Source organism: Streptomyces sp. 63XJN7_1_ISO-PGPR-S23-121 (assembly GCF_056173025.1).
Window position 1 is genome coordinate 3,136,597 of sequence record NZ_CM149653.1, and the last position, 54,988, is coordinate 3,191,584.

The 54,988-nt window shown below is 74.2% G+C and carries 51 protein-coding genes and 2 pseudogenes (2 of these 53 running past the window's edge); 25 read left to right on the plus strand and 28 right to left on the minus strand.

The window, feature by feature from the left end; all coding sequences use genetic code 11:
* Together AC0VYN_RS13525 and AC0VYN_RS13530 are read left to right on the plus strand one after the other, a co-directional pair.
* A protein-coding gene (locus AC0VYN_RS13525; RefSeq protein WP_475536187.1) for an SAM-dependent methyltransferase crosses the window boundary here: on the plus strand, positions 1 to 205 show its 3' portion. It extends 608 nt beyond the left edge of the window; only the last 205 of its 813 coding nucleotides appear in the window; the start codon falls outside the window, past its left edge; the stop codon is at positions 203 to 205.
* On the plus strand, positions 202 to 2,346 hold the full coding sequence (locus tag AC0VYN_RS13530) for a putative bifunctional diguanylate cyclase/phosphodiesterase (RefSeq protein ID WP_475536188.1): 2,145 nt from the start codon (positions 202 to 204) through the stop codon (positions 2,344 to 2,346). Before AC0VYN_RS13525 ends, AC0VYN_RS13530 begins: the two co-directional genes overlap by 4 nt.
* A 108-nt stretch (positions 2,347 to 2,454) precedes the next feature.
* Here AC0VYN_RS13530 and AC0VYN_RS13535 read toward each other — a convergent pair whose 3' ends face one another.
* Positions 2,455 to 3,339, minus strand: coding sequence for a LysR family transcriptional regulator (locus tag AC0VYN_RS13535; RefSeq protein WP_385466544.1), 885 nt, complete (start codon positions 3,337 to 3,339; stop codon positions 2,455 to 2,457).
* A 130-nt stretch (positions 3,340 to 3,469) separates the two neighbouring features.
* On the opposite strand from AC0VYN_RS13535, the gene AC0VYN_RS13540 reads away from it, so the two are divergent.
* The 6 genes from AC0VYN_RS13540 (at position 3,470) to AC0VYN_RS13565 (ending at position 9,662) form a co-directional block, all read left to right on the plus strand.
* Positions 3,470 to 4,141: a succinate dehydrogenase gene (locus tag AC0VYN_RS13540; protein WP_475536879.1), complete on the plus strand. Its 672-nt coding sequence runs from the start codon at positions 3,470 to 3,472 to the stop codon at positions 4,139 to 4,141.
* A 1-nt stretch (position 4,142) separates the two neighbouring features.
* Entirely contained in the window at positions 4,143 to 6,092 is a 1,950-nt protein-coding gene (locus tag AC0VYN_RS13545; protein WP_475536189.1) for a fumarate reductase/succinate dehydrogenase flavoprotein subunit, read from the plus strand.
* Positions 6,089 to 6,838 carry a succinate dehydrogenase/fumarate reductase iron-sulfur subunit gene (locus tag AC0VYN_RS13550; protein ID WP_385466538.1) on the plus strand — a complete coding sequence of 250 codons (750 nt, stop codon included), beginning with the start codon at positions 6,089 to 6,091 and terminating at the stop codon, positions 6,836 to 6,838. The genes AC0VYN_RS13545 and AC0VYN_RS13550 overlap by 4 nt, the downstream gene beginning before the upstream one ends.
* Positions 6,839 to 7,095: 257 nt before the next feature.
* Positions 7,096 to 7,869, plus strand: coding sequence for a GNAT family N-acetyltransferase (locus AC0VYN_RS13555; RefSeq protein WP_475536190.1), 774 nt, complete (start codon positions 7,096 to 7,098; stop codon positions 7,867 to 7,869).
* A complete protein-coding gene (locus AC0VYN_RS13560; RefSeq protein WP_475536191.1) occupies positions 7,866 to 8,708 on the plus strand; it encodes a lysophospholipid acyltransferase family protein in 843 nt (280 codons plus the stop codon). The genes AC0VYN_RS13555 and AC0VYN_RS13560 overlap by 4 nt, the downstream gene beginning before the upstream one ends.
* A 72-nt stretch (positions 8,709 to 8,780) precedes the next feature.
* Positions 8,781 to 9,662 carry a DUF2382 domain-containing protein gene (locus AC0VYN_RS13565; RefSeq protein WP_475536192.1) on the plus strand — a complete coding sequence of 294 codons (882 nt, stop codon included), beginning with the start codon at positions 8,781 to 8,783 and terminating at the stop codon, positions 9,660 to 9,662.
* Positions 9,663 to 9,705: 43 nt separating this feature from the next.
* Here the strand turns inward: AC0VYN_RS13565 and AC0VYN_RS13570 are convergent, their stop codons facing one another.
* Entirely contained in the window at positions 9,706 to 12,051 is a 2,346-nt protein-coding gene (locus AC0VYN_RS13570; RefSeq protein WP_475536193.1) for an ATP-binding cassette domain-containing protein, read from the minus strand.
* A 53-nt stretch (positions 12,052 to 12,104) separates the two neighbouring features.
* On the minus strand, positions 12,105 to 13,124 hold the full coding sequence (locus AC0VYN_RS13575; RefSeq protein ID WP_475536194.1) for an LLM class flavin-dependent oxidoreductase: 1,020 nt from the start codon (positions 13,122 to 13,124) through the stop codon (positions 12,105 to 12,107).
* Between the two features lie 87 nt (positions 13,125 to 13,211).
* Between AC0VYN_RS13575 and AC0VYN_RS13580 the strand changes: the two genes are divergently transcribed.
* The gene (locus AC0VYN_RS13580; RefSeq protein ID WP_475536195.1) at positions 13,212 to 13,703 is read left to right on the plus strand and encodes a phosphatase domain-containing protein; all 492 of its coding nucleotides are present in this window, start codon (positions 13,212 to 13,214) and stop codon (positions 13,701 to 13,703) included.
* A gap of 51 nt (positions 13,704 to 13,754) precedes the next feature.
* On the opposite strand, the gene AC0VYN_RS13585 is transcribed toward AC0VYN_RS13580, so the two are convergent.
* Positions 13,755 to 13,970, minus strand: a complete 216-nt coding sequence (locus AC0VYN_RS13585; protein WP_385466518.1) for a dodecin — start codon at positions 13,968 to 13,970, stop codon at positions 13,755 to 13,757.
* Between the two features lie 279 nt (positions 13,971 to 14,249).
* Between AC0VYN_RS13585 and AC0VYN_RS13590 the strand changes: the two genes are divergently transcribed.
* Positions 14,250 to 15,515 carry an extracellular solute-binding protein gene (locus AC0VYN_RS13590; RefSeq protein WP_475536196.1) on the plus strand — a complete coding sequence of 422 codons (1,266 nt, stop codon included), beginning with the start codon at positions 14,250 to 14,252 and terminating at the stop codon, positions 15,513 to 15,515.
* A gap of 29 nt (positions 15,516 to 15,544) precedes the next feature.
* Here the strand turns inward: AC0VYN_RS13590 and egtD are convergent, their stop codons facing one another.
* The 4 genes from egtD to egtA are packed head-to-tail and all read right to left on the minus strand — an operon-like array spanning position 15,545 to position 19,987.
* Positions 15,545 to 16,507 (minus strand): L-histidine N(alpha)-methyltransferase, encoded by a 963-nt coding sequence (gene egtD / locus AC0VYN_RS13595; protein ID WP_475536197.1) that lies wholly within the window; start codon positions 16,505 to 16,507, stop codon positions 15,545 to 15,547.
* On the minus strand, positions 16,504 to 17,313 hold the full coding sequence (egtC, locus tag AC0VYN_RS13600; protein ID WP_475536198.1) for an ergothioneine biosynthesis protein EgtC: 810 nt from the start codon (positions 17,311 to 17,313) through the stop codon (positions 16,504 to 16,506). Before egtC ends, egtD begins: the two co-directional genes overlap by 4 nt.
* Positions 17,313 to 18,692, minus strand: a complete 1,380-nt coding sequence (gene egtB / locus AC0VYN_RS13605; protein WP_475536199.1) for an ergothioneine biosynthesis protein EgtB — start codon at positions 18,690 to 18,692, stop codon at positions 17,313 to 17,315. Before egtB ends, egtC begins: the two co-directional genes overlap by 1 nt.
* Entirely contained in the window at positions 18,689 to 19,987 is a 1,299-nt protein-coding gene (gene egtA, locus AC0VYN_RS13610; RefSeq protein WP_475536200.1) for an ergothioneine biosynthesis glutamate--cysteine ligase EgtA, read from the minus strand. Before egtA ends, egtB begins: the two co-directional genes overlap by 4 nt.
* Positions 19,988 to 20,276: 289 nt before the next feature.
* Between egtA and AC0VYN_RS13615 the strand changes: the two genes are divergently transcribed.
* Positions 20,277 to 21,116, plus strand: a complete 840-nt coding sequence (locus AC0VYN_RS13615; RefSeq protein WP_475536201.1) for a TIGR02452 family protein — start codon at positions 20,277 to 20,279, stop codon at positions 21,114 to 21,116.
* Here AC0VYN_RS13615 and AC0VYN_RS13620 read toward each other — a convergent pair.
* On the minus strand, positions 21,101 to 21,565 hold the full coding sequence (locus AC0VYN_RS13620; RefSeq protein WP_475536202.1) for a type II toxin-antitoxin system PemK/MazF family toxin: 465 nt from the start codon (positions 21,563 to 21,565) through the stop codon (positions 21,101 to 21,103). The two genes, AC0VYN_RS13615 and AC0VYN_RS13620, sit on opposite strands and share 16 nt — an antisense overlap.
* Positions 21,566 to 21,712: 147 nt before the next feature.
* Here AC0VYN_RS13620 and AC0VYN_RS13625 point away from each other — a divergent pair, with 147 nt between their 5' ends.
* Positions 21,713 to 22,630, plus strand: coding sequence for an NAD(P)-dependent oxidoreductase (locus AC0VYN_RS13625; protein WP_475536203.1), 918 nt, complete (start codon positions 21,713 to 21,715; stop codon positions 22,628 to 22,630).
* A gap of 53 nt (positions 22,631 to 22,683) precedes the next feature.
* On the plus strand, positions 22,684 to 23,109 hold the full coding sequence (locus tag AC0VYN_RS13630) for a PPOX class F420-dependent oxidoreductase (RefSeq protein ID WP_385466491.1): 426 nt from the start codon (positions 22,684 to 22,686) through the stop codon (positions 23,107 to 23,109).
* 33 nt (positions 23,110 to 23,142) lie between these two features.
* Here AC0VYN_RS13630 and AC0VYN_RS13635 read toward each other — a convergent pair whose 3' ends face one another.
* Positions 23,143 to 23,952 (minus strand): LLM class flavin-dependent oxidoreductase, encoded by an 810-nt coding sequence (locus tag AC0VYN_RS13635; RefSeq protein WP_475536204.1) that lies wholly within the window; start codon positions 23,950 to 23,952, stop codon positions 23,143 to 23,145.
* Between AC0VYN_RS13635 and AC0VYN_RS13640 the strand changes: the two genes are divergently transcribed.
* Positions 23,951 to 24,097 carry a hypothetical protein gene (locus tag AC0VYN_RS13640; RefSeq protein ID WP_475536205.1) on the plus strand — a complete coding sequence of 49 codons (147 nt, stop codon included), beginning with the start codon at positions 23,951 to 23,953 and terminating at the stop codon, positions 24,095 to 24,097. The two genes, AC0VYN_RS13635 and AC0VYN_RS13640, sit on opposite strands and share 2 nt — an antisense overlap.
* A gap of 522 nt (positions 24,098 to 24,619) precedes the next feature.
* On the plus strand, positions 24,620 to 25,216 hold the full coding sequence (locus AC0VYN_RS13645; RefSeq protein ID WP_475536206.1) for a LuxR C-terminal-related transcriptional regulator: 597 nt from the start codon (positions 24,620 to 24,622) through the stop codon (positions 25,214 to 25,216).
* Between the two features lie 27 nt (positions 25,217 to 25,243).
* Here the strand turns inward: AC0VYN_RS13645 and AC0VYN_RS13650 are convergent, their stop codons facing one another.
* The 5 genes from AC0VYN_RS13650 to AC0VYN_RS13670 all read right to left on the minus strand — a co-directional run bounded on the left by AC0VYN_RS13650 (position 25,244) and on the right by AC0VYN_RS13670 (position 32,577).
* Positions 25,244 to 27,031 carry an ATP-binding cassette domain-containing protein gene (locus tag AC0VYN_RS13650; protein ID WP_475536207.1) on the minus strand — a complete coding sequence of 596 codons (1,788 nt, stop codon included), beginning with the start codon at positions 27,029 to 27,031 and terminating at the stop codon, positions 25,244 to 25,246.
* Positions 27,028 to 28,884: an ABC transporter ATP-binding protein gene (locus AC0VYN_RS13655; RefSeq protein ID WP_475536208.1), complete on the minus strand. Its 1,857-nt coding sequence runs from the start codon at positions 28,882 to 28,884 to the stop codon at positions 27,028 to 27,030. Before AC0VYN_RS13655 ends, AC0VYN_RS13650 begins: the two co-directional genes overlap by 4 nt.
* Positions 28,885 to 28,964: 80 nt before the next feature.
* Positions 28,965 to 29,093 (minus strand): mycelium formation morphogenetic lantipeptide SapB, encoded by a 129-nt coding sequence (ramS, locus tag AC0VYN_RS13660; RefSeq protein ID WP_003972313.1) that lies wholly within the window; start codon positions 29,091 to 29,093, stop codon positions 28,965 to 28,967.
* 32 nt (positions 29,094 to 29,125) lie between these two features.
* On the minus strand, positions 29,126 to 31,744 hold the full coding sequence (lanKC, locus tag AC0VYN_RS13665) for a class III lanthionine synthetase LanKC (protein WP_475536209.1): 2,619 nt from the start codon (positions 31,742 to 31,744) through the stop codon (positions 29,126 to 29,128).
* Between the two features lie 152 nt (positions 31,745 to 31,896).
* Positions 31,897 to 32,577 (minus strand): LysE family translocator, encoded by a 681-nt coding sequence (locus AC0VYN_RS13670; RefSeq protein WP_475536210.1) that lies wholly within the window; start codon positions 32,575 to 32,577, stop codon positions 31,897 to 31,899.
* 127 nt (positions 32,578 to 32,704) lie between these two features.
* Between AC0VYN_RS13670 and AC0VYN_RS13675 the strand changes: the two genes are divergently transcribed.
* The gene (locus tag AC0VYN_RS13675) at positions 32,705 to 33,133 is read left to right on the plus strand and encodes a VOC family protein (RefSeq protein ID WP_475536211.1); all 429 of its coding nucleotides are present in this window, start codon (positions 32,705 to 32,707) and stop codon (positions 33,131 to 33,133) included.
* Between the two features lie 118 nt (positions 33,134 to 33,251).
* On the opposite strand, the gene AC0VYN_RS13680 is transcribed toward AC0VYN_RS13675, so the two are convergent.
* Positions 33,252 to 34,130, minus strand: coding sequence for an alpha/beta fold hydrolase (locus tag AC0VYN_RS13680; protein WP_475536212.1), 879 nt, complete (start codon positions 34,128 to 34,130; stop codon positions 33,252 to 33,254).
* A 140-nt stretch (positions 34,131 to 34,270) separates the two neighbouring features.
* Here AC0VYN_RS13680 and AC0VYN_RS13685 point away from each other — a divergent pair, with 140 nt between their 5' ends.
* The 4 genes and pseudogenes from AC0VYN_RS13685 to AC0VYN_RS13700 all read left to right on the plus strand — a co-directional run bounded on the left by AC0VYN_RS13685 (position 34,271) and on the right by AC0VYN_RS13700 (position 38,321).
* A complete protein-coding gene (locus tag AC0VYN_RS13685) occupies positions 34,271 to 36,283 on the plus strand; it encodes a BTAD domain-containing putative transcriptional regulator (protein WP_475536213.1) in 2,013 nt (670 codons plus the stop codon).
* Positions 36,280 to 36,683: pseudogene (locus AC0VYN_RS13690) on the plus strand (PPC domain-containing DNA-binding protein). The gene AC0VYN_RS13685 and the pseudogene AC0VYN_RS13690 overlap by 4 nt, the downstream one beginning before the upstream one ends.
* Before the next feature lie 87 nt (positions 36,684 to 36,770).
* A complete protein-coding gene (locus tag AC0VYN_RS13695; protein WP_386920776.1) occupies positions 36,771 to 37,196 on the plus strand; it encodes a CBS domain-containing protein in 426 nt (141 codons plus the stop codon).
* A gap of 105 nt (positions 37,197 to 37,301) precedes the next feature.
* Positions 37,302 to 38,321 (plus strand): annotated as a pseudogene (locus tag AC0VYN_RS13700) (sigma-70 family RNA polymerase sigma factor).
* Between the two features lie 59 nt (positions 38,322 to 38,380).
* On the opposite strand, the gene AC0VYN_RS13705 reads toward AC0VYN_RS13700, so the two are convergent.
* Both AC0VYN_RS13705 and AC0VYN_RS13710 read right to left on the minus strand, forming a co-directional pair.
* Positions 38,381 to 39,571, minus strand: coding sequence for a CaiB/BaiF CoA transferase family protein (locus tag AC0VYN_RS13705; protein WP_475536214.1), 1,191 nt, complete (start codon positions 39,569 to 39,571; stop codon positions 38,381 to 38,383).
* Between the two features lie 154 nt (positions 39,572 to 39,725).
* Entirely contained in the window at positions 39,726 to 39,944 is a 219-nt protein-coding gene (locus AC0VYN_RS13710) for a hypothetical protein (protein WP_475536215.1), read from the minus strand.
* A 141-nt stretch (positions 39,945 to 40,085) separates the two neighbouring features.
* Between AC0VYN_RS13710 and AC0VYN_RS13715 the strand changes: the two genes are divergently transcribed.
* A complete protein-coding gene (locus AC0VYN_RS13715) occupies positions 40,086 to 40,991 on the plus strand; it encodes a LysR family transcriptional regulator (RefSeq protein ID WP_475536216.1) in 906 nt (301 codons plus the stop codon).
* Positions 40,992 to 41,061: 70 nt separating this feature from the next.
* On the opposite strand, the gene AC0VYN_RS13720 is transcribed toward AC0VYN_RS13715, so the two are convergent.
* Positions 41,062 to 41,622, minus strand: coding sequence for an NAD(P)H-dependent oxidoreductase (locus AC0VYN_RS13720; RefSeq protein ID WP_475536217.1), 561 nt, complete (start codon positions 41,620 to 41,622; stop codon positions 41,062 to 41,064).
* Between the two features lie 140 nt (positions 41,623 to 41,762).
* Here AC0VYN_RS13720 and AC0VYN_RS13725 point away from each other — a divergent pair, with 140 nt between their 5' ends.
* Both AC0VYN_RS13725 and AC0VYN_RS13730 read left to right on the plus strand, forming a co-directional pair.
* Positions 41,763 to 42,431 carry a TetR/AcrR family transcriptional regulator gene (locus AC0VYN_RS13725; protein WP_475536218.1) on the plus strand — a complete coding sequence of 223 codons (669 nt, stop codon included), beginning with the start codon at positions 41,763 to 41,765 and terminating at the stop codon, positions 42,429 to 42,431.
* Between the two features lie 139 nt (positions 42,432 to 42,570).
* On the plus strand, positions 42,571 to 43,605 hold the full coding sequence (locus tag AC0VYN_RS13730) for a LacI family DNA-binding transcriptional regulator (protein WP_475536219.1): 1,035 nt from the start codon (positions 42,571 to 42,573) through the stop codon (positions 43,603 to 43,605).
* Between the two features lie 12 nt (positions 43,606 to 43,617).
* Here the strand turns inward: AC0VYN_RS13730 and trxA are convergent, their stop codons facing one another.
* On the minus strand, positions 43,618 to 44,019 hold the full coding sequence (gene trxA, locus AC0VYN_RS13735; RefSeq protein WP_385467804.1) for a thioredoxin: 402 nt from the start codon (positions 44,017 to 44,019) through the stop codon (positions 43,618 to 43,620).
* A gap of 119 nt (positions 44,020 to 44,138) precedes the next feature.
* On the opposite strand from trxA, the gene AC0VYN_RS13740 reads away from it, so the two are divergent.
* A complete protein-coding gene (locus AC0VYN_RS13740) occupies positions 44,139 to 45,572 on the plus strand; it encodes a dihydrolipoyl dehydrogenase family protein (protein WP_475536220.1) in 1,434 nt (477 codons plus the stop codon).
* 87 nt (positions 45,573 to 45,659) lie between these two features.
* Here AC0VYN_RS13740 and AC0VYN_RS13745 read toward each other — a convergent pair whose 3' ends face one another.
* Positions 45,660 to 46,304 (minus strand): peptide deformylase, encoded by a 645-nt coding sequence (locus AC0VYN_RS13745; protein ID WP_475536221.1) that lies wholly within the window; start codon positions 46,302 to 46,304, stop codon positions 45,660 to 45,662.
* A 109-nt stretch (positions 46,305 to 46,413) separates the two neighbouring features.
* On the minus strand, positions 46,414 to 46,764 hold the full coding sequence (locus AC0VYN_RS13750) for a tetratricopeptide repeat protein (RefSeq protein WP_475536222.1): 351 nt from the start codon (positions 46,762 to 46,764) through the stop codon (positions 46,414 to 46,416).
* A gap of 167 nt (positions 46,765 to 46,931) precedes the next feature.
* On the opposite strand from AC0VYN_RS13750, the gene AC0VYN_RS13755 reads away from it, so the two are divergent.
* On the plus strand, positions 46,932 to 47,897 hold the full coding sequence (locus AC0VYN_RS13755) for a pirin family protein (protein ID WP_475536223.1): 966 nt from the start codon (positions 46,932 to 46,934) through the stop codon (positions 47,895 to 47,897).
* A gap of 415 nt (positions 47,898 to 48,312) precedes the next feature.
* Here AC0VYN_RS13755 and AC0VYN_RS13760 read toward each other — a convergent pair whose 3' ends face one another.
* The 6 genes from AC0VYN_RS13760 to AC0VYN_RS13785 form a co-directional block, all read right to left on the minus strand.
* Entirely contained in the window at positions 48,313 to 48,795 is a 483-nt protein-coding gene (locus tag AC0VYN_RS13760) for a Dps family protein (protein WP_475536224.1), read from the minus strand.
* A gap of 346 nt (positions 48,796 to 49,141) precedes the next feature.
* Complete coding sequence (locus tag AC0VYN_RS13765; protein ID WP_475536225.1) at positions 49,142 to 49,834, minus strand: SDR family NAD(P)-dependent oxidoreductase; 693 nt, start codon at positions 49,832 to 49,834, stop codon at positions 49,142 to 49,144.
* Positions 49,835 to 49,963: 129 nt separating this feature from the next.
* A complete protein-coding gene (locus AC0VYN_RS13770; protein ID WP_475536226.1) occupies positions 49,964 to 50,287 on the minus strand; it encodes a putative quinol monooxygenase in 324 nt (107 codons plus the stop codon).
* Between the two features lie 55 nt (positions 50,288 to 50,342).
* Positions 50,343 to 51,167 (minus strand): alpha/beta fold hydrolase, encoded by an 825-nt coding sequence (locus AC0VYN_RS13775; protein ID WP_475536227.1) that lies wholly within the window; start codon positions 51,165 to 51,167, stop codon positions 50,343 to 50,345.
* 160 nt (positions 51,168 to 51,327) lie between these two features.
* Complete coding sequence (locus AC0VYN_RS13780; protein WP_475536228.1) at positions 51,328 to 54,087, minus strand: ATP-binding protein; 2,760 nt, start codon at positions 54,085 to 54,087, stop codon at positions 51,328 to 51,330.
* A gap of 176 nt (positions 54,088 to 54,263) precedes the next feature.
* On the minus strand, positions 54,264 to 54,988 hold the 3' portion of the coding sequence (locus tag AC0VYN_RS13785; protein WP_475536229.1) for a helix-turn-helix transcriptional regulator. It continues 91 nt past the right edge of the window; the window shows 725 of its 816 coding nt (coding positions 92–816); its start codon lies off the right edge, out of view; it ends in the stop codon at positions 54,264 to 54,266.

Consider the following 54,988-nt stretch of genomic DNA (forward strand, 5'->3'; position numbering starts at 1 on the left):
GGCCGTCGGCGCGGTGGACGTGTACAAGGACATCCGCAATCCGCTGATCATGCGTTCGCGCGACGAGATCGCCCGGTTCTTCGAGGGGTACGACATGGTGGAACCCGGACTGGTTCCCTTGCCGCACTGGCGGCCCGAGACGGCGCCGGAGGACGAGGACCCGTACGCCTTCTCCGGCTTCGCGGGCGTGGGGCGTACGGCGTGACCGCGGCACCGGACGGACCGGAGGACAGACTCCGCAGGTTCGCGACGATCTGGAGCCGAGCGGTGTTCCCGGTGACCTCGACGTCGTCGACCCGTCCCGAGTTCGAGGAGGAACTGCTCCCGCTGGCCCGCCGGTTGAGCGCGCTGCTACGGGCCCACGGCCTCGACACCGGCGAGGCGAAGGCGGTCGGCGCCGCGCTCGTGGACGTGCACTGCACCGACCCCGACGCGCTCGCCCGCACGCTGGACTGCGTGGACGCCTACCTGGTGCTGTACTGCGGCGAGGGCGGCAACCCCGAGGACCTGCGGGCACGTTCCGCGCGCATCCAGCACGCCATGGCGGCCGGGTACGCAGGGGCGCTGCGCCGCCGGACGCTGGCCGAGCAGGAGGCCATCGCACAGGCCGCGCTCAAGGCACAGGGCGTGGTGGCCGAGGCCCTGCACGCCAGTGAGGCCCGCTTCCGCGCGGTGTTCGAGGGCGCCGCCATAGGCATCGGCATCGCCGACCTCGACGGCAACATCCTCCAGGTCAACGGCGCCCTGACCCGCATGTTCGGGTTGACCGACCCGTCGCTGCGCGGCCGCAACGTCAGGGAGTGGACCCACCCCGACGACGCGCCGCAGACCTGGCGGCTCTACCAGGAGCTGGTGCACGGCGAGCGCGAGGCCTACCACTGCGAGAAGGCCTTCTACCGGCCCGACGGCACGGTGCTGTGGACCAACCTGACCGTCTCCCTGCTGCGCGACGCCGACGGCAGCCCGCAGTACCAGCTCGCGCTGATGGAGGACACCACCGAGCGCCGCCTGCTCAATCTGCGGCTGCGCTACGAGGCCACCCACGACGCGCTCACCGGCCTGCCCAACCGCGCCTTCTTCTTCGAGCGCCTGGAGAAGGCCCTCGGCGCGGGACCGGGCCAGCGGTTCGGCCTGTGCTACCTCGACCTCGACGGCTTCAAGACCGTCAACGACAGCCTCGGCCACGCGGCCGGCGACCGGCTGCTCGTGGAGGTCGCCGACCGGCTGCAGGCCTGCGCCACCGCGCCCGGCGAGATGGTCGCCCGGCTCGGCGGCGACGAGTTCGTGGCGCTGACCACCGGCCCGGACACCCGGCACGGGGTGGACGAGCTCGCCGGGCGCATCATGAACGCGCTGCTCGCGCCCATCAGCGTCGACGGCCGCGAACTGACGGTGCGTGGCAGTATCGGCGTGGTCGAGGGCCCGGCGGGCGAACGCAGCCCGGCGGAGGTGCTGCGCAGCGCCGACATCACCATGTACCGGGCCAAGTCGGCGGGCGGCAACCGCTTCGAGCTCGCCGACCCCGAGGCCGACGCCCGGGTCATCACCCGGCACGGGCTGACGACCGCGCTGCCGGCGGCCCTGGAGCGGGGCGAGTTCTTCATCGAGTACCAGCCGCTGGTGCACCTCGGCGACGGCAGTGTGCACGGCGCCGAGGCCCTGGTGCGCTGGCTGCACCCGCAGCACGGCGTCCTCGGCCCGGACCGGTTCATCCCGCTCGCCGAGCACACCGGGCTGATCGTCCCGCTGGGCCGCTGGGTGCTGGAGCAGTCCGTGCGGCAGGCCCGCGTGTGGCGGGAGCGGTACGGCGGGACGGCCGCCGCGGGGCCGCTGCGCATCAACGTCAACCTCTCGCCCTGCCAGCTCACCCACCCCCGCCTGGTCCAGGACACCGTCGACATCCTGGAGCGGACCGGCGTGGCACCCGACGCGCTCTGCCTGGAGGTGACGGAGTCCGCGCTGATCGGCGCGGACGACGACCTGCTGAAGCCGCTGCGCCGGCTGGCCGAGATGGGCGTGGACATCGCCCTGGACGACTTCGGCACCGGCTACTCCAACCTCGCCAACCTGCGCCGGCTGCCGGTGAGCGTCCTCAAGCTGGACCGCTCCTTCACCCAGAGCATGCAGCAGTTCCCGGCCGACCCGGTCGACCTCAAGATCGTGGACGGCATCGTCGCCCTCGCCCACAGCCTGGACCTCAAGGTCACCGTGGAGGGCGTGGAGACCGGCGCCCAGGCCGAGCAGCTGCGCATCCTGGGCTGTGACACGGCCCAAGGCTGGTACTACGCCCGGCCGGGCCCGCCGGACCGCCTGCACGACCTGGCCCTGGTCGACGCGACGGGCTGACCGGGGGCACCCGGACGGGCGGTGGCCCGTGGGCCCCGGTGGCCGCCGGCACCGGGGCCGGTTCCGCGTGGGGCCGGTTCCGCGTGGGGCCGGCTCCGCGTGGGGCCGTCACCGCTCCAGCAGCATCCGCTGCAGCTCCCGTGCCGCCCGGGGCGGAGCGACGTCGCTGCGGTGCGCGAGCGCGATCGTCCGGTGCAGTCCGGGCCGGGCCAGCGGCGTGACCCGCAGGCCCCGCCCGGACCGCGCCGCCACCATCCGGGGCACCACCGCCATCCCCAGCCCCGCCCGCACGAAGCCCAGCACCGCGTCCATCTCCCCGCCCTCCACCGCGAAGTCCGGCTCGAACCCCGCGGAGCGGCACGCGGCCACCGTCAGTTCCCGCAGGTCGTAGCCGTGCCGGAACATCACCAGCCGCTCGCCCTCCAGGTCGGCGATCCGCACCGTCCGCCGCCCGCCGCCCGGCCGGGGCGCCTCCGGCGACGACACCACCACCAGGTCCTCCCGCAGCAGCTCCACCGTGGTGAGGGCCGGGGACGCGGTGGGCAGCGGCAGCACGACCAGCGCCAGGTCGAGCGCGCCGCGGGCCAGCTCCCGTACCAGGTCGTGCGAGCCGCCCTCCTCGATCAGCAGCCGGACACCCGGATAGCGGTCGTGGAAGGCGCGCAGCACGTCGGGGAGCAGGCCGGTGCACAGGCTCGGTGTCGCGCCGAGCCGGACCCGCCCGCTGCGCAGTTGCACCAGCTCCAGCACCTCGTGCCGCGCGGTGTCCGCGTCGGCCAGGATGCGCCGGGCCAGGGGCAGCAGCGCCTCCCCGGCGTCCGTCAGCGTGATGTTGCCCCGCGCCCGCAGGAAGAGATCCGCGCCCAGCTCCCGCTCCAGCGCCTTGATCTGCTGCGACAGCGACGGCTGAGCCACGTGGACGGTCTCGGCGGCCCGGGTGAAGTGCCGGGTCTCGGCGACCGCCACGAAGTACTGGAGCTGCTGGAACTGCATGCCCTCAGCATAGATCCCGATAGGCGGTACCTATGGAAACGAGGCGGACCATGTCTTGGACCGATGACCCCTCACCCCCGTAGCGTCTGGTGACATGGCTCTGGCAACGCGGACGGACCGACGGCCGTCCATGGCGCGCACCGTGTGGGACTCGTCCGTCGGCAAGAAGACAGTGATGGCGGTCAGTGGTCTCGTCATGCTGCTCTACCTGGTCGCCCACATGATCGGCAACCTGAAGATCTTCTTCGGGACGAGCGAGTTCAACCACTACGCCCACTGGCTGCGCACGGTCGGCGAGCCGTTCATGCACTACGAGTGGACGCTGTGGCTGATCCGCGTCGTGCTGGTCGTCGCCGTCGTCGCCCACGCCGTGTCCGCGTACCAGCTCAGCCGCCGCGACATCAAGGCGCGGCCCAGCAAGTACGTGCACAAAAAAGCGGGCTCGAGCTACGCGACCCGCACCATGCGCTGGGGCGGGATCATCCTCGGCCTGTTCATCGTCTGGCACATCCTGGACCTGACCACCGGCACCGTGCACTCCGGCGGCTTCGAGACCGGCAAGCCCTACCAGAACGTCGTGGACACCTTCTCCACCTGGTACGGCAACGTCGTCTACATCGTCGCGGTGCTCGCCCTCGGCCTGCACATCCGGCACGGCTTCTGGTCCGCCGCCCAGACCCTCGGCGTCGGCAGCCGCACTCGCGACCGCGCCCTGAAGACCGTCGCCAACGTCCTCGCGCTGCTGCTCACGGCCGGCTTCGTCGCCGTTCCCGTGGGCGTCATGACCGGAGTGGTGAGCTGAGATGACAACCTACGCCGACTACACGACCGGAGAGCCGGTCGCCGACACCAAGGCCCCCGCCGGGCCGGTCAACGAGCGCTGGGACACGCGCCGCTTCGAGGCGAAGCTGGTCAACCCCGCCAACCGGCGCAAGCAGACGGTCATCGTCGTCGGCACCGGCCTGGCGGGCGGCTCGGCCGGCGCCACCCTCGCCGAACAGGGCTACCGCGTCGTGCAGTTCTGCTACCAGGACTCGCCGCGCCGTGCCCACTCCATCGCCGCGCAGGGCGGCATCAACGCGGCGAAGAACTACCGCAACGACGGCGACTCCGTCCACCGGCTGTTCTACGACACCGTCAAGGGCGGCGACTTCCGCTCCCGCGAGTCCAACGTGCACCGGCTCGCGCAGATCTCCGTCGAGATCATCGACCAGTGCGTGGCCCAGGGCGTGCCCTTCGCCCGCGAGTACGGCGGCCTGCTCGACACCCGCTCCTTCGGCGGCGTCCAGGTCTCGCGCACCTTCTACGCCCGCGGCCAGACGGGCCAGCAGCTCCTGCTCGGCGCCTACCAGGCGCTCAGCAGGCAGATCGCGGCCGGCAACATCGAGATGCACCCGCGCACCGAGATGCTCGACCTGATCGTCGTGGACGGGCGGGCGCGCGGCATCGTCGCCCGGGACCTGATCACCGGGAAGATCGACACGTACTTCGCGGACGCCGTGGTCCTCGCCTCAGGCGGCTACGGCAACGTCTTCTACCTGTCGACCAACGCCATGAACTCCAACGCCACCGCGATCTGGCGGGCGCACCGGCGCGGCGCGTACTTCGCCAACCCCTGCTTCACCCAGATCCACCCGACGTGCATCCCGCGCACCGGCGACCACCAGTCCAAGCTGACGCTGATGAGCGAGTCGCTGCGCAACGACGGCCGGATCTGGGTGCCGAAGGCCAAGGGCGACGACCGGCCGCCGAACAGGATCCCCGAGGACGAGCGCGACTACTACCTGGAGCGCATCTACCCGTCCTTCGGCAACCTGGTGCCCCGCGACATCGCCTCCCGCGCCGCCAAGAACGTCTGCGACGAGGGCCGGGGCGTGGGCCCCGGCGGACAGGGCGTGTACCTGGACTTCGCCGACGCGATCCGACGCATGGGCCGCAAGGCCGTCGAGGCCAAGTACGGCAACCTCTTCGACATGTACCAGCGGATCACCGACGAGGATCCGTACGAGGTGCCCATGCGGATCTACCCGGCCGTGCACTACACGATGGGCGGCCTGTGGGTCGACTACGACCTCCAGACCACCGTCCCCGGCCTGTTCGCCGTCGGCGAGGCCAACTTCTCCGACCACGGCGCGAACCGGCTCGGCGCCTCCGCGCTGATGCAGGGCCTGGCGGACGGCTACTTCGTCCTGCCGGCCACCATCAACGACTACCTCGCCCGCCACCCGCACAAGGACGAGGTCGACGACGACCACCCGGTGGTGCGGGAGGTGCTGGCCGAGACCGAGGACCGGCTCAACCTGCTCCTCTCGGTCGACGGAGACCGCACCCCGGACTCCTTCCACCGCGAACTCGGCGAGCTGATGTGGGAGTTCTGCGGCATGGCCCGCACCGACTCCGGCCTGCGCAAGGCCCTGGCACGCATCCCGCAGATCCGCGAGGAGTTCTGGCGGCGCATCAAGGTCCCGGGGACCGGCGAGGAGTTCAACCAGTCGCTGGAGAAGGCCAACCGCATCGTCGACTACCTGGAGCTCGCCGAGCTGATGTGCCTCGACGCGCTGCACCGGTCCGAGTCCTGCGGGGGCCACTTCCGCGAGGAGTCCCAGACCCCCGACGGCGAGGCGGCCCGCAAGGACGACGAGTTCGGGTACGCCGCCGCCTGGGAGTTCACCGGCACCGGCGAGGCTCCCGCCCTGCACAAGGAAGACCTGGTCTTCGAGTACGTCCACCCCACCCAGCGGAGCTACGCATGAAGCTCACCCTGCGCGTCTGGCGCCAGAAGAACGCCGACGCCGAAGGCGCCATGTCCACGTACGAGGTGGACGGGATCTCGCAGGACATGTCGTTCCTGGAGATGCTCGACACCCTGAACGAGGAACTCATCCTCAAGGGCGAGGACCCCGTCGCCTTCGACCACGACTGCCGCGAGGGCATCTGCGGCGCCTGCTCGCTGGTCATCAACGGCGACGCCCACGGCCCCGAGCGCACCACCACCTGCCAGCTGCACATGCGGTCCTTCGAGGACGGCGACACCATCGACGTCGAGCCTTGGCGGGCCGCTGCCTTCCCGGTCGTGAAGGACCTGGTCGTCGACCGCTCGGCCTTCGACCGCATCATCCAGGCCGGCGGCTACGTCACCGCGCCCACGGGTGCCGCGCCGGAGGCGCACGCGACGCCGGTGCCCAAGCCGGACGCCGACTTCGCCTTCGAGCACGCCGAGTGCATCGGCTGCGGCGCCTGCGTCGCCGCGTGCCCGAACGGGGCGGCGATGCTGTTCACCTCCGCGAAGATCAACCACCTGAACGTCCTGCCGCAGGGCGCGCCCGAGCGGGAGACGCGGGTGCTGGACATGGTCGCGCAGATGGACGACGAGGGCTTCGGCGGCTGCACGCTCGCGGGCGAGTGCGCGACGGCCTGCCCGAAGGGCATCCCGCTGATGTCGATCACCAGCATGAACAAGGAGTGGCTGCGGGCGACGCGGAAGGTGACGAAGCGGTAGTCGCCCCCGCGCGCCGCGGCTGCCTCGTGGCCCGCCGCGCACGCCTCCGCGGCCCGTCCGTGGGGCGCGCCCAGTGAACGTTCGCCGGAAGGTGCGGACGGGCGGGGCCGGGAGAGGTGCTCCTCCCGGCCCCGTCTCGCTGTCCCGCCCCTGGCATTCAGCAACCCCACACCCGCTCTCCCGGTGCCGGTCACGCACAGGACAGCCCGCGTCGGAAGAACTGTGGCGGACCCGGCCCCGTCACCAGGAGAGCACCCATGACCGGTGTACTGACCGCAGACCGCGCCCCGGCGCCCGCCGCACCCCCTCGCTACACCGTCGGCCTCGCCCGCGACGAGGAGGAGGTGCGCGAGGCCCAGAGGCTGCGGCACGACGTCTTCGCCGGGGAGATGGGCGCCCTGCTGGCGAGCCCGCGGCCCGGGTACGACATCGACCCCTTCGACGCCCACTGCGACCACCTGCTGGTGCGCGAGGAGACGACCGGGCAGGTCGTCGGCACCTACCGGCTGCTGCCGCCGGAACGCGCCGCGATCGCCGGACGGCTGTACGCGCAGGGCGAGTTCGACCTCACGGCACTGGACGCGATCCGGCCCTCCCTGGTCGAGGTCGGCCGTTCCTGCGTGCACCCCGATCACCGGGACGGCGCGGTGATCGGGCTCATCTGGGCCGCGCTGGCGAGCTACATGAGCGAGCGGGGCCACGAGTGGCTCGCGGGCTGCTGCTCGATCCCGCTCGCCGACGGCGGCGCCCTCGCCGCCGCCGCGTGGGACCGGGTCCGCACCAGGCACCTGGCACCCGAGGAGTACCGCGTCCGGCCGCTGCTGCCCTGGACGCCCGGCGCCGCGGCGCCCGCCGCGCGCGACCGACTGCCCGCCCTGCTGCGCGGCTACCTCCGCCTCGGCGCCTGGGTCTGCGGGGAGCCCGCGCACGACGTGGACTTCGGCGTGGCCGACCTGTACGTGCTGCTGCCGATGAGCCGCGTCGACCCGCGCTACCTGCGGCACTTCCGCTCGCTGCTGCCGGCCCGATGAGCGCCTGGCTGCCCGTCGCGCCCTGCACTCCGGGGGCCTGCCTGGAGCCCGTCCGGACCCCGGTCGGCGTACCGCGCGCGGTGCTGAGGCTGACGGCGGTCACCGTCCTCCTCCTCGCCGGGAGCGCGGTCGCGCTGTCGCCGCTGCGGGGGCGGGTGCCGGCCGCCCTGGTGCGGAGCTGGTGCCGGTGGACCGTGCGCGCCGCCGGCGTCCGGGTGCGTGTCACGGGTGCCGCCGTGCCCACCGGCGGCCTGCTGCTGGTCGCCCACCACGTCTCCTGGCTGGACGTCCCGTTGCTCGCCGCCGTACGCCCGGCCCGGATGCTGGCCAAGAGCGAGATACGGCGGTGGCCGGTGGCCGGGCCGCTCGCCGCGCGCGCGGGAGCCCTGTTCATCGAACGGGACCGTCTGCGGGCGCTGCCGGACACGGTCGCCGTGGTCGCGGGGGCGCTGCGCGGGGGAGCCGCGGTCGCCGCCTTCCCCGAGGGCAGCACCTGGTGCGGGCGCGCGCGGGGCCGCTACCGCGGGGCCGTGTTCCAGGCCGCGCTCGACGCCGGCGTGCCGGTCCAGCCGGTCCGCATCCGCTACCGCACCGGAGGGCGGGCGCCGAGCACCGCGCCCGCCTTCGTCGGCGAGGACACGCTGCTCGCCTCCCTGTGGCGGGTGGCGACGGCGCGCGGGCTGACGGCCGAGGTGGAGGTGCTTCCGGCGGTCCCGCCCGGCCGCCACCGCGACCGCCGCTCCCTCGCCGGCGCGGCCCAGCTCGCGGACCCTGGGGCGGGGACCGGCGGCCACGGTCACCAGCGGAAAGCACCTTCGAAAAGTATGTGCTCTTTGTGAGGTATGTGCCGTTTTCGGGCTGCTGATGCGGACAGTCGGAGTACAGACACTCCGGAAGGAGGGTGATGGCAGATGATCACCCGTGAAGAGATCGCCGACCTCCTGGACCATCCGGTCTACGACGGGGACGGCAACAAGATCGGCGACGCCAAGCACGTCTTCTTCGACGACATGACCGGGCGTCCCGAGTGGGTGAGCGTGAAGACCGGCATGTTCGGCTCCAACGAGTCGTTCGTGCCCATCCGCGACGCCTCGCTGGTGCACGACCATTTGGAGGTCCCGTACCGCAAGGACCAGGTCAAGGGCGCGCCCAATGTCGACGTCGACGCGGGCGGCCATCTGTCGGAGGCAGAGGAGCACCGGCTGTACGACTACTACGGCATCAACTGGGACAGCGTGCTGTCCGAGGCGGAGCGCACCGACGACATCGGACGGGCCGAGGGCCCCGGCACCATGGGCACGACCGGTGCGGCCGGTGCGGCCGGTGCGGCCGGAGTGGCGGGCACGGCGGGCACCACCGGGCGCGAGAGCGCACCGGGCCGCAGGGGCATGCCCGGCGACGACGCCATGACCCGCTCGGAGGAGCGGATGCACGTCGGCGTCGAGGAGCACGAGGTCGGCCGGGTCAGGCTGCGCAAGTACGTGGTCACCGAGGAGGTCACGCAGACCGTTCCGGTGCGCCACGAGGAGGTCCGCGTGGAGCGTGAGCCGATCACCGACGCCAACCGGGACGAGGCGATGGCCGGACCGGATCTCGGCGAGGCCGAGCACGAGGTCACGCTGCACGAGGAACGCGCCGTCGTGGAGACCGAGACGGTGCCGGTCGAACGGGTCCGGCTCACCACGGAGGAGCACACCGAGAACGAGACCGTACGCGGTCAGGTCCGCAAGGAGCGCATCGAGGCCGAGACGGAGCGCACGGCCGAGGACGACACCCGGCGGGACCGCGAGTAGCGGGCCGCCACCGTCCGGCGGGGCGCGCGCCGGTGGAACGGTCTCACCGGCGCGGCCCGCCGTGCACGACCTCGGCCAGGTACGGCGCGGTGGCGCTTCCCGCCGCCCCCGCCACCTCGGCCGGAGGGCCCGCGGCGACGATCCGCCCGCCCGCGTCGCCACCGCCCGGCCCCAGGTCGATCACCCAGTCGGCACCCGCCACCACGGCCATGTCGTGCTCCACCACGATCACCGTGTGCCCGGCGTCCACCAGGCCGTGCAATTGCCGCATCAGCACCTCGACATCGGCCGGGTGCAGACCGGTGGTCGGCTCGTCCAGGAGGTACAGGGTGTGGCCGCGGCGGCCGCGCTGGAGCTCGCTCGCCAGCTTGATGCGCTGCGCCTCCCCGCCGGACAGCTCCGTCGCGGGCTGGCCGAGCCGCAGGTAGCCGAGACCGACGTCGAGCAGCGCGGCCAGGCTCCGCGCCACCGTGGGCGTGTCCGTGAAGAACTCCGCCGCGCCCTCCACGGTCAGGTCCAGTACCTCGGCGATGCTCCGCCCCCGGTACGCCACTTCGAGCGTTTCGGGGTTGTAGCGCGCTCCGCCGCAGTCCGGGCACGGCGCGTAGGTGCTCGGCAGGAACAGCAGCTCGACGCTGACGAACCCCTCGCCCTGGCAGGTCTCGCAGCGTCCGCCCGGCACGTTGAAGGAGAACCGGCCGACGCCGTACCCCCGTTCGCGTGCCGCGTCGGTGGCGGCGAAGACCTTGCGCACGACGTCGAACAGGCCCGTGTACGTGGCCAGGTTGGACCGCGGGGTGCGGCCGATCGGCTTCTGGTCCACGGAGACCAGCCGCTCCACACCCGGCGACTCCTGGGTGACGGCGCCGATGAGCGTCGACTTCCCGGATCCGGACACGCCGGTCACCGCCGTGAGCACGCCCAGGGGGAACTCGGCGCTCACCCCGTGCAGGTTGTGCCGGGTGACCGGCCCGACCGTCAGGGTGCCCCGGGGCCGGCGCACCTCGCGGACGGGAGCGGGGGAGCGGTCGAAGAGGTGGCGGGCGGTGGCCGACTCCGCGACCTCGGCGAGCCCGGCCACCGGACCGCTGTACAGCACGCGCCCGCCGTGCTCGCCCGCCCGCGGACCGACGTCCACGATCCAGTCGGCGCCGCGCATCACCCCGAGGTGGTGCTCCACCACGAACACCGAGTTGCCCGCCGACTTCAGCCGCTCCAGCACCGTCAGCAGGGCCTCGGTGTCCGCCGGGTGCAGGCCCGCGGACGGCTCGTCGAGGACGTAGACGACGCCGAACAGCCCGGAGCGCAGCTGGGTCGCCAGCCGCAGCCGTTGCAGCTCGCCCGCCGAGAGCGTGGGTGCGGGGCGGTCGAGGCTCAGATAGCCGAGGCCCAGCTCGACGACGGGCGTGATGCGGGAGGTCAGGTCGGCCGTGAGCACCCGTGCCGTCTCGTCGCCCGTCGGCAGCAGCCCGGTGAGTTCCGTCAGCGGCAGCGCGGCCAGCTCGGCGATGCCGCGGCCGCCCACGGTCACCGCGAGGGCCTCCGGCCGCAGCCGGCCGCCGCCGCACACCGGGCAGGGCGCGCTGGTGAGGAACCGCTCGGCCTTCGCCCGCAGCGTCGCGCTCTTCGAGTCCGAGAACGTCTTCATCACGTACCGGCGGGCGCTCATGTACGTGCCCTGGTACGGCCGCTGGATGCGGCCGGCCTCCCGCACCGGGTGCACGGTGACCACCGGCTGCTCGTCCGTGAACAGGATCCACTCCCGCTCCTCGGCGGGCAGCTCGCGCCACGGCCGGTCCACGTCGTGGCCGAGCGCGTCGAGGACGTCCCGCAGGTTCTTGCCCTGCCAGGCGCCGGGCCACGCCGCGACGGCGCCGTCCCGGATCGACAGCGACGGGTCGGGGACGAGCAGTTCCTCGGTCGTACGGTGCACCCGGCCGAGCCCGTGGCACTCGGGGCACGCCCCGGCCGCCGTGTTGGGCGAGAAGGCGTCCGAGTCGAGCCGCGCGGCGCCCGGCGGGTACTCCCCGGCGCGCGAGAACAGCATCCGCAGGGAGTTGGACAGGTTGGTGACCGTGCCGACCGACGAACGGGACGTCGGCGCCGCCCGGCGCTGCTGGAGCGACACGGCCGGAGGCAGTCCGGTGATCTCGCCGATCTTCGGCGCGCCGACCTGCTGGATCAGCCGGCGGGCGTAGGGCGCGACCGACTCGAAGTAGCGCCGCTGCGCCTCCGCGTAGACGGTGCCGAAGGCGAGCGACGACTTGCCGGAGCCCGACACGCCGGTGAACACGGCCACCACGTCCCGCGGGACGTCGACGTCCACGCCCCTGAGGTTGTGCTCACGGGCGCCGCGGACGCGGACGTACGGGTCGTGGGGGCTGTGCATCGGGGAACTCCGTACGGTCTTCGGTCACGGCCGGTGGGACAAACCCCGCGATTCTATGCCGGGTCGGCTCGCGTGTCCGCGCCGGTGACCCGGGCGAGCCGCCGGTAGGAGTCCAGCAGGGCCTCGCGGTCGTGGGTGCTGGTGGTCACCAGCACTTCCTGGGCGCCGGTCGCCCTCAGGAGCGCCTCCAGCTCGCCGGCGACCTGCTCCTCGGTGCCCGCGATGTGACCGGCCAGGCCGGACTCGTACAGCTCGCGCTCCCTGGCGGTCATCGACCGGGCCTCGACGTCCTCGGCCGGCGGCAGCGGCGGGAAGGTGCCGCGGGTGCGGGCGTGGGCCATGGACCAGGCCTCCGGGAGCAGCAGGCGCCGGGCGGCCTGCGGCGTGCCGGCCACGGCCACGGTGCCCGAGACGACGACGTACGGCTCCCGGCTCCACCCGGAGGGGCGGAAGGCCGCGCGGTAGCGGTCGATGCCGCGCAGCATCCGGTCGCGGTCGCGCAGGTCGCCGATGACCATCGGCAGGCCCGCGCGGGCGGCGACGGCCGCGCCCTCGCCCATGGCCAGGACGAACGGCGGTACGGTCAGTCCCTCCGCGGGGCGGGCGTGCACACCCGTGGGGGACGTCCCCCGGAACCAGCCCAGCAGCTCCGCCAGTTGGGCGTCGAAGTCCTCGGCGTCGTCCTTGCCGCGGCCCAGCGCCCTGCGCACGCCGTCGGTGAAGCCCACCGACCGGCCGAGGCCCATGTCGATCCGGCCCGGGAACAGCGACTCCAGCACGCCGAACTGCTCGGCGACGACCAGGGGCCGGTGGTTGGGCAGCATCACGCCGCCGGTGCCGACCCGGATGCGGCGCGTGGCGGCGGCGACGGCGGCGGCCAGCACCGTCGGCGCCGAGCCGGCCACTCCGGGCACGCCGTGGTGCTCCGCCACCCAGAACCGGTGGTAGCCGAGCCGCTCCGCCTCCCGCGCCAGTGACACGGTGTCGCGCAGCGCCTCGGCGCCGGTGCCGCCCTCGCGGACGCGGGAGCGGTCGAGGACGGAGAAGCGGGTCGTCGCGATCACTGAGCTCACATCGGGTTCAACGCGTGCGAGGCGTCAGGATTCCCGGCCCCGGGCGCGCGGTCGGCCCGCCGGGCGCGACGGCCCTAGGGTGGGGGCGTGACCGACAGCAGCAGGCCTCCGCTGGCCGTGTTCGACCTGGACAACACCCTCGCCGGCACCGCGCACCGGCAGCGCTTCCTGGAGCGCCGGCCGCGTGACTGGGACGCCTTCTTCGCCGCCGCGCCCCATGACCCGCCGCTGCCGGAGGGCATCGCGCTGGTGCGCGCGAGCGCGGGGGAGTGCGAGATCGTCTACCTGACCGGGCGGCCCGAGCGCTGCCGGCGCGACACGCTCGACTGGCTGGCCGCGCAGGGGCTCCCCGAGGGGCGGGTGTACATGCGGGGCAACGCCGACCGCCGGCCCGCCCGGCGCACCAAGCTGGAGATCCTGCGGCGGCTCGCCCGCACCCGGGAGATCCGCGTCCTGGTCGACGACGACGCGCTGGTGTGCGACGACGCCGAACGGGCCGGCTTCACCGTCGTCCGCGCGGACTGGGCCGCCGGGTCGGCCGAGCTGAAGGACGCCCAGGAGCGCCAGGGGCGTACCTGACCGCCCCGGCACCCGCCGTCGCCGCGCGCCTCGCCGGCACCCGCCGGGGCGTCAGTCCGACTCCTCCAGGCGGAAACCGACCTTCAGCCCCACCTGCCAGTGGGCGACCTCGCCCTCCTCGATCTGGCCGCGCACCTGGGTGACCTCGAACCAGTCCAGGTTGCGCAGGGTCCGCGAGGCGCGGCCGATGGCGTTGCGGACGGCCTGGTCGACGCCGTCGGGCGAGGTGCCGACGATCTCGGTGACCCGGTAGGTGTGGTTCGACATGCGGGTGCTCCCTTCCCGGGGGCCGGTGGCGGTGACGCGTGTGCCGTGCGTCACTCCACCGTGCCCCACGCGGCGGCGGAGCGCGAGACGTCGGCGTCCCCTCCGGCCGTCCCCGCCCCCGTCCCGTTCGAGCCTCCCCCTTGACCTGTGCATTGGTCCATACCAAAATCCCCTACACCCGTACGAGCCTCACGCTCGTCCCCCCACGTCGGGTTTCCCTTCGCGTGCGCGGGACCCACCGGTCCGTCACCGACACCTGTTCGACCAGAAGGACCCCTCGTGAGACGTCGCCTCCTCGCCCTTGTCTGTGCCTCCGCCACCCTGCTCGGCGGCTGCGGCCTGATGTCCTCGGACGGCGGCGGCGGGCGGCGCGCCGTCACCGTGTGGCTGATGAAGGGCAGTGCCTCGGACGACTTCCTCGAGCGCTTCACCGAGGACTTCGAGCGCGAACACCCCGGCCTCGAACTCGACATCCGCATCCAGGAGTGGACCGGCGTCGGCGAGAAGGTGCAGACCGCGCTGAAGTCCGACGGCGGCGACGCGCAGCCGGACGTCATCGAGGTCGGCAACACCCAGGTCCCGCAGTACGCCGAGGGCGGCCGGCTGAAGGACCTGACGCTGGAGTCGATGCGGGACTGGGGGATCCGCGACTGGCTGCCCGGCCTCGCCGAACCGGGGGAGTACCTGTCCCAGCAGTTCGGCATCCCCTGGTACGCCGCCAACCGCGTCGTCATCTACCGCAAGGACATGTTCGAGCAGGCGGGCGTCACCGGACCGCCGCGTACCCGCGACGAGTGGCTGACCGCCACCGAGAAGCTCGACCACGGCACCGACCAGGGCATCTACCTGGCCGGACAGGACTGGTACACGCTGGCCGGGTTCATCTGGGACGAGGGCGGCGACCTGGCCAAGGAGAGCGGTGGCGCCTGGACCGGCGCGCTGGACAGCCCGGCCGCCCTGCGCGGCATGGACTTCTACCGCGAACTCCAGGCCCTGGGCGAGGGACCCGTGGACGCCGACGAGGAACACCCCCCGCAGGCCGGTGTGTTCGCCAAGGGCCGGATCGCCCAGATCATCGCCGTGCCGGGGCTCGCCCAGTCCATCCTGCGCGAGAACCCCGGCCTCAAGGACAAGCTGGGCTTCTTCCCCGTGCCCGGCAAGAGCGCCGACGCGCCCGGGGCCGTGTTCACCGGCGGATCCGACCTCGTCGTACCGGAGAACACCGACGACCGGGACGGCGCCGTCGCCGTGCTGGAGGCCCTCACCTCGGCCAAGTGGAACACCGACCTGGCCCGCACCATGAACTACGTCCCCAACAAGAAGTCGCTGGCCGCGGACGTCGCCGGCGAGGACGGGGTCGAGGCGATGGCCGCCGGCGCGGCCCGGGGCCGGGCGACCCCCGGCACCCCCCTGTGGGGTGCCGTCGAGGCGGACAACCCCATCAAGGAGTACATGACCAAGGTGCTCAAGGGCGCCGAGGCACGGCCGGAGGCCGAGCGGGCCTCCGACCGCGTCACCGCGCTCCTGGACCCCAACGCCCGCTGACGCGGCGCCGGGCCCCGGGCGCGTCCGGCTCAGCGCGCCCGGCTCAGCGACAGCGCGAAGCATCCCTCGCCGTCGGTCCACCAGTGGGTGAGGTCCAGGCCGGCCGCCGCCAGTTCCGTCCGCACGCCCTCGCGGCGGAACTTCGCGGACACCTCGGTGCGCACTTCCTCGCCGGCGGCGAAGTCCACGGCCAGGTCGAGCGCCTGGATCTTCACCGTCTGCGCCGTGCGCGAGCGCAGCCGCATCTCGATCCACTCCCGCTCCGCGTCCCACACCGCGACGTGGTCGAAGGCCGCGGGCACGAAGTCGGCCTCCAGTTCGCGGTTGATCACGGCCAGGACGTTCTTGTCGAACGCGGCCGTCACCCCGGCCGCGTCGTCGTACGCCCGCACCAGCACCCGCTCGTCCTTCACCAGGTCCGTGCCCAGCAGCAGCGCGTCGCCGGGCGCGAGCAGCGCACGGACGGACGCCAGGAACGCGGCCCGCTCGGCGGGCAGCAGATTGCCGATCGTGCCGCCGAGGAACGCCACCAGCCGGGGACCGGGCGTGTCCGGGAGCGTGATCCCGGCGGTGAAGTCGGCGATCAGCGCGTGCACATCCAGCCCCGGCCGCTCGGCGGCGATCGCCCGCCCGGCCTGCGTGAGCGCGCTCTCGCTGACGTCGACCGGCACGTACGCCTCCAGCCCGGTCAGCGCGTCCAGCAGGTGCCGGGTCTTCTCCGACGAGCCCGAGCCCAGCTCGACCAGGGTGCGGGCGCCGGTCGCGGCGGCGACCTCGCCGGCCCGGTCGACGAGGATCTCCCGCTCCGCCCGGGTGGGGTAGTACTCGGGCAGCCCGGTGATCTCCTCGAACAGCTCGCTGCCCCGGGCGTCGTAGAACCACTTCGGCGGCAGTGACTTGGGGTCACTCGTCAGGCCCGTCCGGACGTCGGCGCGCAGGGCGGCGTCCGTGGTGTCCTCGGGCAGCGTGCGGGTGAGGCGGAACGGGCTCACGTGCGGGGCTCCTTCGCAGCCGGGGCGGCCGTGGCCGCGGGTACCAGGGTGTTCTCGCGCGGGTCCTCGAGGGGGGTCAGCAGCACGTCCGTGCCGCTCGCCGCGAGCAGGGTGCGGTCGGGGACCTCCTGCCAGTGCGGGTCGTCGTCGTACGGCTCGGAGGCGACGACCGTGCCGCCGCCACGCCGGGCCAGGTACCAGAGGGTGTCGCCCCAGGCGGTGGCCGCGACGGTCTCGCCGTCCGTGAGCAGCAGGTTCAGCCGCGAGGCGGGGGAGGCCGCGGCGACCTCCAGCACCGTGTCGGCCAGTGCCCGGGGGCCGGTGCCCCCGGCGCGCAGCCGGTGCAGGACCAGGGCCCACACGAGCGCCGAGTCGTTGCGGGCCTCCAGCGACAGCAGGTCACCCGCCGGCAGGGTCCCCGCCACCCGGTCCAGCGACCCGGGCCAGCCCGCCACCGCGCCGTTGTGGCTGAACAGCCAGGGTCCCGCGGCGAACGGTGCCGCCGCGGCCTCCGCGTCGGCACCCGCCAGCGTCGCGTCCCGTACCGCGGCCAGCAGCGCGCCGGCGCGCACCACCCGGGCCAGGTCGGCGAAGGACCGGTCCGCCCAGATCGGCCCGGCCCGGCGGTAGCGTGCCGGCACCGGGTCGCCCTCCGCGTACCAGCCGACGCCGAACCCGTCGGCGTTGACCGTGCCGTACCGCTGGTGCCGGGGGGCCCAGGACTGGCGGTACAGGGCGTGCTCCGGCTCCACCAGGAGGCGGCCCAGCGGCTCCGGGGGGCCGACGTACGCCAGATGACGGCACATCAGGAGGCCTCCGCGGTGCGGGCGGTGCGGAAGCCGGAGAAGATCTGCCGCCGGATCGGGTAGTCCCAGTTGCGGAAGGTGCCTCGGCAGGCCACCGCGTCCACGGCGAACGAACCGCCGCGCAGCACCTTGTGGTCCGGCCCGAAGAACACCTCCGAGTACTCCCGGTACGGGAACGCCCGGAAGCCGGGGTACGGCGCGAAGTCGCTCGACGTCCACTCCCAGACGTCGCCGATCAACTGCCGTACGCCGAGCGGGGACTCGCCGGCCGGATAGCTGCCCGCGGGTGCCGGGCGCAGATGCCGCTGACCGAGGTTGGCGTGCTCCGGGCCCGGGTCGTCGTCGCCCCACGGATAGCGCATGGAGCGGTCACCGGCCGGGTCGTACCGCGCGGCCTTCTCCCACTCGGCCTCGGTGGGCAGCCGCCGCCCGGCCCAGCGGGCCCACGCGTCGGCCTCGTACCAGCACACGTGCACCACCGGCTCGTCGGGCGGCACCACCTCGGTGACGCCGAAGCGGCGCCGCAGCCACTGCCCGCCGTCCCGGCGCCAGAACAGCGGGGCCGTGACCGAGTGGCGCCGGATGTGGTCCCAGCCCTCCGGCGCCCACCAGCGCGGATCCGAGTAGCCTCCGTCCTCGATGAACGCCTGGTACGCGGCGTTCGTCACCGGCGTGGTGTCGATGAGGAACGGGGCCACCTCACGCCGGTGCGCGGGCCGTTCGTTGTCCAGGGCCCACGGCTCGTCCGAGGTGCCCATCGTGAACGGGCCGCCCGGCACCAGGACCTCCGCCGGACCGGTGAACAGCGGCACCGGCTCCGGGTCCGGGGCGGTCAGGGCCTGCGGGCCCCTGCGGAGCTGGTGGGTGATCAGCATGGTCTCGTCGTGCTGCTGCTCGTGCTGGGCGATCATCCCGAAGGCGAAGCCCGCCTCCGTCAGCCGCGTGCCGTGGAACACGGCGCCCTCCAGCACGTCCAGGGCCCGGCCGCGTACGTCCGCCGCGTACCGGCGGGCCTCGTCCGGCGGCAGCAGCGGCAGCGCGGGGCGTTCGGCGCGCGGGTGCTCGAAGGCGTCGTACAGGCTGTCGATCTCGGGCCGTATCGCCTCCTGCCCGCCGACGGCGCGCAGCAGCCACTGCTCCTCCTGGTTGCCTATGTGCGCGAGGTCCCACACCAGCGGGGACATCAGCGGCGACACCTGGGCGGTCAGGTCGGGGCCCTCCACGCAACTGGTCAGCAGCGTGGTCCGGTCACGTGCCGTGACGAGCGTGGCCAGCGCCCGCTCACGCAGCGTCTCGGGGCCCGGCCGGGGGCCGGCCGCGGGCTCGGCGGCGGGGCCCGTGGCCGGGCCGCGGGGGGTGTCCGTGGCGGAGTCGGTCATGGGGTCTCCCTCCCGTGCGGGCCGTGGCCCGCACCGTCGTGCGCGTCCAGCAGGTCGTCGGCGGGACAGCGGCCCCGGGCGACATAGCGGTCCAGGTACGCCGCGACGGCGTCCGTCACCCCGGTGGTGGCGCCGAGCCGGGGCAGCGCGTCGAGCGCCGCCGCGAAGCACACGGCGGCCGCGTCCCGCAGTTCCGGATCGGTGAGGGCGTCGCGGGCCGCGTCCCGGTACAGCGGGTTGTGCGGGGCGGACAGGCCGAGGGTGCGCTCGGTGAGGCGCTTCACGGCCCGGTAGGCGGTCTCCGACGCCTCCTGGTCGTCGAACAGCGCCGCCGTCACGGCGAGCGGCACGATCCAGCCGTCGTCCCCGGGCTGCGCGTCGATCATGCGCAGTTCCAGGTGCCCGCGCGGTCTGACCGGCGGGAACAGCGTGGTGAGGTGGTAGTCGAGATCCTCCTCGGTCGGGGCTCCGGGCGACCGGGTCCTGGTCCACTCGCGGAAGGTCATGCCCTCGGGCACGTCCCAGGGGCCGCGGTCCCTGCGTACGCACATCACCGGGGCGTCCAGCACGTGGCGGGCCCAGGCGCGGCGCGGGTCGGCGTCCAGGGGCGGGCCGCCCGCCCGGCCGGTGCCGATCTGCGTCCACCGCAGCTGCCGCGTGGACCGCCAGCCGGTGGGCCGGCCGCCGGACAGCGGGGAGTTGGCGAACGCCGCCACCAGGACCGCGCCCAGCTGGTGGGCGAGCCACCAGCGGCGGACGTGACCGAGCGTGCCGGGCTCCTCGTGCCCCGCGTCCAGGCACACCTGCACGGAGGCGGTGGCGCACATCATGAAGCGGCCCGCGGACCCGGTGCGGTCGAGGCAGGCCTCCATGGCGTCGTACCGCGCCTGGCGCAGGAACCGGCGGGGGGAGTGCCGGGGCTCGTGACCGAGGCCGACCAGGGCGAGCCCCTCCTTCCCCAGGACCGCCCGGACGGCGTCGAGGTCGGCGGAGACGGCGCGGACGCACTCCGTCAGGGAGGCGGCGGGCAGCGAGCTCAGTTCCAGCTGGCCGCCGGGTTCGACGGTCAGCGCCGAACCGAGGGGCACGGTCCGCAGCGTGGCGTAGACCGCTTCGAGTCGTTCGGATGTCACGGGGAGCCACGGCGCGCGCGGCTCGTGGATCAGCCACTCCACCTCGACGCCGAGGCGCGCGGGCGGGCCGGTCTTGAAGCAGATGCCCTGGACCAGCGCCTCGGCCTCGGCTTCCGTGACGGGGGTGCGCGGCCGCGTACAGCCGCTTACCGCATCGGACATGTCGGGATCCTCCTGAGATTCCACCATGTCGCCGACCCTGTTCGGGGTGGGCCGGGTCGGCACACTCGTCCCACCCAAGACCCTCGCGCCGCTCCGCACAAGGGTGCATATCGGGACGTTCCATCTCGGGCATCTCCACGACCCGACCGTTTCCGGGGGCTTCTCCCCGTCGTTGCCCGGGCCGGGAAATCCCGTTGCGCCGCATCACCAGCATCGCCCAGGATTCCCGCATGAGCACGACGGGGGAGGCCGCCCGGCGCGCGGTCACGGCGTCCACGGGGGTGGCGCCATGAGCGCGCGCCTGCGCGGCATCGCGAAGGAGACCGAGCAGATCGTCGCGGCGGGGGGCTACCGCACGCCCGGCGGACGCGAGGTGCGGATCGCGGCGGCGGTCGAGGCGGCCCGCGAGGGCACCCGGATGCACGGTCCGGGACCGGTCGCGGTGCCACCGTCCGCCCCGGTGGCCACGGTCTTCGAGGTCACGGGCGAGAGCAGCCCGGAGGCCGCCCGCCGGCTCGGCGGCGAGGTCGCCGTACTGAACTTCGCCTCCGCCCGCAACCCCGGCGGCGGTTACCTCAACGGCGCCCAGGCCCAGGAGGAGGCCCTGTGCCGGGCCTCCGCCCTGTACACCTGCCTGCTGCGGGCCCGCGCCTTCTACGACCACCACCGGGCCCACCGCGACCCGTTCTACACGGACCGGGTCGTCCACTCACCCGCCGTGCCGGTCTTCCGCGACGACCGCGGAGTGCTGCTGGAGCAGCCGTACACGGCCGGATTCCTCACCGCCGCCGCACCGAACGCGGGCGTGGTGCTGCGGACCGCACCGGAGCGCGCCGGCGAGCTGGGTCCCGCGCTGGCCGTGCGGGCCGAACGGGTGCTGGAGACGGCCGCCGCCCACGGCTACCGGCGGCTGGTGCTCGGCGCCTGGGGCTGCGGCGTGTTCCGCAACGACCCGGCCCGGGTCGCGGGCGCGTTCCGGACGCTGCTCGGACCCGGCGGGCGCTTCGAGTCGTCGTTCGAACGGGTGACGTTCGGCATCCTGGACCGCTCGCCGGGCGGCACCGTCCGCGCGGCGTTCGCCCGGGCCTTCCCGGAGGCCGCCGCCGACGGGCGTCAGCTCCAGCCGTAGCGCTCCCGCAGCCGCTGCCGTACGAGCCCGAAGCGCATCCGGTCCAGCGCGCAGGCCTCACGGCGCATCCCGGCGTCGTGCAGCCGCAGCACCCGGTCCACCGCGACCCAGGAATCCCGCCCCGACCGGTCCCAGGGCCCGCTGCCGATGCGCACCCACTCCCGGTCCCCGTCGTGCCGCTTGCTGGAGAGCTGCACCGCGAGCACCGTGCCCGCCGCCTCCCGTGCGACGACGAGCACCGGCCGGTCCTTGCCCCGCCCGTCGTTCTCCTCGTACGGCACCCACGTCCAGACGATCTCGCCCGGATCCGGGTCCCCGTCGTGCGCGGGCGAGTACTCGGTGCGCACCCGGCCCACGCCCCGCGGGTCCGCCTCCGTCGTCGCGGAGGGGCCGTGGCGGCCGGGCACAAGGGCGTCGCTGTCATCGGTCCCGCGGGTGTAGGCGTCCACGGCCGTACCGTACGCGACGCGTTCCGCGGCGGAACGGCCGGTCGGCGCGGCCCGCGGCGGGACGGCCGGTCGGCGCGGCCCGCGGCGGGATGGCAGGCTGGCACTCGGCCACCCTCCGCACGAGCACCAGAACAGGAAGCCGACGCTATGACCGACAAGCTCACCGTGTGCGTCCTGGGCACCGGCATCATGGGCGCGGCGATGGCCCGCAACCTCGCCCGCGCCGGACTCGCCGTCCGCGCCTGGAACCGCAGCCGGGACAAGGCCGAGCCGCTGGCCGCCGACGGCGTGCACGTCGCCGGCAGCCCCGAGGAGGCGGTGCGGGACGCCGGCGTCGTCCTCACCATGCTGTACGACGGCCCGGCCGCCCTGGACGTCATGCGCCGCGCCGCCCCCGGCCTGCGCCCCGGCGCCGCGTGGGTGCAGTCGACCACCGCCGGCCTCGACGCGCTCGCGGACCTCGCCGCCTTCGCCCGCGAGCACGGCCTCGTCTTCTTCGACGCCCCCGTGCTCGGCACCCGGCAGCCCGCCGAGGCCGGTCAGTTGCTCGTCCTGGCCGCCGGCCCGGCCGGCGCGCGGGACACGGTGGCGCCCGTCTTCGACGCGGTCGGCTCCCGCACGGTGTGGACCGGCGAGGACGGTGCCGCCGGCAGCGCCACCCGGCTCAAGCTCGTGGCCAACAGCTGGGTCCTCGCCGCCACCGGCGCGGTCGGCGAGGTCCTGGCGCTGTCGCAGGCGCTGGGCGTGGACCCGGACGGCTTCTTCGACGCCATCGCCGGCGGCCCTCTCGACATGGGATACCTGCGCGCCAAGGCCGCCCTGATCCGTGACGACGCCCTCACCCCGGCCCAGTTCGCCGTCACCACCGCCGCGAAGGACGCCCGGCTGATCGTCGAGGCGGGCGAGCGCAACGGCGTGCGCCTGGACGTCGCCGCCGCGACCGCGGAGCGCCTGGAGCGCGCCGCGGCCCAGGGCCACGGCGACGAGGACATGGCGGCGGCCTACTTCGCCAGCTTCGACGGACAGGCGTCCGACCGGGCGCGCCCGGGGTACCGGACGAACTGAGGAAACGGAACGCCGAAGCGGCCTCCGAACGACCACTACGCGAAGGAGTTCTCATGTCCAAGCCCCCGCTGCCGCCCGAGGCCGTCGACCTGCTGCGCCGTCCCAACCCGTGCGTGATGGCCACGCTCCGCTCGGACGGCAGCCCCGTCTCCACACCCACCTGGTACCTGTGGGAGGACGACGGCCGGGTCCTGATCAGCCTCGACGAGGGCCGGGTACGCCTCAAGCACCTGCGCCGCGACCCGCGGGTGACGCTCACCGTCCTGGACGGCGACGACTGGTACACGCACGTCACCCTCATCGGCCGTGTCACCGAGACCCGCGACGACGAGGGCCTGGCCGACATCGACCGGCTCTCCACGCACTACACGGGCAACTCCTACCCGGACCGGGTCCGCGCCCGGGTCAGCGCGTGGATCGAGGTCGAGCGCTGGCACGGCTGGGGTTCGCTGAAGGACAGCGACCAGGCGTCGACCTGACGGCCGGCCCGGCCCGTTCCGCGCCGGCCGGGCTCAGCTCGCGAAGGCCGCCCCCGCCGCCCCCGCCGGCTGCTCCGACCGGGGCGGCGGGGCCGCCGCCGGCTCGCCGTCCGGGTGCCGCCACAGGCCCCGCCCGGCCAGCCGCGGCAGGACGCCCTCGCCGAACCAGTACGCCTCCTCCAGGTGCGGGTAGCCGGAGAGCACGAACTCCTCGATGCCCAGGGACGCGTACTCCTCGATCCGCTCGGCGACCTCCTCGTGGCCGCCGACCAGGGCGGTGCCCGCGCCGCCGCTCACCAGGCCGATACCGGCCCACAGGTTGGGGTGGATCTCCAGCCCGTCCCGGGCGCCGCCGTGCAGGGCGAGCATGCGCCGCTGCCCCTCCGACTCGCTGCGGGCCAGGCCCTCCTGCACGGCCCGTACCGTGTCCGGGTCGAAGCCGGACAGCAGCCGTTCCGCCTCCGCCCAGGCCTGTGCCGAGGTGTCGCGGGTGATGACGTGCAGCCGGATGCCGAACCGCGGGGTGCGGCCCTCCTGAGCGGCCGACTCACGGACCCGGGCGATCTTCTCGGCGACCTGCGCGGGCGGCTCGCCCCAGGTGAGGTAGACGTCGGCGTGCCGCGCGGCCACCTCGACCGCCGCGGGCGACGAACCGCCGAAGTAGACCTCGGGCACCGGGTCGGGCACGCGGGCCGGCCGCGCGCCCTCCACCCGGAGGTGCTCGCCGTCGAGGTCGACACCGTCGCCGCCCCACAACCGCCGGACCACGCTCAGGAATTCGCCGGTACGGCGGTAGCGGGCGTCCTTGCCGGTGCTGGTCCTGCGGTACCGGGACGACGGCATGGACTGGGGCCCGGCGCTGCTGATCGCTCTGTTCGTGACACCGCTGTCCCTGCTGCCGCCCCGGGGGCGGGAGCGGCTCATGGACAGGGCGCGGCGGGCGGGTGAGGGGGCCCGGGAGCGCCGGCGGGGACAGGCCGCCGGGTAGTCCGGTGCCCCGGGTCGCGGCGAGGCGTCGAGGGGAACGGCGGACGACGCGACGGACGCCGCGAGGGGCGCCGGGCACGGGCCGCCGGGCGCGCGGCCGGGCCGGGCAGGGCCGCGGCGCGGATCCGAAATCGCCCTGCGGGGCAAGTCGGAGCGGGCCGAACGCGGGGTTTCGGGCCACATTCACTTCGACGCTTTTCGGCCTGTGGGATCCGGGCGCGAGGGGTCCCCTCCGAGTCCCTCCTGCGCGCTCGCGTCACTCCCGTGGCGAAAGACGCCGCTGCGAGCGGCCGGCCGGGTGGAGGCTCTTCGTCCGGTCCGCCCCGCAACGACGCGATCCGGCCTGACGACCCTTCCCGGCCGCGTCCTCCGGCACCGTCGAGAACGGCGGATTGATGTCGCTGTCTCCCGGTGCGGCCGCATTGAGTGCTTCTCGGGCGGAACCCCGGGGCAGACGGCTGGGGACATTGGGGGACGAGCCCGGTGGTCCGCGCGGACGGCCGGGAGACCTTGGGGGTCGTACATGGTTCGTGTTCTTGTGGTGCACGATGCGCTGCTGCTGCGTTCGGCACTGGCGCAACTGCTCCTGTCCGCCGACGGACTCGAGGTCTCGTCCATGTCGTCCCGGGGCGAGGAGCCCGACGAGGACGACTTACCCGCCGACGTGTGCGTCGTGGACGGGGACTGTCTGGAGGCTACGGAGGAGCTGTGCCGTACACCCCTCTGGGACCGGTGCGGGGCCCGACAGGTCGTCCTCGCCGCACCGGAGCGGCCGGGCGTGCTGCGCAGGGCGTTCGACGCGGGAGTGCTCGGCTTCGTCGCCAAGGACGCCCCGTCCCACCGTCTGATCGCCGCCGTGCACACCGTCGCCAAGGGCGAACGGTTCCTCGACGAGAGACTCACCGTCCCCCTGCTGGAAGCGTCCCAGTCACCCCTGACGGCCCGTGAGCTCCATGTGGTGGCGCAGGCCGCCCAAGGCTCCTCCGTCGCCGAGATAGCCGGCCTCCTGCACCTGTCGCGGGGGACGGTCCGCAACTACATGGCCAGTGCGATACGCAAGGTCGGCGCACGCAACCGGGTCGACGCCATACGCATAGTCCAGAGCGCCGGCTGGGTGTGAGGAGGCGGGGCACGCGGCGCGCCCGGGTCAGCTCAGGGTCTCGCCCCAGTGCCCCACCAGATCGCGGTAGAGCGGTGAACGGCCGAGGAGTTCACGGTGCGTCCCGCACACGGCACCGACGCCGTCCAGCACCAGGATCCGGTCGGCCCGCAGCGCCGACGACATGCGGTGGGCCACCACGACGAGCGCACCCGGACGCCGGGCGAGGGCCTCCTCGGCCCGTGCCTCGGCGGCCGGGTCGAGGTGGCAGGTCGCCTCGTCGAGCAGGAGCAGACGCGCCGTGGACAGGTGCGCCCGCACCAGCACGAGCAACTGGCGCTCGCCCTGCGACAGACCGGCCGGTGCGAGCGGCGCGTCGAGTCCGCCCAGGCGCTCGACGAGGGCCTCGGCGCCGAGTTCGCGCACGGCCGCCAGGATGCCGTCCACGGAGGCGTCCGGACGCAGGTACGTGAGGTTGTCCCGGACGGTACCGGTGAACACGTACGCCTGCTGGGGCAGCAGGACGCGCAGGGCGGAGAGCTCGGCCGGGCCGCGGCCCGCGACCGTACGGCCGGCCACCTCGACCACGCCCCCGCCCGGCGCCAGCGTCCCGGCGACCAGACGGGTGAGGGTCGACTTGCCGATGCCGCTGGGGCCGACGACGGCCAGGTGCTCGCCGTCCTCGACCCGCAGGTCGAGCCCGTCGAGGACCGGTTCGGCCCGTGCTCCGTAGGACAGCGTCACCGACCGCAGCTCCACGGCGGGGGCAGGCGATTCCGCCCGCCGGTCCGGGTCCGCGGCGGGCGTGGCCGGCGGCGGGCCGGTGAGGGGCGCGGACGGCCCGGAGCCGGTGATGCGGTCCAGGACCACGAGCAGCCGCGTCCCCGCGGCCCCGATCGCCGTCATCAGGGTGTGGAGCGCCGGCAGCAGCGCCTGGGCGAGGTAGGTGAAGGCACCCAGCAGCGCCCCGGTGGTGACCCCCTTGCTGCGCAGCCACGGCACGGTCACCAGCAGGAGCAGGACCGGCAGCTGCCCCGCGACACCGAGGGCCAGCGTGCGCACCGCGGCCCAGCGGGCGAGGACCCGCGCGGTGCCGGCGGCCTCCGCGACGAGCCGCTCACCGTCGCGCGCGGCCTCCGCCTGCGTACCGCAGGCGGTGATGTCCCGCAGCGCCCCCCGGGTCCGCGTCGCGTGATCGCCCAGCGCCTCGTCGGCGGCGAGGGCCCGCCGCTGCGCCGCCGCCATGGGCCGCAGCGTGACCAGGAACAGGGCCAGGCCCCCGGCAAGGGGCGGCACGACGACCAGCAGCAGCGCCGGGTCCAGCGAGAACAGGCCCAGCAGCGCGCCGGCGGCGGTGAAGACGAACGAGCGCATGGTCAGCACGAGCCCGGCGAAGCTGTCCCGCACGATCTCGACCTGGTTCGTGAGCCGAGAGACGGCGGCCCGGTCCCCGCCACCGGGACGGGCCTGCGCCTCCGCCATGGACCGCGCGACCGCCCGCCGCACCAGACCGTCGCGCAACGGCTCGGTCAGTCCGGCCAGTTGGGCGAAGACACCCCGGACCACGGGCGCCCCGAGCAGCACGGCGACCGCGGCGACCGCGAGCCAGCCGAGCCCGGCGGCCGTGTCACCGGCCAGGAAGCCCCGGTCGAGGGCCTGGGCCACGCCGTACCCGACCAGGAAGGTCTGCGCCGACTCGGCCACCGACCACGCCCCGAGCCGGGCGAGGACGCCCTTGCGCCCGGCCAGGAAGCGCCGGGCGGGCGGCAGGACCCGGCGCAGCGGTCCGGGCCTCCGGCCGTACCGCGGCACGGGGCCGCCGTCGGTGGCGGTCACGGCCGCACCTCGCCGTGCAGGGAGGCGATCGGGTCGCCCGCGGGCCGTGCGTCCGCGCCGTCGGTGGCGGAGGCGGCGGCGGATCCGGCGCCGGTGGCGAACACCGCACGGTAGGCGGCCCGTTCCCACAGCCGCCGGTGGGGGCCGACCGCCCGTACCCGTCCGGCCTCCAGCCAGATCACCAGGTCCGCCCGCGCCGCGACCGACGGGCGGTGCGCCACGACCAGACGGGTGGTGCCCTCGAGGGAGTCGCGCACCGCCCGGTCCACGGCGTGCTCGGTGGCGGTGTCGAGGCTGGAGGTCGCGTCGTCCATCACGAGCAGCCGGCCCGCGTGGGCGAACGCCCGGGCCAGCCCCAGACGCTGGTACTCCCCGCCGGACAGCGGGACGTCGGCGAGCGGGGTGTCGTACGTCCGCGGCAGGCGGCGCACGAAGGCGTCGGCGCCCGCGACACGGATCGCCTTCCGTGCCCGGTCCGGCGTCGCGGGGGGTGTCCCGGCCGCGACCGCCTCCGCCACGGTGCCGTCACCGAGCACCGGACGCGCGAAGGCGAAGCCGACCTCGGCGCGCAGGCTCGCACGGGTCAGGGAGCTCAAGGGGACGCCGTCCAGCAGGACGTCTCCCTCGTCGGGATCGACGAGCCGGCCCGCCACGGCCGCCAGGACGGACTTGCCGGAACCGCTGCGGCCCACGACCGCGGCCGTCGCCCCGCCGGGCACCACCACGTCGTCCGCCCGCAGCACCTCCGTCCCCTCCCGCAGCACGCGCACTCCGCGCAGCGCGAGGACCCCCGGGCCGCCCGGCGGCAGGTTCCGGCCGCCGTGGGGCAGGGCGGGCAGCCCTTCCAGGGCCGCGGTGCGTTCCCGTGCCGTCCGCCCCCGGACCAGCGCGCCGAGCAGCGTGGCCGCACTGCCGAATCCGGCGGCCAGTTGCGCGTAACGGCACGCCGCCAGCAGCTCGCCGACGCTCAGGGCGCCCGCGCCGAGCCGGAGCCCGCCGACGGCCGTGGCCGCCACGGTCAGCAGCGGGACGAGCACGCCGCCGGTGGCCAGCGCCCGCCCGTGCAGGATCCACATGCGCTCGCCCAGGGCGCCGAGCTCCGCCAGCGGCCGGAGCACCCGGCGGCGTTCACGGTCCGCGGTCCCGGCGGCGGCGATGGTCTCCGCGCCCTCCATGGCCTCCAGCAGGCGGCCCGCGATGTCCGACTGCACCCGCTGGTAGGCACGCACCGACGTTCCCGTGTCGCGCGCGAAGACCCGCAGCACCAGCACCAGGGCGGGCAGACCGGCCAGGACGCATCCGGCGACCCACAGGTCGACGAAGGCCAGCGCGACGAGCGCGCCGGCCGGGGTGATCAGCGAGGCGGCGAGGGCGGCCCGGGCGGCCGGGGCACCGCCCGCGTCGGAGGCGTTGAGCGTCAGCCGCGTCGCGACGTCTCCCGCGGAGTACGGACGCGTCGCGTCCGGTACGGCGTGCAGCAGGCCGGTGAGGGCGCGGGAGCGGATCGACGCCGTCCAGCCGGCGGTGCAGCGGCCGGTGAGCAGCGCGGTCAGTCCGTCGAGGAGGACCTCGCCGACGAGCAGCCCCACGCTCACCGTGAGCCAGGCCCCGGCGTCGCCTCCGTCCAGCAGCAGGTCCAGCGCCCGGCCGAGGACCAGGGGCTGTGCGACCGCGGCGGCCGCCGCCGCCACCGAGCAGACCAGCACCAGCAGTTCGGGCACCCGGCCGGGATCCGCGCCGGGCGGTCCCGGCGGGCCGGGCGCCGCGTCCTCGCGCCGCCGGACCGGGGTCTTGTCCACCAGCCGCCCCTCCTTGTGGTCGGCGCCGCGCACCGCGGCGACGAGACACGGCACCGGCGCCCCGGCGGTGAGCCGGGACGCCGGTACCGGACCGGGCGGCCCGCCGCGGTGACCGCGACGGGCCGCCTCGGACGTCAGTTACAGGTCGTGATGCTGAGGCTGCTGTCGCCGCAGAGCAGCAGGCTGGCGCGGCTGCCGGTCTCGACGTCCCCCATGGCCTCTTCCTTCGGGGTCTCCATCGACTGCAGGTCGAACAGGTTCATGTGATCATCCCTTCGTACGGACAACGGGTTGTTCACGGCCCCTCGTGGGACCGGCTCGTGGGCCGCGGCTCGGGCCGCGGCGGTGGGAGGAACGGCAGACCGGTGGGCCGGTCGCCGCGTACGGACGCGAGGGCCAGCAGGCAGCCGGCCGTCCCGGTGGACAGGTCCATCGACAGGCGCATCATCTGCTCGCCGGGAAAGGCGAGGTGGCCGCGGTAGGACATGGCGTGCCAGGCCAGCGCGTCGATCTGGCGCCGGACGGCCTCGGGGCCGGTGCCCGGGCCGGGCGCCGTGGTCCGGCCGAGGTACAGCACCATGCCGGCGACGCCCCGGTACAGGCCGGGCTGGGCGTAGAACATGGCCTGCGCCGCGCGCACGATCTCGGTGCGCGCCCGCTCGAACTCCTCGTCGGGGCGGTGCGCCAGGTAGTCGTCGAGCACCATGCCGATGCCCACGCTGCCGGCTCCGAGGTACGGCATGGTGCGCCAGCCCTCGTCCACCTGGAGGGCGCCGCCCGCGCCACGGACGCAGCGCGCGAGGTCCTGGCGCAGCGCGGTGCCCGCGAGGTCCAGCAGACCGGTGTCGCCGGTGCGCTCGTACAGGCGCAGGAAGAGCAGGGCGCTGCCCGTCGCACCGTGCAGCAGACCGGCGCGGGGCCGGCGTCCGGACCCCCCGTCCGCCGGGGCGGCGGTGATCGTCCGGGCGCTCAGCTCGGCGCACCGCAGCGCGGCGGTGCGCAGGGCCGGGTCTCCGGTGGAGGCGGCCAGGGAGTCCAACATCAGGCCGATGCCGGCCGTGCCGCTGTGCAGGTCGGGGGCGAGTCCCTCGAGCGGCTGCTCGAGGAGCGTCCCGGTCAGGTCGAGGGCCCGGGCGCGGTGCCCGAGGTGGTCCAGCGTCCAGGCGGTCCCGGCGATCCCGTCGTGGAAGCCCAGCGGCATGCCGGACGGCGGCTCCTTCGTCCGCTCCAGCAGCCACTGCTCCCCGTCCTCGTCGCGTCCCGCACCGCTCTCGGCGAGGGCGTAGAGCACGCCGGCCGCTCCGTGACCGAACGTCAGGCCTCCGCCCGCGGTGGCGAACTGGGCGACGTCGCCGGGGAACAGCCGGTCGTCCCGGGACGGGGTCGCCGAGGCGCGGACGGCTGCGGCCATCGAGTCCCGGCTGCGGGGCCAGTCGCCCGGTTCGACCGGGACGAATCCGTCACCGTCCCGTCGTGCCGCAGGCGGGCGGGAGGGCGTGCCGGTGATCTCGGCGACCGCCGCGTCCAGGAAGGCCCGCGGCACCGGGAACTGGCGCGCCACCACGTCGGCGAGGTGCTCGGCCTTGCGGCGGTCCAGCGCCAGCAGGCTGGTCAGGGGCAGGAACAGGGCGAGCCGCAGGCAGGCCAGCGCGTACCGGTCCACGGCGGGACCCCGCCGGCCGGGCGGTGCCACGAACCCGGGGTGGGCGACGGTCTGCCGGCCCGGCTCGTCGACGTGATGGGCGGCCTCGAAGTCCAGCAGGGCCACCCGGCCGTCGTCGCGGATCATGATGTTGAACAGGTGCAGGTCGTTGAAGACCACGCCCCGCTCGTGCACCTGTGTGACGGCACGCTCGACCTGGGAGTGGACGTCGAGCGCCCACTCGGTGTACTCGGCGAGCCGCGTCTCGTCCGGATCGGCCTCGATGAGTGGGTGGCGCCGGGCGAAGAAGGTGTTGAGCGGCTTGCCGTCGAGGTGCTCGAGAACGAGGAAGTGGTGCTCGCCGACGGTGAAGGCGTCCCGCACCTCGGGGGTGCAGTCGAGGCCGGACAGCTGCTCTAGCGCCCGGCGTTCGCGCTCCAGCCGGGCCACCGCGTCCGCTCCGTCGGCGGCCAGACCCGCGTGCCGGCGGGCCTCCTTGAGGACCACGAGCTCACCGGTGCGCGTGTCCCGCGCCCGGTAGACGCCACCGCCGTTGGAGAAGTGGAGCGCCGACTCGACGGTGTACGGGATGTCCGCCAGGGTCACCGTCGCCCGCGCCTCGAGGTGGGGCTTCAGGAACGCCGGCACGCTCACCCAGTCGGGCACCCGGAACACCGGACCGCGCGGGTCGGGAACGAGAACCCCGTCGGGATCCGCGATCGCCGGTCTCAGCTCGCCGTCCTCGTCGTAGCAGTTGCGGCGGGTGAAGCTGCCGTAGCGCACGTGCACCGGGCCGTCGCCGAGCCTGAGGTCGCTCAGGATGTGCGGGCCGGGCTCGCCGGCCAGCAGGGCGGTCAGCTCGCCCGCGAGGCGCTCGAACCGCTCCTCGTCCTCCGGGTACACGGTGATGAACTTGCCGCTGCCCGCCCGGTCGGCGTACTTGGCGTTGCGCTGGTGCAGCAGATAGCGGCTCGGGACGAACTTGAACGCGACACCCTGCTCGAAACAGTGCCGTCGTACCCGCTCCAGGACGGACTCGGCGTTGTCCAGGCAGGCGGAGACGTGGATCTTCCAGCCCTGGGCCGGCAGTTCGGCGTCCACCGGCCGAAGGGCCAGCCAGTCGCCGCTCTCGCCACGCTGCCAGCCGGCCGGGACGGGCTCGGTGGCCGCCGCGTACCGGGTGCCGGCCGCCGCGGTGCCGGGGGCGGTGCGGTGCGGCGCGTCGTAGAAGTGCGGGTCCGCGTCGCAGTACACGGCATAGCCCTTGTTCACGCCTTCTCCCTCCGCCGGTCGGTGCCGAGGAAGACGTTTTCACGGGCCGCCGTGCCCGGCACAGTCACCGCTGTCACCTCTCGAAGGTGCGGAACGCACAGGTAACTTGGGACGCACCGGCGCCCGGCCGCCCACGGTCCGGACGCGGCGGACTAGTCCTTGCGCCCGGTCACGGCCACGGTGACACCGAGGCCGATCATGGCCAGGCCGCCCGCGCCACCGACCGCGGACAGCCGGCGCGGGGAGTTCGCGAACCAGTCGCGCGCCGTGGCGGCGAGCAGCCCCCAGGCGCTGTCGCAGGCCACCGCGATGACGTTGAACACCAGGCCGAGCAGCAGCAGCTGCGCCGCGACACCGCCCCGGCCGCGGTCGACGAACTGCGGCAGCACGGCGGCGAAGAAGACGATGGTCTTGGGGTTGGTGACGCCGACCGCGAACCCCTCCCAGAAGGTGCGCCGGCCGCCGTGCGCCTCCCCGGCTCCGGTGAACGCCGCCCGCAGCGAACGGCGTTCGCGCCAGGCCTTCACCCCGAGGTGCACGAGGTAGGCGGCGCCCGCCAGTCTGAGCACCGTGAAGAGCAGGAGCGAGCGCTCCACGGCCGACCCGACCCCGAGCGCGACGGCGATGACCAGCACGTACGCGCCGAGGGTGTTGCCCACCACCGTGGTGAGCGCGGCCCGGCGCCCCTGCGCGAGCGCCCGGCCGATCACGAACAGCACACTGGGCCCCGGCACCACGATCAGCAGCAGCGACAGGGCGGCGAAGGCGAGCAGACGGTCGGGGGACACCGTGGCGGCATGCAACCACGGGGCCGGCGCGGGCCTCCACGGCATTTCCGCCGACGGCCGGCCCGTCGACATGCCCGGACCGCTCGCCTAGGATCTTCCGCGCGGCATCGCGTGCCGGTCACCGACCGGGTGAGGCATGGAGGCGCCGCGGATGCCCGTGGAGGCATTGCCCGTGTCAGTCGAGTTCAACCACACCATCGTTCTCTCCCGCGACCGGGAGAGGTCCGCCCGTTTCCTCGCCGGAGTCCTCGGCCTCGAGGTCGGGGAGCCCGCCGGGATGTTCCTGCCCGTTCCCACCGCCAACGGCGTCACGCTGGACTTCGCCACCGTCGACATCGACATCCCGGTCCAGCACTACGCGTTCCTCGTCTCCGAGGACGAGTTCGACGAGGTCCTCGCCCGGCTCGTGGAGGGCGAGGTCCCCATCCAGGCGGACCCGCACGGGCGGCACCCGCGCCGGATCAACCGCAACGACGGCGGGCGCGGCGTCTACTTCACCGACCCGTCCGGGCACGGCATGGAGGCCTTCACCCGCCCCTACGGCAGTGACCCGGCCTCACCGCTGAACGGCGTCACGGAGGACGTCCCCGGAGCACACTGACCCGCCGCCGGCGGTTCCCCGCGCACACGCGTGCTCGCGGGGCGACGGCACACCACCCCTGCCGCACGGTCCGCCGGACCGTGCGGCACGGCCCGTCCCCGAGGCGGGCGCGGTACGGCTACCGGGCCAGCAGGTCGCGCAGGGCACCGGCGACCTCCCCGGGCGCCTCCTCCGCCATGAAGTGCCCGCAGGCCACCGTGATGTGCCGCAGCCCGGGCGCCCAGGCCCGCCACAGCGCGGTGGCGTCGTAGCCGAGGGCCGCGCCCCAGTCCTGCTGGAGCACGGTCACCGGCATCCGCAGCCGGCTGCCGCGCTCGCGATCGGCCCGGTCGTGGTCGACGTCGACGCCCGCCGAGGCCCGGTAGTCGGCCACGATGGACGGCACCGCCTCGCGCGACGCCTTCAGATAGGCGGCGCGGACATCGGCGGGCAGGGCCCCCGGGTCCCGGGTCCAGACGTCGAGGAAGTGGCCGAAGAACGCGTCCGGCGCGGCGCCGATGAGCTGTTCCGGCAGGCCGGGCGGCTGCGCCATCAGATACAGGTGGAAGCCCACGGCCGCCGTCGTCCCGTGCAGGACGTCCCACATGTCCAGGGTCGGCAGCACGTCCAGCGCGGCCAGGTGCGTCACCGAGTCCGGGTGGTCGAGCCCGGCCCGGACCCCCACCAGGGCGCCCCGGTCGTGCCCGGCCAGCGCGAACCTGTCGTGCCCGAGCGCCCGGGCCAGGGCCACGACGTCGGCGGCCATGGTCCGCTTGGCGTACGCGGTGCCGTCGCGGTCGGCCGGCTTGTCGCTGTCGCCGTAACCGCGCAGGTCGGGACAGATGACCGTGTGCTCGGCGGCGAGGTCGGCCGCGACGTGCCGCCACATCAGGTGGGTCTGCGGGAAGCCGTGCAGCAGCACGAGAGGGCTGCCGGAGCCGCCGACGGCCACGTTCAGCGCGACGCCGTCGGCGACGGGGACACGGTCGTAGGTGAAGCCGGGAATGGTCGGTGCCATGACTGATCGGTGCCTTTCGGTGCTGTTCGACACGTCCGTCGCCGGACGCCTCACAGGCTGCCGGGCGCGGATCAGCAACCGATCAGCGCGCGTACCGTGGTGATCGGACACGGGGCGGCGCGGAGCAGGGCGGACGGAACATGGAAGCGGTCACGTTCGGGGTGCTCGGGCCCGTCACGGCCGAGCGTGACGGAGCCGTGCTCGACCTGCGCGGACCCCGGCACCGGGCCCTGCTGGCCCGGCTGGTCCTGGCCCGGCGGCGCGTGGTCCCCGTCGCGCGCCTGGTCGAGGACCTGTGGGACGTACCGCCCGCCCGGGCCGTCGGCACGCTGCGCACCTTCGTCGGCGATCTGCGCCGTGCCCTGGAACCCGAACGCCCGCGCCGGGCACCGGCCCGGCTGCTGGTCACCGACGGCCCCGGCTACGCGCTGCGCGCGGCACCGGACGCGGTGGACGCCTGGCGTTTCGAGGAGGCCGTCGCCCTCGCCGGCCGGCTGCCGGCCGACCCGGCGTCCGCCCGGCTCGCCGCGGCCCTGGGGGAGTGGCGCGGGCCCGCCTACGCGGAGTTCGGCGGCGAGAGGTGGGCCCGGGGCGAACACGCCCGGCTGACCGAGCTCAGGCTGCACGCGGTCGAGCGGCGGGCGGACCTGCTCGTCGGCCTGGGCCGCGCGGGCGAGGCGGTCCCCGACCTGGAGGCGCACCTGGCCGGACACCCCCGGCGGGAGGAGGCCTGGCGGCTGCTGGCCCTGGCCCTGTACCGGACCGGCCGCCAGGCGGACGCCCTCGCGGTACTGCGCCGGGCCCGCGCCCTGCTCACGGGGGAACTGGGCATCGACCCCGGGCCCCGGCTGCGCCGGCTGGAGGCCGGCATCCTCGCCCAGGACCCGTCGCTCGACCCGCCCGCCGAACCCGCGGACGCGGCGGCCCGCCTGTGGTCCCGCACGACCGAGGCGTACGACCGCGCGGTCGCCGCCGGAGCCCGTGTCCGGCTGGAGTCGGCCGTCGGCCTGCTGCGCGATCTCGCGGTCACCGGAGGCGGTGGTCTCGAGGCGGCACGCGAGCACCGCACCGCGGCGGTCGCCGCGGCCGAGGAGACCGGCGACGTGGAACTCGCGGCCCGGGTGATCGGCGCCTACGACGTCCCCGCCGTGTGGACCCGCAGCGACGACCCGGAGGCGGCCCGGCGGATCGTCACGGCGGCCGAACACACCCTCGCCGCCCTGCCCGACGACGCCGGGACCGCCCCGGCCCGCTGCCGGCTGCTCGCCACCGTCGCCGTCGAGTCCCGGGGCGTCCGGTCCGCACGCGGACCCGAGGCCGCCGCCGAGGCCGAGCGGATCGCCCGCGGCCTGGACGACCCCGCGCTGCTGGCGTTCGCCCTCAACGGCACCTTCATGCAGTCCTGCACCACCGCCGGGCTCGCCCCGCGCCGGGACGCCGTCGGCGCCGAACTCGTCGCCCTGGCCCGCCGGTACGGCCTGCACAGCCACGAGGTGCTCGGCCGTCTGATCCGCGTCCAGGCGCGGTCCGCCCTCGGCGACTTCGCCGCCGCCGACGAGCACGCCGACGCCGTGGACCGCCTCGCCGCACGGCACGAACGGCCCCTGGTGGCGGTGTTCACCTCCTGGTACCGGGCCCTGCGCCAAGCCGCCACCGGCAGCCCGTACGGCCGTGCCGAGGCCGGCTACCGGGCCGCTGCCGCCCGGCTCGACGGCGCGGGGATGCCCGGCCTGGAGCGCGGACTGCTGCCCCTGGCACTGCTCGGACTGCGCCTGGCCCACGGACGGCCCGCCGAGGTGGATCCGCGGGCGGACTGGGGTCCGTACCGTCCGTGGGCCGCACCGTTCGCGCTGCTGGGCGAGGGCCGCGAGGCCGAGGCCCGGTCGGCACTGCGCGCCCTGACCGAGCCGCCGCCCGACCTCCTCCACGAGGCCCTGTGCTGCGCCGAGGCCGCCCTCGCCCTCGCACTCGGCGACCGGACGGCGCTGCGGCGGACGTACGGTCGGCTGCTTCCCGCGGCCGGGCAACTCGCGGGCGCGGGCAGCGGGTTGCTCACCTTCGGCCCGGTCGACGACTGGCTCGCCGCGATCCGCCGCGCGCTCGGGCCGGACGGCGGTTGTGCCGGACCGCGCCGGGTACCCGGCCGCGCATGAAGTGGCAACAGGTGCAGGACGGCCCGTCGGCGGTGTACGTGGTGGTGCTCGACCCCGGCGAGGAGGCGGTCGCCGAGCTCACCGCCTTCGCCCGCGACCGTTCCCTCAAGGCCTCCCAGGTGACCGCCGTGGGCGCCTTCTCGGAGGCGGTCGTCGGCTGGTTCGACCGCGAGTCCGGGGACTACCGGAACATCCCCGTCGGCGAGCAGTGCGAGGTGCTGTCGCTGATCGGCGACACCTGCACGCCGTGCTGGGCCTGTCCGACGGTTCGACCCGCGGCGGCCACCTGCTCTCGGGCAGGGTCTGGCCGACGCTGGAGGTCGTCGTCCGCGACAGCCCCGCCGAGCTGGCCAGGACACACCGGCCGGAGATCGGTCTGGCCCTGATCGACCTCGGCTGAGCCGGCCGCCGGAAGCCGGTTTACCGGCCCGCGAGCGGGCTACGCGGCCCGCACGAAGCACGCACAGACACCCAGGGAGGCGCGACCATGACACAGCGCGTCCGCGACGTGATGTCACCCGCCACGGTGGCCGTCGAACCGATGACCTCGGTGACGCGGGCGGCCCGGCTCATGCGCGAGGAGAACGTCGGCGACGTCCTGGTGACCTACGACTGCGACCTGTTCGGCCTGCTCACCGACCGCGACATCGTGCTCCGGAGCGTCGCCGACGGCCGCGACCCGGACGACACCACGGTCGGCTCGGTGTGCACGCCGCCGCCCGTGGTGACCCTCGCACCGGAGGACTCCACCGAGCACGCGGTCGACCTGATGCGGCGCCACGCCGTCCGGCGCCTCCCGGTCGTCGAGCACGGCGGCGTCCCCGTCGGCGTGGTCAGCCTCGGCGACCTGGCCGGCACCGAGGACCCGCACTCCGCCCTGGCGGACATCAGCAGGGCCGACCCCGGCCACTGACCGGGACGCGGCACGGGCGTCCGGGACCTCCGCCGCGCCGGGCCCCGCGGTGCCCGCCGCCGGGCGGCCGGCCCGACCATCCGAGGAGGGGACGGAGGAAGCGACATGACCCCCCTGGCACGAACCCCCGCGGCAGGCCCCCGGGGGGACCGCCGTGCCGCCGGCCGCACCGCGAGGCTGCGCAGCCGCATCCCCGAACCCGACGAGGAACCCGACCTCCTCGGTCAGTACCTGGCCCAGATCGGTGCCACCCCCCTGCTGACCGCCGAGGACGAGGTGCGGCTCGCCCGGCGCCTGCAGGCCGGCGTCCGCGCCGCCGACGAGCTGGCCGCCGCCGACGCCGGCGAACCCGCCCCGGCGCCCGGACGGCGCCGCGCGCTGGAGGAGACCGTCCGCGACGGGCAGGTGGCCAAGGACCACATGGTGCGCGCCAACCTGCGGCTCGTCGTGTCGATGGCCAAGCGGCACGCCCACCGGGGGCTGCCCCTGCTGGACGTCATCCAGGAGGGCAACCTCGGGCTGATCCGGGCCGTGGAGAAGTTCGACCACACCAAGGGCTTCAAGTTCTCGACCTACGCCACCTGGTGGATCCGCCAGGCCATCGAGCGGGGCCTCGCGACCCACGCGCGCACGGTGCGGCTGCCGGTGCACGTCGTGGAGTAGCTGCAGAAGGTCGCCAAGGTGGAGCGCGGGCTCCGCGGCGCACTCGACCGCGAGCCGACCGTCGAGGAGGTGTCCGCCGAGAGCGGCATCGACGCGGAGAGGATCGTGTGGCTGCGCCGCGTCGGACGGGACGCGGTCAGCCTGGACACACCGGTCGACGAGACGGGGGAGACCGTCGTCGGCGACCTCATCCCGGACACGGAGGTGCTGCGGGCCCCCGAGGTCGCGGAGTTCCGGGCCCTGGCGGAGGAGCTGCGGGAGGCCGTCGGCACCCTCGCCCCGCGCGAGGCCCTCGTCCTCAGCCTGCGGTACGGCCTGCACGACGGCCGGCCCCGCACCCTGCAGCAGGTCGCGCAGCACGTGGGCCTGACCCGCGAGCGCGTCCGCCAGCTGGAGAAGGCGTCCCTCGCCCACCTGCGCGCCCCCGAGAACCGGGAACGCCTGCTGGACTGGGCGGGCTGATACCCCGGGGCGTCCCGCCCCGACGCGGTACGAGGGCGTACCCCGCGGGCTTACGGCCCTCAGATCACGGCGTCCGCGCGCAGGGCCGCGATGTCGGCGGCGGAGCGGCCGAGTTCCGCGAGGATCGCATCCGTGTGCTCGCCGACCGCCGGCACGGGGTCCATGCGGGCGGGCATGCCCACCAGGTCGGCCGGCGGCAGCAGCGCCCGTACGGTGGCGCCCCCCGGCACCGGCACCCGGCGCCAGCGGTCGCGGGCGTCCAGCACCGGGTGGTCCAGGAACGCGGCGATGTCGTTGACCCCGGCGCAGGCGACGCCGATGCCCCGCAGGTCCTCCAGGACGGCTTCGCTGTCCGAGCGGGCGATCCGGGCGGCGACGACGGCGTCCAGTTCCTCCCGGTGGGCGACGCGGGCGGAGCCGGTGGCGAACCTGGGGTCGCCGGTCAGCTCCGGCCGCCCGAGGAAGCCGTCGCACAGGGCGGCCCACTCCCGCTCGTTCTGGACGGAGAACAGCACCTCCTTGCCGTCGGCGGCACGATAGGCGCCGTAGGGCGCGATCGTGGCGTGCCGGGTGCCCAGGCGCGGGGGCTGGCTGCCGCCGTACTCGGTGTAGTAGGCGGGCTGGCCCATCCACTCCGCCAGGGCCTCGAACAGGGAGACCTCCACCGGGTGGGCCCGGCCGCTGGTGGCACGGGTGTACAGGGCGGTGAGGATGCCGCTGTACGCGTACATCCCGGCGGCGATGTCGGCGACGGAGATGCCGGTGCGCGCGGTCTCCTCGGCGGTTCCGGTGAGCGAGACCAGCCCGGTCTGGCACTGGACCAGCAGGTCGTAGGCCTTGCGGTCGGACCACGGGCCGCTGGTGCCGTAGCCGGAGACGGTGCACGGGATAAGCCGCGGGCAGCGCTCCGCGAGGGACGCCGCGTCCAGGCCCAGGCGGCCGGCGGCGCCCGGCGCGAGGTTCTGCACGAAGACGTCGGCGTCGTCGAGGAGCCGGAGCAGGATCTCGCGGCCCCTCGGGTCCTTGAGGTCGAGGGTGAGCGACTCCTTGGACCGGTTCAGCCACACGAAGTAGCTGGAGTGGCCGTGCACGGTCGTGTCGTAGCGGCGGGCGAAGTCGCCGTCGCCCGGCCGTTCCACCTTGATCACCCGGGCGCCGAGGTCGGCGAGCTGCCGGGTGGCGTAGGGCGCCGCCACGGCCTGCTCGAGGCTGACCACCGTGACCCCGGCCAGGGGAAGCTGCACGCTCATGTCTCCTGCCGCCGGACCGAACCGCCCGCGGGCGGTACTCCCGGGGGGCCTTGTGCGCTGATTTCTACGGTTCCCGGCCGGAGGATGTCAACGGCGGCCGGGAACCGGCACGGACGGTCCCCGCCTGTGGCTGCGCCGGCCGGCCCGTGCCGCCTCAGCGGCCCACCGGGCCCGAGGGCGCCGGCGAGGGCCCGCCGCGGGAGACGACGCGCGTGCCGCGGTCGTCGACGACCCGGGCCTGGAGCGAACCGCAGGCGCAGCGGGTCCACACCGTGCCGCCGGCCGCCGTGGTGTGCGTGGACACCACCTGGAAGGGTTCGGCAGCGTCCGGCCAACCGCAGTGCGGGCAGCGGGCACCGGTCGTGCTGGGCATGGCGACTCCTTCGTGCGTCGGTGGTACGCGGGGGAGGGCCGGTGCGGGTGCTGGTCACCGTGGCCCCACGGACAGGGTGCGGGCAGAACTCCGTTCACGTCCAGGTTGACTTTGCGGAACCGACCGTGAAGCGTTGCCTTCATGATTGACCTGCGCAGGCTGCACGTCCTCCGGGCGGTCGCCCACTACGGCACGGTCACCGCGGCGGCCCACGCGCTGCACTTCACCCCGTCCGCCGCGTCCCAGCAGATCCGGCAGCTCGCCCGGGAGCTGGACGTCGTCCTGCTGGAGCCGCAGGGCAGGGGCGTACGGCTGACCCCGGCCGCCGAGAGCCTGCTCGCGCACGCCGACGCGATCCAGGCCCGCTGGGACGAGGCGGAACTCGACCTGCGCGCGGGAGAGGGGGCGCCGGCCGGGCCACTGCGGGTGACGGGGTTCCCGGTGGCCGTGTCGGTGCTGCTGGCGCCGCTGGCCGCGCGTCTGCGGGAGCGGCACCCGCGGCTGTCCGTCAGGATCCGGGAGGCCGGCGTGACGGAGATCTTCGACCTGCTCTTCGAGGGGGAGACCGACCTCGCGGTGGTGGAGTCGACGCCGCACAACCCGCCGTCGGCCGACGCGCGCTTCGATCAGCGGCCGCTGCTGGACGACCCGTTCGACCTGGTCGTGCCGGAGGGGCACCCGCTGGCCGGACGGAACCCGGTCGGCCTGGCGGAGGCGGCGCACGAGCCGTGGATCGCGCCCGTGCCCGAGAGTCCCTGCCGGCTGCACGTCATGTCGGCCTGCGGTGCCGCCGGGTTCACCCCCGACGTGGTGCACCACGCCCTCGACTGGAACGTCATCGCCCACCTCGTCGCGCACGGACTCGGCGTCGCGTTGATCCCCCGGCTCGCCCGGCCGGCCGCGGACCTGCCGATCGTCCGGGTGCCCTGTGCCGACCGGCCGTGCCGCAAGCTGCTCACCTGCACGCGCCGCGGCGGCCACCGGCGTCCCGCGGTCGCGGCGGCGCTGGAGGAACTGCGCGTCCTGGCGTCGGGCGCGGTGGCCTGACGGACGTCCCGGCACACGCACAGGACCGGAACTCGGCGAGTTCCGGTCCTGTGCGTGTTTCCGAGCCGGGTCAGGCGGCGGCGTCGTCCGCGTAGCCGTGCAGGCGGGCGACGACCTCGGTCAGCTGCGCGGCGACCTCGGCGTCGTCGGCCGGGTGGGTCTCCGCGAAGCGGGTGACGGAGCCCGGGATGGACAGCTTGATGTCCTCGATCACCTTGCCGCCGGCGATGCCCACGGACTTGCGGGCGTCGTCCTGCGCCCACACGCCGCCGTACTGGCCGAAGGCGGTGCCGATCACGGCGACGGGCTTGCCGTTGAACGCGCCGGCGCCGAACGGACGGGACAGCCAGTCGATGGCGTTCTTCAGCACGGCCGGCATGGTGCCGTTGTACTCGGGCGAGAAGAGCAGGAAGGCGTCGGCGGCCAGGGCGGCCTCACGCAGCTTGACCGCGGCGGCGGGGACGCTGCCCTCGACGTCGATGTCCTCGTTGTAGAACGGGACGTCGGCCAGTCCCTCGAAGAGCTCCACCTCGGCGCCATCCGGGGCGAGGCGCACGGCCGCCTCGGCGAGCTGGCGGTTGTGCGAACCGGCGCGAAGGCTGCCGACGAGGGCGAGGATGCGGACAGACATTGAGTACTCCCACTGCTGGTGCTGCTGTGAAACGGCGGTGCCGAGACACCGCCGGAGCGATCCGGACCGAGGTCCGTTTAATTTCTAACATCTTAAACGGACCGTGGTCCAGTTTCTTCCCGATGCTTTACGCTGTTTTCATGTCCGCCGCCCCGCCGCCCCTACCCAGGCCCCAGGAGCCCGACGGTCCGCCCGAGTTGCTCCAGCTCGGTACGGGGGCCGACGAGGACGGACCCTGCCTGCGCGCCGACGCGGCCCGTAACCGGGCCCGGCTGCTGGAGGCCGCCGGGCGGCTGGTGGCCGAGCACGGCGCGGCCTGCCTCACCATGGAGGCGGTGGCCGCGGCGGCCTCGGTGGGCAAGGGCACGGTCTTCCGCCGCTTCGGCGACCGCACGGGCCTGCTGACGGCACTGCTCGACCACTCCGAGAAGAAGTTCCAGGCCGCCCTCCTCGGCGGGCCGCCGCCCCTGGGACCCGGCGCGCCGGCCGTGGAGCGGCTGGGGGCCTTCGGCTGCGCCATGCTGCGGCGCAGCGTCGACGAACTGGCCCTGCAACTGGCCGCCGAACCGAGCGCGGAACGCCGCTACACCGCCGCCCCGCGCCGCTTCCTGCGCGGCCACGTGGCCCTGCTGCTGCGCCAGGCCGTCCCGGACGCGGACAGCGAACTGCTCTCCCACACGCTGATGGCCTACCTGGACCCGGCCCTGATCCACCACCTCACCGAGCAGTGCGGGGTGCCGGTGTCCCGGCTGGAGGCGGGCTGGCTGGACCTGGTGACGAGGGTGACCCGCACCGAGCCGCCGCGCTGAACTCCCGGCCCGGACCGGGGTCGTCCCGTCCGGCCGGCGTCGTGGCCCCGTCCCTCACGGGCCGCGGATCTCGTCCGGTCCGGACCATCGTCCCCCGCCCGCGGGCGGTGCCGGGGGCTCTGCCAAGATGCCGTACGTCATGGTGCAGATACCGAAAACGCCCGCCCCCGCGTCCCTGGCACCGCGCTCCGTCCCCACGAGTGCCGATGTGGCCCGCCTGGCCGGCGTCTCGCGCGCGACCGTCTCCTATGTCCTCAACAACACCGGCGCCGTCCGGATCAGCGAAGCCACCCGCCGCCGCGTCCACGAGGCCGCCCGGGAGCTCGGCTACGTCCCCCACGCGGCCGCCCGGTCCCTGCGCGCCGGACACAGCCGCATGGTCCTGATGCCCGCACCGTCCTTCCCCGTCGGCCCGCTCTACAGCCGGTTCCTCACCGAACTCCAGTGGGCGCTCGGCCGGCTCGACTACACGGTCGTGCAATACGGCACCGCCGGGCCGCACGACGACGATTCGGCCCGCGCCTGGGCCGAACTGCGCCCGGTCGCCGTCCTGGTGCCCGGCTCGGGACTGGGGCCGCGCGGTGTGGAACTGCTCAAGCGCTCCGGCGCCCGCGCCGTCGTCACCCTCGCGCCGCAGGCAGTCGAGGGCGCGCACGCCCTGATCATGGACCACGAGGCCGTCGGCCACCGCGCCGGACGCCACCTCCACGACCGGGGACGCCGCCGGATCGGCGTCGTCGTCCCCGCGGAGACCGGCCTGGACGTCTTCTCGGCACCGCGCCTGCGCGGGGTGCGCCGCGCCGTCGAGGGCACCGGCACCACCGTCACCGAACTGCCGCTCGCCTACGACGAGGGGGACGCCGCCCGGCTGGCCGCCCGCTGGCCCGCCCTCGGCCTCGACGCGGTGTTCGCGTACAACGACGAGTACGCGATGCTGCTGATGCGGGCGCTGCAGGACGCGGGCCTGGACATCCCCCGGGACGCGGCCGTGGTCGGCGCCGACGACCTCATGCTCGGCCGCCTGCTCCGGCCCCGGCTCAGCACCGTCCACCTCGAACTGCCGTCCGGCCGCGACCTGGCCGCGCTGGTCGACCGCGCGGTCCACGACCCCGGCGCCGCGCCCGAGCTCCACACGGTGCTCGGCGCGAGGGTGGTGCACCGCGAGTCGAGCTGAGCCGCCCGCTCCCTACTGGCCGTCCTGCGCGGCCTGGCCGCCCTCCTGCTGGGCCTGCTGCTCGGCGACCGCCTTGCGGACCTCGTCCATGTCCAGGTTGCGGGCCTGCCCGATGACGTCCGTCAGCGCGGCCTCCGGCAGCGCACCCGGCTGAGCGAACACGGCCACCTGGTCCCGGACGATCATCAGCGTCGGGATCGACTGGATGCCGAAGGCCTGGGCCAGTTCGGGCTGCGCCTCGGTGTCCACCTTGCCGAACACCAGGTCCGGGTTCTCGTCGGCCGCCTTCTCGTAGACCGGGGCGAACTGCCGGCACGGCCCGCACCAGGACGCCCAGAAGTCGATCAGGACGAACTCGTTGTCCGTGACCATCTGGTCGAAGTTCTCCTTGGTGAGCTCCACGGTGCTGCTCATGACGTGATCCCTCTTCCTGGTGTCGGCGACGAGCCGTCCGCACAACGCGGCCGGTGGGGCGGCTATTCCGCGCACGTACCCATGTGGCCACGCCGCACACCAGCCACCAGACTGGCCCCATGACGGAAACGGAATCCATCGTGTACGACGTCGTGGTGATCGGCGCGGGCCCCGTGGGGGAGAACGTCGCCGACCGCACGCGGGCGGCGGGACTGTCCACCGCGATCGTGGAGAGCGAACTGGTCGGCGGCGAGTGCTCCTACTGGGCGTGCATGCCCAGCAAGGCCCTGCTGCGCCCGGTCATCGCCCGTGCGGACGCCCGCCGCACCCCGGGGCTGGACCGGGCGGCGCAGGCCCCCCTCGACGCCGCCGCGGTCCTCGCCCACCGCGACGACTACACCTCCCACTGGAAGGACGACGGCCAGGTCCGGTGGGTCGAGGGCATCGGCGCCGACCTGTACCGCGGACAGGGACGCCTCGCCGGACCCCGCACGGTGGAGGTGACCGGCCCCGACGGCACCCGCCGCACACTGACCGCCCGGCACGCCGTCGCCGTCTGCACCGGCACCCGCGCCGTCCTGCCGGACCTGCCGGGACTCGGCGACGTACGCCCCTGGACCAGCCGCGAGGCCACCAGCGCCCGCAGCGTGCCGGGACGGCTGATCGTGGTCGGCGGCGGAGTCGTCGCCGTCGAGATGGCCACGGCCTGGCAGGCCCTCGGCTCCCGGGTCACCCTCCTCGTCCGCGGCAAGGGCCTGCTGGCCCGCATGGAGCCGTTCGCCGGCGAACTGGTCGCCGAGGCGCTCGGCGAGGCCGGCGCCGACATCCGCACCGGGACCTCCGTCGAGTCCGTCACCCGCGAGAACGGAACCGTCGTCGCCGTCACGGGCACCGGCGACCGCATCGAGGCCGACGAGATCCTCTTCGCCACCGGCCGCGCCCCGCGCACCGACGACATCGGGCTGGAGACCGTCGGCCTCCGGCCCGGCTCCTGGCTCCCGGTCGACGACAGCCTCCGCGTCGAGGGCCACGACTGGCTGTACGCCGTCGGCGACGTCAACCACCGTGCGCTCCTCACCCACCAGGGCAAGTACCAGGCCCGGATCGCGGGTGCCGCGATCGCCGCCCGCGCCGCCGGCGTGGCGGTCCCGGAGTCCGACCCGTGGGGCGCGCACGCCGCGACCGCCGACCACGACGCGGTGCCCCAGGTGGTCTTCACGGACCCGGAGGCGGCGTCCGTCGGACTCTCCCTGGCCGAGGCGGAACAGGCCGGCCACCGCGTCCGCGCCGTCGACGTCGACCTGTCGACCGTGGCCGGCGCGAGCCTGTACCGCGACGGCTACACCGGCCGCGCCCGCATGGTCGTCGACCTGGAGGACGAGATCGTCCGCGGCGTCACCTTCGTCGGCCCCGGCGTCGGCGAGCTGCTTCACTCCGCGACGATCGCCGTCGCCGGGCAGGTGCCGGTCGGCCGGCTGTGGCACGCCGTACCGTCCTACCCGACGATCAGCGAGGTGTGGCTGCGCCTCCTGGAGGCCTACCGGGACAACTGACCGGTCCGGTAGCGGTGTTCGGGGCCGCCGGCGGGACGCGTCGGCCCCGAACGCGGCCAGGCCGCCCGCCGGGACCCCGGCACGGCGTCAGGGCAGGTCGAACCCCAGGGCCGCCGCGGCCCGCTCCGGCGTCGGCTGGGCCCACAGCTCCGCCATCGCCGTGCCGGACGCCAGGGACCGCGGCTCGGCCCGGTCCAGGTACAGGGTGCCGTCGAGGTGGTCCGTCTCGTGCTGCACGATCCGCGCCGGCCAGCCCGTGAACACCTCGTCCACCGCCCGCCCGTGCTCGTCCCGCGCGACCAGCCGCACCTCGGCGTGCCGGGCCACCACCGCCTGCCAGCCCGGCACGCTCAGGCAGCCCTCGTAGAACGCGGCCCGGCCGGTGCCGACGGGCTCGTACCGCGGATTGACGAGCACCCGGAACGGCTGCGGCACCCGCCCGCGCGCCACGCGCACCTCGTCCGGGACCGGCGCCGGATCCTCGATCACCGCGATGCCGAGTCCCACCCCGACCTGCGGCGCCGCCAGGCCGACCCCGGGCGCCGCGTGCATGGTGACGCGCAGCGCCGCCACGAACCGCGTCAGCAGCGCGGGCTCCAACTGCCCGTCGAAGGGCTCGGCGACCCGCCGCAGCACCGGATCACCGGCCGCCACGATCGGCAACGGACCGCCGGCGGCGAGCAGTTCCTCGACGCGTTCGGCGAGAGGCGCGTCCTGACTCGGGGCTCCCATCGCGCCAGCATGACACGGCGTACGGCGCCCACGCACCGGTGCCCGGCTCCCCAGGGGGAACCGGGCACCGCGGGCACCCCCGGCACGGGGCACCGCTCAGGCACGCTCCTCAGGCCTCCTGCGGGAAGTCACCGGCGAAGGCGGAGGCGATCCGCAGGTGGGTGTCCGCCTCCTCCTGGCGCCCCTGCCGTTCGAGCGTGCGGCCCAGCATCAGCCGCGCGTAGTGCTCCACCGGGTCGCGCTCGACGACGACCCGCAGCTCGGCCTCCGCGCGACGCAACTGGGCCGAGTGGTAGTAGGCGCGCGCCAGCAGCAGCCGCGGGCCCGTCTGCTCGGGCACCTCCTCGACCAGCCCGCCCAGCACGCGCGCGGCGGCGGCGTAGTCCTTGGCGTCGAAGAACATCCGCGCGCGCTCCCAGCGCTCCGCCGGCGTTCCGTGGTCGTAGTACGTCATGTCCACTCCTGCCTCCTTCGGACCGTGCAACCACACCCGTTGGTTGAAAATTCCACCATCCTCACCGTGGGGCGGAGGCATGCAGGGACCGGCGTGGAGCCCGTCCCTCCGGCGGGGTGACGGGGCCGTGGACGGACTGACGCGGCGGGCCGCGCGGGGCTAGGTTGGGCGGCATGAGCAATCTCGATCGCGAGGCGGTTCCCTCCGTGTGCGGCGGCCGCGGATTCGTGGTGGCGGAGCCCGTGCGAGAACTCCTCAGTCCCCGCCGGGTGATGCTCGGCGAGTCCACCGAGGTGCGCAGGCTGCTGCCCAACCTGGGCCGCCGCATGATCGGGGCCTGGTGCTTCGTCGACCACTACGGTCCCGACGACATCGCCGACGAGCCCGGCATGCAGGTTCCGCCGCATCCGCACATGGGCCTGCAGACGGTGAGCTGGCTCCACGAGGGCGAGGTCCTGCACCGCGACTCCACCGGCAGCCTGCGGACCATCCGCCCGCGTCAGCTGGGTCTGATGACGTCCGGCCGCGCGATCAGCCACTCCGAGGAGAGCCCGCGCCCGCACGCCCGCCACCTGCACGGCGCCCAGCTGTGGGTGGCCCTCCCGGACACCCACCGCCACACCGACCCGCACTTCGAGTTCCACGACGACCTGCCGCACGTCACGGCCCCCGGACTGACGGCCACGCTGCTCCTCGGCGACCTCGACGGCACGCCCTCGCCCGGGACGACGTACACCCCCCTCGTCGGCGCCGACCTGAGCCTCGCCCGGGGCGCGGACGTACGCCTCCCGCTGGAGCCGGACTTCGAGTACGCCGTGCTGTCCATGTCCGGCGAGGCCCACGTCGACGGCGTGCCCCTGGTGCCGGGCTCGATGCTCTACCTCGGCTGCGGCCGCCGGGAACTGCCGCTGCGGGCCGAGTCGGACGCGGGCCTGATGCTCCTGGGCGGCGAGCCGTTCGAGGAGGAGCTGATCATGTTCTGGAACTGGATCGGACGGTCGCAGGACGAGATCGAGCAGGCCCGCCGGGACTGGATGGAGGGGTCACGGTTCGGCGAGGTGAAGGGGTACGACGGTGCCCCGCTGCCCGCCCCTGCGCTGCCTTCGGTGCCGCTGAAGCCGCGGGGAAGGCTCCGCTGAACTGCGGGAATGGCTGACGGGCCGGGGGTGGCCGGTCGGCCGGCCGTCCTGCGCCGTCCTTCACAGGCTCCTCGCGGGCGCTGGTCGGCTGGGTGTGCTGCAAGCCCGATGCGCTGCGCCGTCCCCGTCGAGGGTGCATCCACCTGTGGGTGGCTGTGGCAGGACACTTGCTTACCCTTTGCTGACTCTACTGACGTGTCACCAGGTGTCGGCGGAGTTCATGGCTTACCTGTGCAGTGCTACAAGAGGTGTGACTGCTGTAGCGGTGAGGCTCGTGATGCTGCCTCCTGGAGGGGAGGTGCCGGCGGGGACCCTCGCCGCTCGGGCCCGTGTGCCGTCTCTGCGGATCGCGAACACGCGCTGCCCGGTGGGCGAAGGTTGGGCGTGTTGCGGCTGGTGGGCGTGCCTCCGCCGTTCAGTCCGTGCGGGAGGCGCGCTCGGCCGCGAACATCCAGCGCTGCTTCTCGAGTTCGGCGGTGATCGAGATCAGGAGGTCCTGGGTGACCGGGTCGGCCCCCTCGGTGGCGTCGATGCGCTCGCGCAGCCGTGTGGCGGCGGCCCCCAAGGTCTCGACCATCATCTCGACGGCGTCGTCGTCGCGTATCCAGCCGTCCTTCGGGCCGGGCAGCGCGAACGCCGAGGCGATCGTCTCCGGCCGGCCGTCCGGCGGGAGACCGAGCGTCGCGGCCCGTTCGGCTGCAGTGTCGGCGGCCTCCCGGATCACCGCCACCAGTTCGTCGAGCTGCAGGTGGACGGAGCGGAAGCGAGGCCCCACGATGTTCCAGTGCGCCTGCTTCCCGATCAGCGAGATCCCGAGGAGATCCACGAGGGTGCTCTGCAGCGCGCTCCCGGCGACCTGACGGGCCGCGTCGGGAATCGTGCTCTTCCTGACAGTCATACGGCGGTTCTCCTTGCGTAATCGGCTCCGGCGATACGGAGCAGTGCGACACGTTCCGGCGGCGGGGTGAGCGGTGGGCCCGCTCCCCGGGCATCGTCGTGGCGTGGGTTCGGGCGGCGTGGAGGGTGATGGCGGCCTGGGCGGCGTCGGTGTCGCGCAGGGCGTTGAGCAATCATCGATGCGGGCCTGGTGGTCCGATCCGGGGGAGTTCCCCGCGCCGGACAAGGTGGTCCTCAGGAGCTTGGCGAGTGAGTCCGGATTCCCTCGGTGAGGGCCCGTGGGCCCTCACCGGCGCGCCGGGTGGGGTGTGGTTGCCAGGACTGTCGCGGGGCGGGGCCTGCCGCCGTCACCAGGGGAGTGCGCCGGCGCGGTCGGTCACCGTGCCGGTGGGCGTGTCGGGTCCCAGGGTGGCGATACGCACCGCCGCCTCCGCGCCCTCCTCGACGCTCTGCCCGATGTGGCCGGTGAACTCGGTGGCGGTCTGGCCGGGGTCCACCGCGTTGAAGCGGACGTCGGGGATCGTCCTGGCGTACTGCATGGTCAGCATGGTGACCGCGCTCTTCGACGAGCCGTAGGCGGCGAGCGGATACTGCGACTCGACCCGCTCCGGGTCGTGGGTCAGCGTGAACGACCCGAGACCGCTGGTGATGTTGACGACGGACGGGGCGGCTGCCTTCCGCAGCAGGGGCAGGAACGCGTGCGTGACGCGTACCAGGCCGAAGACGTTGGTTTCGTAGACGTGGCGGATCTGGTCGGCCGTCATGTCCTCGGGTGCGGTCACTTCGCCGAGGATCCCGGCGTTGTTGACGAGAATGTCCAGGTGGCCGGCCCGCGCGACCAGCGTCTCGACCGCCGCGCCGACCGACGCGTCGTCGGTCACGTCCAGCTGGACGAAGCCGGCGCCGAGTCGGTCGGCGGCCTTGCGTCCGTTCCCGGCGTCCCGGGCTCCGATCCAGACCGTCTGGCCCGCCTGGACGAGTCGGCGCGCGATCTCGTGGCCGAGGCCCCTGTTGCCGCCGGTGATCAATGTGGTGGTCACGTCGTGTCTCTCCTGTGCGTGTCGTCGGAGCGGGTGCTCCCGGAAAGCGGTTACCGGGAGCACCCGCGGGATTGGTTCGCGGCGGTGCGTCCCGTCGGCGTCGACGCCGACGTCGGCGGGCGTCCTGCTCTAGTGGGCGGGGCGGAACGGGCGCAGCAGGCGGATGCCGTCCTCGATGGATCCGTCGATCAGTTCGAGCATGTGCGGGACGAGTTCCCGCATCCGGGGCGCGGCGAGGTGTGCGTCGAGGTGGGAGCGTGTCTCCCAGCGTTCGTAGATGACGAACTCGCCGGGTCGGCCCTCGACTTCGTGGGCCTCGTAGTCGATGTTGCCGGGGTCGTTGCGCGAGGGGGTGACGGCGGCGGTGATGAACGCCTTGAGGTCGGCCTCCCTGCCCGCCTTCGCCTTCGCGTCCCAGACGACGGTCACGTAGCCGGTGGGTGTTGCGGTCATGGTGATTCCTTTTCTGTTCCGTGCTGCCGGGCTGTGCGTCGGTACCGGGCCGATGTCAGCTCTCGATGAAGTCGAGGAGGTCGGCGTTGACGGTGTCGGCGTTCACGGTGCACATGCCGTGCGACAGCCCCGGGTAGACCTTCAGGCGCGCGTTCTTGACCAACGTGATCGCCATCTCGGCGGAGTTGGCGATCGGGACGATCTGGTCGTCGTCGCCGTGCATGATGAGCGTGGGCACGTCGATCGCCCGGAGGTCGTCGGTGAAGTCGGTCTCCGAGAACGCCTTGATCCCCTCGTAATGCGCCTGCGCGCCACCGGTCATCCCCTGACGCCACCAGTTCCAGACGACACCCTGGGACACGTCCGCGCCCGGGCGGTTGAACCCGTAGAACGGCCCGGAGGCGATGTCGAGGTAGAACTGGGAGCGGTTGGTGGCCACGGCCTCGCGGAAGCCGTCGAAGACCTCGACCGGCAGCCCTCCCGGGTTCGATCCGGTCTGGACCATGAGCGGCGGGACCGCTCCGATGAGGACGGCCTTGGCGACCCGACCGGCACCGTGCCTGGCAACGTACCGGGCGACCTCTCCACCACCGGTGGAGTGGCCGACGTGGACGACGTCGCGCAGGCCGAGGTGCGCCACCACAGCGGCGGCGTCCGCCGCGTAGTGGTCCATGTCGTGCCCGTGGCCGACCTGGGCGGAGCGCCCGTGCCCTCGGCGGTCGTGGGCGATGACACGGTAGCCCCGCTGGACGAGGAACAGCAGCTGGGCGTCCCAGTCGTCCGAGCTCAACGGCCAGCCGTGGTGGAACATGACCGGTCGGCCCGAGCCCCAGTCCTTGTAGAAGATTTCGGTTCCGTCGCTGGCGGTGACGAACGGCATGGTCTGCTCCTCGTGGTCTCGCCCGGGTACCGGGCGGATTCGATGTCTCCACGAGAATGGCTCGGCCACCGTGCCGACAGCCTCCGTCAGCTGACTGACATCCGGCCGACGGCTCGCTTACGTCAGTACCGGGGCAGTGCCGAGACCCGACCGGCAGCTCTCACGGCCCGGTGGCCGGAAGCTCGGGAGGCAGCGCCTCCAGTGCGTCGCGGAGCCCGGCCCGCGACGTGATCCCCAGCTTCGGGAACACATGGTAGAGATGCGACGACACGGTCCGCGGCGAAAGGAACAGACGCGACGCGATCTGCGGGTTCGACAGTCCCGTCGCCGCCAGCCTGGCGACCTCCAGCTCCTGCGGGGTGAGGGCCTCACCGGCCTTGCCCCGGCCGGTCCGCGTCATCCCGGTGGCGCGGAGCTCCGCCGCGGCCCGGGCCTCCCACGAACGGGCCCCGAGCTCCTCGAAGCGGCCGCGGGCGGCGGTCAGCTGCACCCGGGCCTCGCGGTTGAGCCCCTGCCGGCGCAGCCTCTCGCCGTACGCCAGATGAGCACGGCCGACCTCGAAGGGCCACTGCTCGACGCCCGGCAGCCCGAGCGCCTCCTCGAAGCACCGGACCATGTCCTCGGCAGCCGATGTCATCGCCGTGACCGTGGCCGAGCTCAGCGCGAACCGCGACGAGAGATGACCGACACCGGCGTCGCGCAGCGCGTCCGCGTGCCGTCGCGCCTCCGCGTGCCGCCCGGAGCCCACGGCGGCCTCGACGAGGTCCGGCGCCGACCACACGGCCTCGGGGTTGAACGGCGGCAGCACACCCGGGGCGCAGATCGCCGTGGTGTGCCGGAACGCCGTCTCGAAGTCGGCGGCGCCGAGGGCCGCCCGGGCCGCCGCCTGGTGGGCGCAGTTCTCCAGCCGCCGCAGTCCCCTGGGCCCCGACCACCCCCAGACGGCCTCGCAGTGGCGGCGGCACGCGTCGAGGTCGCCGCGCTGGGCCGCGGCCATTGCAGCGACGTAGTGCCCCACCTGGGCGAACAAGTGGTATCCCGTCTCCTCGGACAGTGCGATGAGCTCGTCCGCGGCGCCGGCCGAGGACTGCCATCGTCCGGTGTACAGGTCGTCCAGGGCGACGAACATCAGGGCCGGCATGCTCGACCCCACCGCGCCGCCGTCGCGTATGACCCGGGACACGGCCTCGCGACAGCCCGGAAGCCGGTCGAGGTAGGAGGCGGTCAGGGCGGTGCGGATGACCACGTCGGCGTCACTCTGGTCCCTCAGCCGCGCGATCTCCTCGTCCAGGCGGCGCAGCATGCCGTCGGTGACGGAGCCGAGGTCGTGGTGGACGCGCCCCAGCGACGCCGCGGCGGCGGGCGCCGCCTCGGGGAACCGGGCGAGCACGTCGACCAGAGGCTGCCAGTGCTCGGGCCGGCCCGAGTACTGGCTGGCGAGGGTGAGGGTGAACAGCGCGGTCTCCAGCTCCTCACGCGGCGGTCCGGGCATCACCGGGGCCTGCCCGACCGCCTCCATCAGGAGTGCATGGGCCGTATCGGCGTCGCCTTCCGTGACGAGCACGAGGAAGCCGGCCGTCGCGGCCGCCGAGAGCGGCCGGGCCGCCGGATCGCCCTTGACCTCACGCATGATCTCGTGACTGACCTCCAGATGACCCGCGACCCAGGCAGCGGCGTAGGCGGCCTGCGACAGACGGCGCCTGCGGTCCGCTCGGTCGGGACTCAGCTCGGCCGCGCGCCGCAGCCTCGCGATCGCGCCGTCGGCGTCACCGCGCCGCAGGCTGCTCCGGGCCGCCGACTCCACGACGGCGGCGACCGCCTCGTCGGGCGCCGTCGTGGCTCTCGCGAGGTGATCACCGCGCCGCTCGGGCTGGTCGGCCAGCGCGTCGGCCAGCCGGCGGTGGGCGCTGCGCCGCTGCTCGCCGGTGGAACCGTCGACCACCGCTGACCTGACCAGCGGATGCCTGAAGCGCACCGCGCGGCCGTTCTCCGCGACCATGACCAGGTGGTCACGCTCCGCGGGAGCGAGTTCCTCAAGGCTGCCCGGCCCGCCGGCCGCCTCGAGAATGCCGATGTCGCCGGAGCCCTCAAGAGCCGCGAGCAGCAGTACCTCGCGCGTTCCCCGCGGCAGTCGTCCGACGCGGGCACCGTACAGAGCGCGGACATCCCGCCCCGGACCGCTTGCCCACCCCGCCCCTTGGCCGTGTTGGTCGCCGGACACCCCGGTGGACCCGGCGAACTCGAGCAGCGCCAGGGGATTTCCCTGCGCCTCGTGCGCCACGGTCGAAAGAATCCGGCGGGGGAGGTGGGCGAAGCGCCGGGACAGCAGCCGCAGGGCGTCCGCGTCACCCAGCGGCGCGACCTCGAGCTCCGGCAGACCGGTGGACCGGAAGGATTCGCCGGACTCCGCCCGCTGCGCTCCGAGCAGCCCGATGCGGCGGCCCCCCAGCCTTCTGGCGACGAAACCCACCGCAGCCCGGCTCGCCTGGTCGACGACATGAAGGTCATCGACCACGAGGAGCAACGGCCGCTCCTTCGCGGCCTCGTCGAACAGGGCCAGTGCCGCGTTCAGGACGGCGATCCGGCTCGAGGCGGGACCGGCGCTGAGACCCAGGGCGACCTCGAGGGCCTCCCGCATGGAACGCGGCAGACGACCGAGCTCGTCCGGCAGCGAGCCGACGAGCTGATGGAGCCCCGCGAAGCTGATGTCCGTCTCGTACTCGACACCACTCCCGCGGACGACCCGCACTCCCTTCGCCACCGCCAGCTCGGCGGTCGCGTCCAGGAGCGCCGTCTTCCCCACACCCGGATCACCGGTGAGCAGCAGGACAGCTCCGTCCGTCCCGGCCATGTCCAGGAACGCCGCAAGCTCGGCGAGCTCGCCCTCCCGACCGACCAGCCCGGTCGGGCCGACGCCCATGCCTGTCCCTGACTTCGCCCACATCCGCCGTGTCCCTCGCTCTGCCTCGCGAGGCGGTCGAACCACCAGCCACGCACTTGACCAGCGATTATCACATCCACCGGCAAACGGAGTGTGAAGCCATATGCTTTGCCGACACCCGCGGCAAGCCTCGGTATCGAGGTGGGTACAAGGCCTCAGGTTGCTTGCCTGGCCAGCCTGCGCAGGGCGCGCACGGCAGGTGATCCGGGGTCGGCCGTCATCAGGACCACCTCCTGGTCGTCCTCGGGCACGAGCAGGACGTCGCAGTTCAACCGCAGCGCGCCGGCCTCCGGATGGTCCAGGGTCTTGGTGCGGTGCCCGGGAGCGTGGACCGGATGTGTCTGCCAGATCTGCCGGAACTCCTCACTGCCGTCGTGCAGGTCGGCCAGCAGGTCGGCCAGCTGCGGGTCGTGCGGGTAGCGGTCGGCGGCCCGGCGCAGCCGCGCCACCACGATGTGCCCGAACTCCTCGGCGCTGGAGCTCTCGTACATCCGCCCCTGGCCCAGGAAGCGGCGGCGGGCCAGGTTCGTCGTCCCGTCTCCGAGGTCGCAGCCGAGCAGTGCCTGGGCCAGGGGGTTCCAGGCGACGACGTGGTACGCCGCGTCAGTGACGATGGCACCGGTCTCCGGCAGCCGGTCCAGCATCCGGGCCACGTGCGGGCGCACCCGCCGCACGGCGCTGGTGCCGGGCGGCGCGCTCGAACCCGCCAGGCGGAACAGGTGGCTGCGCTCGGCCGGCGTGAGCCGCAGCGCGCGGGCCAGTGCGTCCAGGATCCGGGCCGACGGCCGCGGTCCCCGGGCCTGCTCCAGCCGCGTGTAGTAGTCGACCGACATGTGGGCGAGCTCCGCCACCTCTTCGCGGCGCAGGCCCGGTGTGCGGC

Excerpts from the sequence above, each read along its gene's own strand:
- AC0VYN_RS13535 (WP_385466544.1), bottom strand. The coding sequence starts at position 3,339 with ATGCAGTTCCAGCAGCTCCAGTACTTCGTGGCGGTCGCCGAGACCCGG.
- ramS (WP_003972313.1), bottom strand. The coding sequence starts at position 29,093 with ATGAACCTGTTCGACCTGCAGTCGATGGAGACCCCGAAGGAAGAGGCC.
- AC0VYN_RS13625 (WP_475536203.1), top strand. The coding sequence starts at position 21,713 with ATGACCGACAAGCTCACCGTGTGCGTCCTGGGCACCGGCATCATGGGC.
- AC0VYN_RS13560 (WP_475536191.1), top strand. The coding sequence starts at position 7,866 with ATGAGCGCCTGGCTGCCCGTCGCGCCCTGCACTCCGGGGGCCTGCCTG.
- AC0VYN_RS13630 (WP_385466491.1), top strand. The coding sequence starts at position 22,684 with ATGTCCAAGCCCCCGCTGCCGCCCGAGGCCGTCGACCTGCTGCGCCGT.
- egtC (WP_475536198.1), bottom strand. The coding sequence starts at position 17,313 with ATGTGCCGTCATCTGGCGTACGTCGGCCCCCCGGAGCCGCTGGGCCGC.
- AC0VYN_RS13745 (WP_475536221.1), bottom strand. The coding sequence starts at position 46,304 with ATGGGAGCCCCGAGTCAGGACGCGCCTCTCGCCGAACGCGTCGAGGAA.
- AC0VYN_RS13550 (WP_385466538.1), top strand. The coding sequence starts at position 6,089 with ATGAAGCTCACCCTGCGCGTCTGGCGCCAGAAGAACGCCGACGCCGAA.
- AC0VYN_RS13565 (WP_475536192.1), top strand. The coding sequence starts at position 8,781 with ATGATCACCCGTGAAGAGATCGCCGACCTCCTGGACCATCCGGTCTAC.
- AC0VYN_RS13545 (WP_475536189.1), top strand. The coding sequence starts at position 4,143 with ATGACAACCTACGCCGACTACACGACCGGAGAGCCGGTCGCCGACACC.
- AC0VYN_RS13730 (WP_475536219.1), top strand. The coding sequence starts at position 42,571 with ATGGTGCAGATACCGAAAACGCCCGCCCCCGCGTCCCTGGCACCGCGC.
- trxA (WP_385467804.1), bottom strand. The coding sequence starts at position 44,019 with ATGAGCAGCACCGTGGAGCTCACCAAGGAGAACTTCGACCAGATGGTC.
- AC0VYN_RS13705 (WP_475536214.1), bottom strand. The coding sequence starts at position 39,571 with ATGAGCGTGCAGCTTCCCCTGGCCGGGGTCACGGTGGTCAGCCTCGAG.
- AC0VYN_RS13540 (WP_475536879.1), top strand. The coding sequence starts at position 3,470 with ATGGCGCGCACCGTGTGGGACTCGTCCGTCGGCAAGAAGACAGTGATG.
- AC0VYN_RS13725 (WP_475536218.1), top strand. The coding sequence starts at position 41,763 with ATGTCCGCCGCCCCGCCGCCCCTACCCAGGCCCCAGGAGCCCGACGGT.
- egtB (WP_475536199.1), bottom strand. The coding sequence starts at position 18,692 with ATGACCGACTCCGCCACGGACACCCCCCGCGGCCCGGCCACGGGCCCC.
- AC0VYN_RS13780 (WP_475536228.1), bottom strand. The coding sequence starts at position 54,087 with ATGGGCGTCGGCCCGACCGGGCTGGTCGGTCGGGAGGGCGAGCTCGCC.
- AC0VYN_RS13740 (WP_475536220.1), top strand. The coding sequence starts at position 44,139 with ATGACGGAAACGGAATCCATCGTGTACGACGTCGTGGTGATCGGCGCG.
- AC0VYN_RS13615 (WP_475536201.1), top strand. The coding sequence starts at position 20,277 with ATGAGCGCGCGCCTGCGCGGCATCGCGAAGGAGACCGAGCAGATCGTC.
- AC0VYN_RS13710 (WP_475536215.1), bottom strand. The coding sequence starts at position 39,944 with ATGCCCAGCACGACCGGTGCCCGCTGCCCGCACTGCGGTTGGCCGGAC.
- egtA (WP_475536200.1), bottom strand. The coding sequence starts at position 19,987 with ATGTCCGATGCGGTAAGCGGCTGTACGCGGCCGCGCACCCCCGTCACG.
- AC0VYN_RS13635 (WP_475536204.1), bottom strand. The coding sequence starts at position 23,952 with ATGCCGTCGTCCCGGTACCGCAGGACCAGCACCGGCAAGGACGCCCGC.
- AC0VYN_RS13585 (WP_385466518.1), bottom strand. The coding sequence starts at position 13,970 with ATGTCGAACCACACCTACCGGGTCACCGAGATCGTCGGCACCTCGCCC.
- AC0VYN_RS13720 (WP_475536217.1), bottom strand. The coding sequence starts at position 41,622 with ATGTCTGTCCGCATCCTCGCCCTCGTCGGCAGCCTTCGCGCCGGTTCG.
- AC0VYN_RS13755 (WP_475536223.1), top strand. The coding sequence starts at position 46,932 with ATGAGCAATCTCGATCGCGAGGCGGTTCCCTCCGTGTGCGGCGGCCGC.
- AC0VYN_RS13640 (WP_475536205.1), top strand. The coding sequence starts at position 23,951 with ATGGACTGGGGCCCGGCGCTGCTGATCGCTCTGTTCGTGACACCGCTG.
- AC0VYN_RS13685 (WP_475536213.1), top strand. The coding sequence starts at position 34,271 with ATGGAAGCGGTCACGTTCGGGGTGCTCGGGCCCGTCACGGCCGAGCGT.
- AC0VYN_RS13775 (WP_475536227.1), bottom strand. The coding sequence starts at position 51,167 with ATGCCGTTCGTCACCGCCAGCGACGGAACCGAAATCTTCTACAAGGAC.
- AC0VYN_RS13680 (WP_475536212.1), bottom strand. The coding sequence starts at position 34,130 with ATGGCACCGACCATTCCCGGCTTCACCTACGACCGTGTCCCCGTCGCC.
- AC0VYN_RS13570 (WP_475536193.1), bottom strand. The coding sequence starts at position 12,051 with ATGCACAGCCCCCACGACCCGTACGTCCGCGTCCGCGGCGCCCGTGAG.
- AC0VYN_RS13695 (WP_386920776.1), top strand. The coding sequence starts at position 36,771 with ATGACACAGCGCGTCCGCGACGTGATGTCACCCGCCACGGTGGCCGTC.
- AC0VYN_RS13760 (WP_475536224.1), bottom strand. The coding sequence starts at position 48,795 with ATGACTGTCAGGAAGAGCACGATTCCCGACGCGGCCCGTCAGGTCGCC.
- AC0VYN_RS13715 (WP_475536216.1), top strand. The coding sequence starts at position 40,086 with ATGATTGACCTGCGCAGGCTGCACGTCCTCCGGGCGGTCGCCCACTAC.
- AC0VYN_RS13670 (WP_475536210.1), bottom strand. The coding sequence starts at position 32,577 with ATGCCGTGGAGGCCCGCGCCGGCCCCGTGGTTGCATGCCGCCACGGTG.
- AC0VYN_RS13645 (WP_475536206.1), top strand. The coding sequence starts at position 24,620 with ATGGTTCGTGTTCTTGTGGTGCACGATGCGCTGCTGCTGCGTTCGGCA.
- AC0VYN_RS13555 (WP_475536190.1), top strand. The coding sequence starts at position 7,096 with ATGACCGGTGTACTGACCGCAGACCGCGCCCCGGCGCCCGCCGCACCC.
- AC0VYN_RS13770 (WP_475536226.1), bottom strand. The coding sequence starts at position 50,287 with ATGACCGCAACACCCACCGGCTACGTGACCGTCGTCTGGGACGCGAAG.